At 67.3% G+C, this 55,435-nt stretch carries 60 protein-coding genes and 2 pseudogenes (2 of these 62 running past the window's edge); 33 read left to right on the top strand and 29 right to left on the bottom strand.

Going from position 1 to position 55,435, the window contains the following annotated elements:
- Both ACIA75_RS33050 and ACIA75_RS33045 read right to left on the bottom strand, forming a co-directional pair.
- On the bottom strand, positions 1-1,107 hold the 5' portion of the coding sequence (locus tag ACIA75_RS33050) for an AI-2E family transporter (protein ID WP_397110976.1). Its footprint begins 24 nt before the window's first position; the window shows 1,107 of its 1,131 coding nt (coding positions 1-1,107); the start codon lies at positions 1,105-1,107; its stop codon lies off the left edge, out of view.
- A complete protein-coding gene (locus ACIA75_RS33045) occupies positions 1,104-1,478 on the bottom strand; it encodes an SHOCT domain-containing protein (RefSeq protein WP_397110975.1) in 375 nt (124 codons plus the stop codon). The genes ACIA75_RS33050 and ACIA75_RS33045 overlap by 4 nt, the downstream gene beginning before the upstream one ends.
- A 221-nt stretch (positions 1,479-1,699) precedes the next feature.
- On the opposite strand from ACIA75_RS33045, the gene ACIA75_RS33040 reads away from it, so the two are divergent.
- Both ACIA75_RS33040 and ACIA75_RS33035 read left to right on the top strand, forming a co-directional pair.
- Complete coding sequence (locus ACIA75_RS33040) at positions 1,700-4,333, top strand: LuxR C-terminal-related transcriptional regulator (protein ID WP_397110974.1); 2,634 nt, start codon at positions 1,700-1,702, stop codon at positions 4,331-4,333.
- A 136-nt stretch (positions 4,334-4,469) separates the two neighbouring features.
- A complete protein-coding gene (locus tag ACIA75_RS33035; protein WP_397110973.1) occupies positions 4,470-4,667 on the top strand; it encodes a hypothetical protein in 198 nt (65 codons plus the stop codon).
- A 135-nt stretch (positions 4,668-4,802) separates the two neighbouring features.
- On the opposite strand, the gene ACIA75_RS33030 is transcribed toward ACIA75_RS33035, so the two are convergent.
- Positions 4,803-5,642, bottom strand: a complete 840-nt coding sequence (locus ACIA75_RS33030) for a helix-turn-helix transcriptional regulator (protein ID WP_397111109.1) — start codon at positions 5,640-5,642, stop codon at positions 4,803-4,805.
- A gap of 207 nt (positions 5,643-5,849) precedes the next feature.
- Between ACIA75_RS33030 and ACIA75_RS33025 the strand changes: the two genes are divergently transcribed.
- The 3 genes from ACIA75_RS33025 (at position 5,850) to ACIA75_RS33015 (ending at position 9,466) form a co-directional block, all read left to right on the top strand.
- Positions 5,850-6,794 (top strand): SDR family oxidoreductase, encoded by a 945-nt coding sequence (locus ACIA75_RS33025; protein ID WP_397110972.1) that lies wholly within the window; start codon positions 5,850-5,852, stop codon positions 6,792-6,794.
- A 39-nt stretch (positions 6,795-6,833) separates the two neighbouring features.
- Positions 6,834-8,195 carry an MFS transporter gene (locus ACIA75_RS33020; RefSeq protein ID WP_397110971.1) on the top strand — a complete coding sequence of 454 codons (1,362 nt, stop codon included), beginning with the start codon at positions 6,834-6,836 and terminating at the stop codon, positions 8,193-8,195.
- Positions 8,196-8,326: 131 nt separating this feature from the next.
- A complete protein-coding gene (locus tag ACIA75_RS33015; protein ID WP_397110970.1) occupies positions 8,327-9,466 on the top strand; it encodes an oxygenase MpaB family protein in 1,140 nt (379 codons plus the stop codon).
- Between the two features lie 21 nt (positions 9,467-9,487).
- On the opposite strand, the gene ACIA75_RS33010 is transcribed toward ACIA75_RS33015, so the two are convergent.
- The gene (locus ACIA75_RS33010; protein WP_397110969.1) at positions 9,488-10,504 is read right to left on the bottom strand and encodes a polysaccharide deacetylase family protein; all 1,017 of its coding nucleotides are present in this window, start codon (positions 10,502-10,504) and stop codon (positions 9,488-9,490) included.
- A 150-nt stretch (positions 10,505-10,654) separates the two neighbouring features.
- Here ACIA75_RS33010 and ACIA75_RS33005 point away from each other — a divergent pair, with 150 nt between their 5' ends.
- From ACIA75_RS33005 to ACIA75_RS32960, 10 genes are all read left to right on the top strand, one after another.
- The gene (locus tag ACIA75_RS33005; RefSeq protein WP_397110968.1) at positions 10,655-12,217 is read left to right on the top strand and encodes a putative glycoside hydrolase; all 1,563 of its coding nucleotides are present in this window, start codon (positions 10,655-10,657) and stop codon (positions 12,215-12,217) included.
- 102 nt (positions 12,218-12,319) lie between these two features.
- Positions 12,320-14,053, top strand: coding sequence for a cutinase family protein (locus ACIA75_RS33000; protein ID WP_397110967.1), 1,734 nt, complete (start codon positions 12,320-12,322; stop codon positions 14,051-14,053).
- 284 nt (positions 14,054-14,337) lie between these two features.
- Positions 14,338-14,835, top strand: a complete 498-nt coding sequence (locus ACIA75_RS32995) for a nucleoside deaminase (RefSeq protein WP_397110966.1) — start codon at positions 14,338-14,340, stop codon at positions 14,833-14,835.
- A gap of 102 nt (positions 14,836-14,937) precedes the next feature.
- Positions 14,938-15,507 carry a GNAT family N-acetyltransferase gene (locus tag ACIA75_RS32990; protein ID WP_397110965.1) on the top strand — a complete coding sequence of 190 codons (570 nt, stop codon included), beginning with the start codon at positions 14,938-14,940 and terminating at the stop codon, positions 15,505-15,507.
- 78 nt (positions 15,508-15,585) lie between these two features.
- Positions 15,586-15,831 (top strand): hypothetical protein, encoded by a 246-nt coding sequence (locus ACIA75_RS32985; RefSeq protein ID WP_397110964.1) that lies wholly within the window; start codon positions 15,586-15,588, stop codon positions 15,829-15,831.
- Positions 15,812-16,330 (top strand): DUF6879 family protein, encoded by a 519-nt coding sequence (locus tag ACIA75_RS32980; RefSeq protein WP_397110963.1) that lies wholly within the window; start codon positions 15,812-15,814, stop codon positions 16,328-16,330. The genes ACIA75_RS32985 and ACIA75_RS32980 overlap by 20 nt, the downstream gene beginning before the upstream one ends.
- A complete protein-coding gene (locus tag ACIA75_RS32975) occupies positions 16,327-17,181 on the top strand; it encodes a helix-turn-helix domain-containing protein (RefSeq protein WP_397110962.1) in 855 nt (284 codons plus the stop codon). Before ACIA75_RS32980 ends, ACIA75_RS32975 begins: the two co-directional genes overlap by 4 nt.
- A 360-nt stretch (positions 17,182-17,541) precedes the next feature.
- Positions 17,542-17,841 carry a hypothetical protein gene (locus ACIA75_RS32970; protein WP_397110961.1) on the top strand — a complete coding sequence of 100 codons (300 nt, stop codon included), beginning with the start codon at positions 17,542-17,544 and terminating at the stop codon, positions 17,839-17,841.
- Positions 17,838-18,464: an RNA polymerase sigma factor gene (locus ACIA75_RS32965; RefSeq protein ID WP_397110960.1), complete on the top strand. Its 627-nt coding sequence runs from the start codon at positions 17,838-17,840 to the stop codon at positions 18,462-18,464. The genes ACIA75_RS32970 and ACIA75_RS32965 overlap by 4 nt, the downstream gene beginning before the upstream one ends.
- A 15-nt stretch (positions 18,465-18,479) precedes the next feature.
- Complete coding sequence (locus ACIA75_RS32960) at positions 18,480-19,052, top strand: hypothetical protein (RefSeq protein ID WP_397110959.1); 573 nt, start codon at positions 18,480-18,482, stop codon at positions 19,050-19,052.
- Positions 19,053-19,156: 104 nt separating this feature from the next.
- Here the strand turns inward: ACIA75_RS32960 and ACIA75_RS32955 are convergent, their stop codons facing one another.
- A complete protein-coding gene (locus tag ACIA75_RS32955; protein ID WP_397110958.1) occupies positions 19,157-19,627 on the bottom strand; it encodes a recombinase family protein in 471 nt (156 codons plus the stop codon).
- A gap of 213 nt (positions 19,628-19,840) precedes the next feature.
- On the opposite strand from ACIA75_RS32955, the gene ACIA75_RS32950 reads away from it, so the two are divergent.
- On the top strand, positions 19,841-20,179 hold the full coding sequence (locus ACIA75_RS32950) for a hypothetical protein (protein ID WP_397110957.1): 339 nt from the start codon (positions 19,841-19,843) through the stop codon (positions 20,177-20,179).
- 41 nt (positions 20,180-20,220) lie between these two features.
- Here the strand turns inward: ACIA75_RS32950 and ACIA75_RS32945 are convergent, their stop codons facing one another.
- Together ACIA75_RS32945 and ACIA75_RS32940 are read right to left on the bottom strand one after the other, a co-directional pair.
- Positions 20,221-20,556, bottom strand: coding sequence for a transcriptional regulator (locus ACIA75_RS32945; protein WP_397110956.1), 336 nt, complete (start codon positions 20,554-20,556; stop codon positions 20,221-20,223).
- Positions 20,553-21,278 (bottom strand): hypothetical protein, encoded by a 726-nt coding sequence (locus tag ACIA75_RS32940; RefSeq protein ID WP_397110955.1) that lies wholly within the window; start codon positions 21,276-21,278, stop codon positions 20,553-20,555. Before ACIA75_RS32940 ends, ACIA75_RS32945 begins: the two co-directional genes overlap by 4 nt.
- A gap of 176 nt (positions 21,279-21,454) precedes the next feature.
- Between ACIA75_RS32940 and ACIA75_RS32935 the strand changes: the two genes are divergently transcribed.
- The gene (locus ACIA75_RS32935; protein ID WP_397110954.1) at positions 21,455-22,621 is read left to right on the top strand and encodes an alpha/beta hydrolase family protein; all 1,167 of its coding nucleotides are present in this window, start codon (positions 21,455-21,457) and stop codon (positions 22,619-22,621) included.
- Between the two features lie 182 nt (positions 22,622-22,803).
- Positions 22,804-24,062 (top strand): annotated as a pseudogene (locus ACIA75_RS32930) (IS256 family transposase).
- Positions 24,063-24,264: 202 nt separating this feature from the next.
- On the opposite strand, the gene ACIA75_RS32925 reads toward ACIA75_RS32930, so the two are convergent.
- From ACIA75_RS32925 to ACIA75_RS32910, 4 genes are all read right to left on the bottom strand, one after another.
- Positions 24,265-24,648: a hypothetical protein gene (locus ACIA75_RS32925; protein ID WP_397110953.1), complete on the bottom strand. Its 384-nt coding sequence runs from the start codon at positions 24,646-24,648 to the stop codon at positions 24,265-24,267.
- Between the two features lie 444 nt (positions 24,649-25,092).
- Positions 25,093-26,313, bottom strand: a complete 1,221-nt coding sequence (locus tag ACIA75_RS32920) for an RNA polymerase sigma factor (RefSeq protein ID WP_397110952.1) — start codon at positions 26,311-26,313, stop codon at positions 25,093-25,095.
- Complete coding sequence (locus ACIA75_RS32915) at positions 26,310-26,681, bottom strand: YciI family protein (RefSeq protein ID WP_397110951.1); 372 nt, start codon at positions 26,679-26,681, stop codon at positions 26,310-26,312. Before ACIA75_RS32915 ends, ACIA75_RS32920 begins: the two co-directional genes overlap by 4 nt.
- A gap of 52 nt (positions 26,682-26,733) precedes the next feature.
- Positions 26,734-27,384 carry a DUF998 domain-containing protein gene (locus ACIA75_RS32910; protein WP_397110950.1) on the bottom strand — a complete coding sequence of 217 codons (651 nt, stop codon included), beginning with the start codon at positions 27,382-27,384 and terminating at the stop codon, positions 26,734-26,736.
- A 134-nt stretch (positions 27,385-27,518) separates the two neighbouring features.
- Between ACIA75_RS32910 and ACIA75_RS32905 the strand changes: the two genes are divergently transcribed.
- Entirely contained in the window at positions 27,519-27,968 is a 450-nt protein-coding gene (locus ACIA75_RS32905; protein ID WP_397110949.1) for a hypothetical protein, read from the top strand.
- Positions 27,969-28,383: 415 nt separating this feature from the next.
- Here the strand turns inward: ACIA75_RS32905 and ACIA75_RS32900 are convergent.
- A pseudogene (locus ACIA75_RS32900) lies at positions 28,384-28,842 on the bottom strand (IS30 family transposase); the annotation flags it as partial.
- A gap of 148 nt (positions 28,843-28,990) precedes the next feature.
- On the opposite strand from ACIA75_RS32900, the gene ACIA75_RS32895 reads away from it, so the two are divergent.
- Positions 28,991-29,776, top strand: a complete 786-nt coding sequence (locus tag ACIA75_RS32895) for a transposase (RefSeq protein ID WP_397111108.1) — start codon at positions 28,991-28,993, stop codon at positions 29,774-29,776.
- Here ACIA75_RS32895 and ACIA75_RS32890 read toward each other — a convergent pair.
- Positions 29,715-30,248 (bottom strand): IS30 family transposase, encoded by a 534-nt coding sequence (locus ACIA75_RS32890; protein WP_397110948.1) that lies wholly within the window; start codon positions 30,246-30,248, stop codon positions 29,715-29,717. The two genes, ACIA75_RS32895 and ACIA75_RS32890, sit on opposite strands and share 62 nt — an antisense overlap.
- A 390-nt stretch (positions 30,249-30,638) precedes the next feature.
- On the opposite strand from ACIA75_RS32890, the gene ACIA75_RS32885 reads away from it, so the two are divergent.
- The 3 genes from ACIA75_RS32885 (at position 30,639) to ACIA75_RS32875 (ending at position 33,048) form a co-directional block, all read left to right on the top strand.
- A complete protein-coding gene (locus ACIA75_RS32885) occupies positions 30,639-31,148 on the top strand; it encodes a MarR family winged helix-turn-helix transcriptional regulator (RefSeq protein ID WP_397110947.1) in 510 nt (169 codons plus the stop codon).
- Positions 31,145-32,380, top strand: a complete 1,236-nt coding sequence (locus ACIA75_RS32880) for a multidrug effflux MFS transporter (RefSeq protein WP_397110946.1) — start codon at positions 31,145-31,147, stop codon at positions 32,378-32,380. The genes ACIA75_RS32885 and ACIA75_RS32880 overlap by 4 nt, the downstream gene beginning before the upstream one ends.
- Before the next feature lie 284 nt (positions 32,381-32,664).
- Positions 32,665-33,048 carry a hypothetical protein gene (locus ACIA75_RS32875; protein ID WP_397110945.1) on the top strand — a complete coding sequence of 128 codons (384 nt, stop codon included), beginning with the start codon at positions 32,665-32,667 and terminating at the stop codon, positions 33,046-33,048.
- A 15-nt stretch (positions 33,049-33,063) separates the two neighbouring features.
- Here ACIA75_RS32875 and ACIA75_RS32870 read toward each other — a convergent pair whose 3' ends face one another.
- The 6 genes from ACIA75_RS32870 to ACIA75_RS32845 form a co-directional block, all read right to left on the bottom strand.
- Entirely contained in the window at positions 33,064-33,696 is a 633-nt protein-coding gene (locus tag ACIA75_RS32870; RefSeq protein WP_397110944.1) for a HEAT repeat domain-containing protein, read from the bottom strand.
- Positions 33,693-34,988: a putative toxin gene (locus ACIA75_RS32865; RefSeq protein ID WP_397110943.1), complete on the bottom strand. Its 1,296-nt coding sequence runs from the start codon at positions 34,986-34,988 to the stop codon at positions 33,693-33,695. The genes ACIA75_RS32870 and ACIA75_RS32865 overlap by 4 nt, the downstream gene beginning before the upstream one ends.
- A gap of 7 nt (positions 34,989-34,995) precedes the next feature.
- Positions 34,996-35,283: a WXG100 family type VII secretion target gene (locus ACIA75_RS32860; RefSeq protein ID WP_397110942.1), complete on the bottom strand. Its 288-nt coding sequence runs from the start codon at positions 35,281-35,283 to the stop codon at positions 34,996-34,998.
- Positions 35,273-35,605 (bottom strand): WXG100 family type VII secretion target, encoded by a 333-nt coding sequence (locus ACIA75_RS32855; protein WP_397110941.1) that lies wholly within the window; start codon positions 35,603-35,605, stop codon positions 35,273-35,275. Before ACIA75_RS32855 ends, ACIA75_RS32860 begins: the two co-directional genes overlap by 11 nt.
- A gap of 396 nt (positions 35,606-36,001) precedes the next feature.
- A complete protein-coding gene (locus tag ACIA75_RS32850; protein ID WP_397110940.1) occupies positions 36,002-36,697 on the bottom strand; it encodes a helix-turn-helix domain-containing protein in 696 nt (231 codons plus the stop codon).
- 185 nt (positions 36,698-36,882) lie between these two features.
- Positions 36,883-37,080 (bottom strand): hypothetical protein, encoded by a 198-nt coding sequence (locus tag ACIA75_RS32845; RefSeq protein ID WP_397110939.1) that lies wholly within the window; start codon positions 37,078-37,080, stop codon positions 36,883-36,885.
- A 149-nt stretch (positions 37,081-37,229) separates the two neighbouring features.
- Here ACIA75_RS32845 and ACIA75_RS32840 point away from each other — a divergent pair, with 149 nt between their 5' ends.
- Entirely contained in the window at positions 37,230-38,126 is an 897-nt protein-coding gene (locus ACIA75_RS32840) for a cytochrome P450 (protein WP_397110938.1), read from the top strand.
- Positions 38,127-38,180: 54 nt separating this feature from the next.
- Here the strand turns inward: ACIA75_RS32840 and ACIA75_RS32835 are convergent, their stop codons facing one another.
- A complete protein-coding gene (locus ACIA75_RS32835; protein ID WP_397110937.1) occupies positions 38,181-38,708 on the bottom strand; it encodes a PadR family transcriptional regulator in 528 nt (175 codons plus the stop codon).
- 85 nt (positions 38,709-38,793) lie between these two features.
- Here ACIA75_RS32835 and ACIA75_RS32830 point away from each other — a divergent pair, with 85 nt between their 5' ends.
- Entirely contained in the window at positions 38,794-39,354 is a 561-nt protein-coding gene (locus tag ACIA75_RS32830; RefSeq protein ID WP_397110936.1) for a hypothetical protein, read from the top strand.
- Positions 39,338-40,654, top strand: coding sequence for a carotenoid oxygenase family protein (locus tag ACIA75_RS32825; RefSeq protein WP_397110935.1), 1,317 nt, complete (start codon positions 39,338-39,340; stop codon positions 40,652-40,654). Before ACIA75_RS32830 ends, ACIA75_RS32825 begins: the two co-directional genes overlap by 17 nt.
- A gap of 94 nt (positions 40,655-40,748) precedes the next feature.
- On the opposite strand, the gene ACIA75_RS32820 is transcribed toward ACIA75_RS32825, so the two are convergent.
- Genes ACIA75_RS32820 through ACIA75_RS32810 form a run of 3 tightly spaced genes read right to left on the bottom strand, consistent with a single transcriptional unit; the run spans position 40,749 to position 42,834 of the window.
- Positions 40,749-41,405, bottom strand: coding sequence for a class I SAM-dependent methyltransferase (locus ACIA75_RS32820; RefSeq protein WP_397110934.1), 657 nt, complete (start codon positions 41,403-41,405; stop codon positions 40,749-40,751).
- Entirely contained in the window at positions 41,402-42,124 is a 723-nt protein-coding gene (locus tag ACIA75_RS32815; protein ID WP_397110933.1) for a DUF2064 domain-containing protein, read from the bottom strand. The genes ACIA75_RS32820 and ACIA75_RS32815 overlap by 4 nt, the downstream gene beginning before the upstream one ends.
- A gap of 38 nt (positions 42,125-42,162) precedes the next feature.
- Entirely contained in the window at positions 42,163-42,834 is a 672-nt protein-coding gene (locus ACIA75_RS32810) for a glycosyltransferase family 2 protein (RefSeq protein WP_397110932.1), read from the bottom strand.
- A gap of 54 nt (positions 42,835-42,888) precedes the next feature.
- Between ACIA75_RS32810 and ACIA75_RS32805 the strand changes: the two genes are divergently transcribed.
- The 3 genes from ACIA75_RS32805 to ACIA75_RS32795 are packed head-to-tail and all read left to right on the top strand — an operon-like array spanning position 42,889 to position 46,246.
- Positions 42,889-44,505 carry a hypothetical protein gene (locus ACIA75_RS32805; protein ID WP_397110931.1) on the top strand — a complete coding sequence of 539 codons (1,617 nt, stop codon included), beginning with the start codon at positions 42,889-42,891 and terminating at the stop codon, positions 44,503-44,505.
- Between the two features lie 9 nt (positions 44,506-44,514).
- Positions 44,515-45,228, top strand: a complete 714-nt coding sequence (locus ACIA75_RS32800) for a response regulator transcription factor (RefSeq protein ID WP_397110930.1) — start codon at positions 44,515-44,517, stop codon at positions 45,226-45,228.
- Complete coding sequence (locus tag ACIA75_RS32795) at positions 45,221-46,246, top strand: sensor histidine kinase (protein ID WP_397110929.1); 1,026 nt, start codon at positions 45,221-45,223, stop codon at positions 46,244-46,246. Before ACIA75_RS32800 ends, ACIA75_RS32795 begins: the two co-directional genes overlap by 8 nt.
- 61 nt (positions 46,247-46,307) lie before the next feature.
- Here the strand turns inward: ACIA75_RS32795 and ACIA75_RS32790 are convergent, their stop codons facing one another.
- Positions 46,308-47,357, bottom strand: a complete 1,050-nt coding sequence (locus ACIA75_RS32790; RefSeq protein ID WP_397110928.1) for an NAD-dependent epimerase/dehydratase family protein — start codon at positions 47,355-47,357, stop codon at positions 46,308-46,310.
- Positions 47,358-47,650: 293 nt separating this feature from the next.
- Between ACIA75_RS32790 and ACIA75_RS32785 the strand changes: the two genes are divergently transcribed.
- Complete coding sequence (locus tag ACIA75_RS32785) at positions 47,651-48,646, top strand: zinc-binding dehydrogenase (RefSeq protein ID WP_397110927.1); 996 nt, start codon at positions 47,651-47,653, stop codon at positions 48,644-48,646.
- A 19-nt stretch (positions 48,647-48,665) separates the two neighbouring features.
- Here the strand turns inward: ACIA75_RS32785 and ACIA75_RS32780 are convergent, their stop codons facing one another.
- From ACIA75_RS32780 to ACIA75_RS32770, 3 genes are all read right to left on the bottom strand, one after another.
- A complete protein-coding gene (locus ACIA75_RS32780) occupies positions 48,666-49,223 on the bottom strand; it encodes an SRPBCC domain-containing protein (RefSeq protein ID WP_397110926.1) in 558 nt (185 codons plus the stop codon).
- A gap of 140 nt (positions 49,224-49,363) precedes the next feature.
- Positions 49,364-49,693 carry an ArsR/SmtB family transcription factor gene (locus ACIA75_RS32775; protein ID WP_397110925.1) on the bottom strand — a complete coding sequence of 110 codons (330 nt, stop codon included), beginning with the start codon at positions 49,691-49,693 and terminating at the stop codon, positions 49,364-49,366.
- 33 nt (positions 49,694-49,726) lie between these two features.
- The gene (locus tag ACIA75_RS32770) at positions 49,727-50,494 is read right to left on the bottom strand and encodes an aminoglycoside adenylyltransferase domain-containing protein (protein WP_397110924.1); all 768 of its coding nucleotides are present in this window, start codon (positions 50,492-50,494) and stop codon (positions 49,727-49,729) included.
- Between the two features lie 266 nt (positions 50,495-50,760).
- Here ACIA75_RS32770 and ACIA75_RS32765 point away from each other — a divergent pair, with 266 nt between their 5' ends.
- On the top strand, positions 50,761-51,519 hold the full coding sequence (locus ACIA75_RS32765) for an ankyrin repeat domain-containing protein (RefSeq protein ID WP_397110923.1): 759 nt from the start codon (positions 50,761-50,763) through the stop codon (positions 51,517-51,519).
- Between the two features lie 182 nt (positions 51,520-51,701).
- Here ACIA75_RS32765 and ACIA75_RS32760 read toward each other — a convergent pair whose 3' ends face one another.
- Positions 51,702-52,190, bottom strand: coding sequence for an FBP domain-containing protein (locus ACIA75_RS32760; protein WP_397110922.1), 489 nt, complete (start codon positions 52,188-52,190; stop codon positions 51,702-51,704).
- Positions 52,191-52,446: 256 nt separating this feature from the next.
- On the opposite strand from ACIA75_RS32760, the gene ACIA75_RS32755 reads away from it, so the two are divergent.
- Together ACIA75_RS32755 and zapE are read left to right on the top strand one after the other, a co-directional pair.
- On the top strand, positions 52,447-53,913 hold the full coding sequence (locus ACIA75_RS32755; RefSeq protein WP_397110921.1) for a flavin-containing monooxygenase: 1,467 nt from the start codon (positions 52,447-52,449) through the stop codon (positions 53,911-53,913).
- A 235-nt stretch (positions 53,914-54,148) separates the two neighbouring features.
- On the top strand, positions 54,149-55,216 hold the full coding sequence (gene zapE, locus ACIA75_RS32750; RefSeq protein WP_397110920.1) for a cell division protein ZapE: 1,068 nt from the start codon (positions 54,149-54,151) through the stop codon (positions 55,214-55,216).
- Here the strand turns inward: zapE and ACIA75_RS32745 are convergent.
- Positions 55,210-55,435 carry the 3' end of a hypothetical protein gene (locus tag ACIA75_RS32745; protein WP_397110919.1) on the bottom strand. It continues 236 nt past the right edge of the window, so the window shows 226 of its 462 coding nt (coding positions 237-462); its start codon lies off the right edge, out of view; the stop codon is at positions 55,210-55,212. The genes zapE and ACIA75_RS32745 overlap by 7 nt on opposite strands.

The following is a 55,435-nucleotide window of genomic DNA, read 5'->3' as shown; positions in this document are numbered from 1 at the left end:
GGCGGGAGCACGACGGCCACGATCGGGAGCCCGTTCGCCGATGAGAACGTCCATCCACCGGGTCGACGGGTCGATATCGAGCAGCAGCGCCTTCGCCAGCAGCGTCAGCGGTATGGCCAGTAGGGCGCCGAGCGCGCCGAGGACCCAGGACCAGAACACCAGCGACAGGAATGTGATGGTGACGCTGAGCCCGACCGCGTCGCCCACGTATTTGGGCTGGATCACCGACTGCACCACGACGTTGAACACGCAGTAGACCACGATCACCCAGATCATCTTCGGCACGCCACTGTCCAGCAGCGCCAGCAGCGCGGGCGGCACCAGCCCGATGACGAAACCGATATTCGGGATGTAGTTGGTGATGAAGGACAGCAGCGCCCACAACAGCGGAAAGGGCACCGCCAGTATCCACAGCGCCACGCCGTCGAGGACGGCCACGATGAGACCGAACACCGTCGAGACGATCAGGTACTTGCGGGTCCCGGCGGTGAACGAGCCCAGCGCCTCCGCGATATCGGGCCGCATCGTCCGCAACACGCCGATCCGGCGCCCGATGGTCATCCCGTCGAACACCATGAACAGCAGCAGCGTAACCACGAAGAGCAAGTTGGAGAAGGCGCCGGCCAGACCGCGCAGCAGATCCTCGAGCAGTTCGACCAGCTTGCCGAAATCGAAACCGCTCAGCGCGTGGTCGATCCGTTCCTGATCGATACCGAATCGCGCCAAGAGGTTCTGGACCTGATCGAGCAGGTCGCCGAACTGGTCGGAGTAGTCCGGGAGCGAGGTCGCCAGCTGGGCCGCCGACACCGCCATCGCCGCGACCAATCCGAGCAGGATCAGATAGACCGTCACCAGCGCCGCGAGCATCCCCAGCCAGGCGGGGCGGCCGCGGCGCTGCATCCACTGTTGGATCGGCTGCACCGCGATCGCGAGCATCAACGCCAGGAACACCGGGCCCAGCACACCGGCGAAAGCCTTCGCCCCGGTGATGGCCACCACCGTGGCCGCCGCGATGAGCAGGACGATCAAACCGCGTGGGATCGCCCATTGCCCGGGCCCACCGCCCCGCGCCGCGGAGTCCGGCGTTTCCGGGGGCGGCGCGGTCACGACATGGCCTTGGCCTTGAGCCGCTCGAACTCCCCTTCGGTGATCGTCCCGTCGGCGAGCAGCCGTTTGGCCTCGGCGATCTGCGCCGCCGGGTTGGTTCCCGCCGTTCGCTGGATGTATTCCTTCTCCGCCGCCTGCACCTGCTGGGCCTCGGTCATCGATCGCTGCGTCATTCCCTTACCCCGGACGATCAGGTAGACCAGCGAGGCCAGCAGTGGCAACACGATCAGCAGCACCACCCACACCGCCTTGAGCCATCCCGACGTCTCCCGGTCCCGGAAGAGGTCGCCGATGATGTAGAAGAGCAGCAGCAGGTACGCGATGAACGCGAAGCTCACGACAATCAGCCAGAGCGCTTCCCAGAACGACACGGTCCACCTCGCTTACGTCGGAAACAGCGGTCCCCGCAGCGGGGATCGGATCCACGCTAGGGCGGGCAGCAGGGCGGGCGACTCACCCGATACGGATGAATATTCCCGGATACGCCCTGGTAACAGGTTGGTTCACCTGCGGCTGAGGGGGCCTTTTACTCGGGTAGGCTGCGGCCCAGTGCGTGCTAGTGCTGTTTCGGAAATCTTCTTCGGGAGGCACCGTGACCACTTCGCCAACACTGGATCCGACGGGCCGCCCGATATCGCGAGCTCGGCCACAGTCACATATCCCGGTGTTCCCGTTCGACCCGGTCTCCCGGCCGCGGTTGCACACCGGGCTGGACGCTGTGGTCGATCGCCGCAACGGCGGTGTCCTGCTGATCTGCGGGCAGGTCGGGGTCGGCAAAACCGTCTCCGTAGCGGATTGGGCGGCAACATATCTGCCGCGCACGCATCCGGATACCCGGATCGCCTGGCTCACCGTCCGGGACCAGACCGTGCTGTGGCCGGAATTGCGGTCCCGGCTGCGCGTGCACGCCGCCGGGTCCGGTCAGCCGGCGGCGGGTGTGGGCGAGGCGGACGCGATCGTCACGGCGCTGGCCGCGGCCGCCGAACCGACCGTGCTGGTGATCGACGACGCCCACCTCATCACCGACCCGCTCGCTCTCGCCGGGCTCGAATATTTCCTGCAGCACGCACCGCCGAACGTGACGACCGTGCTGTGCGCACGCTTCGACCCCCCGATCCGCTGGCATCTGCTCCAGCTGCACTCCCGGCTGACCCGCTGGGGTGCCCACGATCTCGCCCTGTCCCCCGACGAGGCGACCCGGCTCTGCGCGGGGCACGAATGCGCACTCGACGAACAGGGTCTGCGCACGTTGATGTCGCTCACCGAGGGGTGGGCGGCGCTGGTCCGGATCGCGGCGATCTACCTGACCGCGAGCCCGAGCGAGAACACCGACGCGCTCACCGCGCTGGCCCGGCCACCGCATGCGTTCGCCGACCTGCTGGTGGGTGAGCTCATCGATACCCTCTCGCCGGCGTTGCGGCAGTTCCTCACCTGCACCAGCGTCCCGGAGGAATTCACCGAACAACTCGCCGACGATCTGGTCGGTGGCGGGGCGGCACATCTGCTCTACGAACTGGACCGGATCAATTTCCCGATGACGTCGCTGTCCCGGAGTGGCAAGGTCTGGTACTCCTACCATCCGATGCTGCGGGCGTACTTCCTGGCGGAGGCGAACCGGCTGGGCCCGGACCTGTGTGCCGATCTGCGGCTGCGGGCGGCCCGGCAGCTCACCGCCGCGGGTGAACTGCAGGCGGCGCTGGCCCATCTGCTCGCGGTGCCCGACCATCGGCCGCTGTCCGCGTTCCTGTCCGAGCACGCGCTGGCACTGGTTTTCGCCGATCACGGCGAGAGCCTGTTCGATTCGCTCGCCGCGGCGGCCCCCGATGTGCTGACCGATCCGTTCCTGCGGCTGCTGCAGGCCACCGACGCGTTGCTACACGGCGGGAGCGGTACGGCGCAGGCCTACCGCGACAGCGCCCGGATACTCGCCGACGACGATCCGCATTCACTCGCGGGCCCGTACCGGCTGGAAGCCCTGACCACCGCTGTCGACGCCGAACTGGCGGTCGCCACCGGCGCCGAGTCCGAGCCGATCGCGTTCCCGGACCGGATGCCGCCCGCCGACCGCCCCGATCTGGACGGCTACCTCGCGGTCACCACCGGAACGGCCCTGGCGCTGCGGGGTGAACTGGCTCGCGGCGAGGAGCGGTTGCGGATCGCGCTGAGCCGCACCAGGTCCCGCTGCCATCCCCGGCTGCGGTTGATCGCGGTGACCAGGCTCGCCGTCACCGCCGGGCTCGCCGGGTCGATCACGACGATGCGCCAGCGCGCCGAACGCGCCTGCGCCATCGCCCGCGACCACGAACTGCTGGACCTACCGGAAACCGTGCACGCCACCGCGCTCGAGGCCTACGGCGCCTACCTGCAGGGCTCGGAGCCGCTGCCCGACCAGATCCGGATCCTGTGCGCCGAGCACATCCGCCGCGACGGCACACCGGGCCCGGTGGCCGGCTGGCTACCCCATGTGGTGGGCAGTCTGCTCGACTGCCAATGCGCCGAGAACCCGGGCGCCGCCACCGACCGGCTGCGCCGCAGTATCGGCCGGCTCCTGGACGCCGACCCCGCGCCCGTGCTCGGCGGCAGCCTGCTCAGCGCCGCGGTCTGGGCGCTGCTGGGCGCCAACGAGACCACCGCCGCCCGCCAGCTCGTCGAACGGGCCCGCACCGTCCTCGGCGTCACCCCCGACACGGTGCTGTCCACCGCCGCGCTCACCGCCGGCACCGGTAATCACCACGCGGTCGTCAGCCAGGTGGAGCCGGTGCTGACCGCGACCTCCGGCGCGCATCCGGTCGCCCGCCTCACCGGCTGGTTGCTCTTCGCCCGCGCCCACCACCAGCTCGGCAACGATTCCAAGACCCGGGAAGCCGTGGACAACGGACTGCGGATCGGCGCCACCCATCGGGTCACCCGCCCGTTCCTCGATGTCCCCGGCACCATCGACCTGCTCGACTACTACGCGGGTTGCTTCGGGCACAGCAGCGCGTTCGCCGACGCGGTCCGGGCGGGTCACCGCTCCCGGCGGCGGGTCCAGCACCCGCCGCTCACGGCCACCGAGCTACGCATCCTGCAGCAGCTGCCCTCGGGCCGGACCACCCAGCACATCGCCGACGATCTCAGTGTCTCCATCAACACCGTGAAAACCCATCTGCGTGGGATCTACGCCAAACTCGGGACCCGCTCGCGGATGGAAACCCTGCAGGAAGCGCGGCGCAGCGGTCTGCTCTGACCCCGGCGGCTCACCCGGCGCCGGAACGCTTTCACCCGGTGCGGACGATGTCCGGCGGCACCACCGCGGGACACACTTCTTTCCGACGCGGCGACGCCTGCCGTCGCGACCGGTCCGGACGAGGCAGGAGACGGCGATGCGATACCAGTTCACCATCGACGGCGAACTCTCCGAACGCGCGCTCGCCGCATTTCCCGAACTCAGCGGCGATCACGCGCAAGGTACGACGGTCCTGTCGGGGCCGGTCACCGACCCCACGGGTATCCGCGGCATCCTGGCCCGGATCGACAACCTGGGTCTCACGGTGATCGAAATGCGCCGGCTACCCGACTGAGCGCAGACCGCACGCATCGCGACGGACTCGCGCCGGGTGCTCCCGGCGGTCGGCCGCACCGTCCCTGGTGCGGTGAGTCCGTATCGCTGGACGAACCTCGTGCCGGTTGTAGTAGCTCTGCAGGTTGCTGTGGGCTCAGTGCAGCGATTGTGCTCCGATGACGGATAGCACCTGCAACTTCTCGTAACTCTCGCTGCCCGGGACAGCCGTGTAGACGAGCAGCATATGGGCCCGGCCCGGGTCGATGAGCCGCTGGCAGTTCAGTTCCAGCGCACCGACTTCGGGGTGGATGTAGTGCTTGACATCGTGCGGAAGGATTCCGATCTCGTGCTCGTCCCAGACGCGACGGAACTCCTCGCTGCGGTCCGAGAGCAGATCCGCCAGGTAGGCAGCTCGGGAGCCTGGACCGCGGAGGGTAACGAGCTCGCGCAGTCCCGAGGCATACCTCCGGCTCAGGAACGCGTGTTCTTCCGGGGCATAGAAATCCCGGACGGCCGGGTCGGTGAACCACCGGTATCCGACGCTGCGGGCGGGCCCGGTGTACTGGGTCGTATCGCCGGTGAGCTCGATCCCCATCGGGGTCTGCCGCAGGGTCTCGCCGAGTTCTGTGACGATCTCCGCGGGAGTGTCCGCCAGGCGATCGAGGATGCGCAGCAGACCGGGGCTGATGTGCTCGCCGGCCGTTCCCCTGGCCGGTGGGTTGTGCCCGGCGAGACGGAACAGATGGTCGCGTTCGTCGATCGACAGGTGCAACCCCCGCGCGATCGAGGCGAGCATCTGCTGCGAGGGCTGTGGCCCGCGCTCCCGCTCCAGCCGGGAGTAGTAGTCGGCCGACATAGTGCACAGCGACGCGACCTCCTCGCGCCGTAGCCCGCTGGTCCTGCGCCGCGGCCCGCGCAGCAGGCCGACGTCCTCCGGTTGCAGTGCCGCACGCCGATTACGGAGGAACTCCGCCAACCCGGTGCGGTCGATCACCATGGTGCCCCTTCCGGAAATACTGCCCTCCTTTCTACCGGCTGCGGGCGGTGGTAACCACGGACAGCTGATCCCCCCATCCGAAGCGCAGCGGTGACCTGGCGAGCCTGTGATCGGGAAGTCCTGGATGCGCGCGGAAGGTCCGCTGAGGATCAATGCCATAGCGGTCGCGACGACGAACGCACAAAGGCAATCAGGAGCAGAGCAATGCCGAGCACCCAGATCGACATCACCATCCCCAGCCTGTCCGGAAAGCGCGCCGTCGTTACCGGCGCGAGCGACGGCATGGGCCTGGGGATAGCCACCCGACTGGCCGCCGCTGGAGCGGAAGTCATTATGCCCGTACGTAACCCGCGCAAGGGCGAGGCGGCGATCACCGAGATCTACCGGGTCGTCCCCGGCGCGAACGCGTCGTTGCGCAGCCTCGACCTGTCTTCGCTGGAGTCGGTCGCGGCCCTCGGTGCCACGCTCCGAGCGGAGGATCACCCGATTCACCTCCTGATCAACAACGCCGGCGTGATGCAACCGCCGAGCCGCCAGACCACAACCGACGGGTTCGAGATGCAGTTCGGCACCAACCACCTGGGCCACTTCGCGCTGGTCGCCCAGCTGCTGCCACTACTGCGCGCCGGGCGGGCCCGGGTGACCTCGCAGATCAGTATCGCGGCCCGGCGGGGCGCTATCCACTGGGACGACTTGAACTGGGAGCACAGCTATCACGGGATGCGCGCGTACAGCCAGTCCAAGATCGCGTTCGGACTGTTCGGCCTGGAGCTGGAGCGGCGCAGTAGGGCCCACGGCTGGGGCATCACCAGCAACCTCGCCCATCCCGGGGTGGCCCCGACCAGCCTGCTGGCCGCCCGGCCCGAGCTCGGCCGCGGCCGGGCCGTGCCCCAATACCGGCTGATCCAAGCGCTTTCCGCCCGCGGAATCCTGGCGGGCACCCGCGAGACCGCCGCCCTGCCCGCACTCATGGCGGCGACCGACCCCGGTGCCGAACCCCACGCCCTCTACGGCCCCAGCGGGCTGGGCAACCTCGGCGGTCCGCCGGCCGAGCATCGGCTCTACCCGCCGTTGCGCAGCCCGGAAGAGGCCGAACGCGTCTGGCGGGTCTCCGAGGAACTCACGAAAACCTCCTTCCCGGCCGCCTGACCTCCCACACCCAGAACCGCGAACGACCGGAGCAGTCCTATGAGTTCTCTGACCCGCCCCGCCGCCGAGCGACGAAGCCCCTGGTGGGTGGTCGCCGGGGCCGGTACGGCCAATGCCGTGGGCCCCCAGATGTACCTGGCCACCATCGGCCTGTTCGTGCTACCGATCGCCGAGGAGACCGGATTCAGCCGCACGACCGTCACCAGCTCCTTCTCGGTCGCCGCGGTCGGCATGGTGATCGGCCTGATCATTGTCGCGCAGCTGGTCGACCGATACGCCGCGCGCTACATCCTCGTGCCGGGGTTCGTGCTGTTCGCGGCCTCGATGGCCGCGATCGCCCTGGTACCGCCGGTCGAAGCCATCTATTTCATCCCGTGCTTCTTCGTCGGGTTCTTCGGGGCCGGAACGGCGGTCCCCGCCACCAGGGCGGTAGTGAGCTGGTTCGACAACAACCGCGCCCTCGCCGTCGGCATCGTGACGGGCATCATCGGCCTGGGCGCCGCCCTGGCACCCCTGCTGGCGGGTGCGCTCATCGACAGCATCGGATGGCGGCTGACCTACGGCGTCATGGGATTGATCGCCGCCCTGGTGTCGGTCACGATGGTCACCTTGTTCGTCCGGGCCCGGGCGGAACAACACGTGCGCGGACGACTCGTCCGGAAAACCCACGTCGGAGACCGGGACGTCAGCCTCGAACTGCCGGGCCTGACGGTCCGTGCGGCGCTGGTCACCCGGCAGTTCTGGGGCATCGCACTGGGACTGGGGCTGGTGGGGGTCGTCGTTTACGGCCTCCAGGTGCACCTCGTCCCGATGATGACCGACCGCGGGCTCAGCAACGACCAGGCGGGCTCGCTGCTGGTCGTCTTCGGCCTGGCATCGCTGGTCGGCCGGGTTGCCGGCGGCTTCCTCATCGACCGCGTCCACGCCTCCATCATCGGTACGATCGCAATCCTCGCCCCCATCGTCGGCATGAACTTCCTGCAGCCGCCCTTCTCCACCGCCGCCGTCGCGGTCGCCTTCATCGGCATCGCCTTCGGTATCGAGGGCGACCTGCTCGCTCTGCTCATCACCCGCTACCTCGGCACCCGCAACTTCGGCCGGATCCTCGGACCGGTCCAGGCTGTGTTCCTCCTCGGCAGCGCCCTCGGGCCGTTGCTCCTCGGGCTGGGTTACGACGAACTGGGCTCCTACGACCCGGTCATCCCCGTATTGATGGGCGTCCTCGTCGTCGGCGCGCTCCTCATCGCGACACTCGGCCGTTACATCTACCCCGCCGTCAGCGGTTTCGACCAGCTCGCCGCGCGCGACGAACTCGCCGCCGCCGAGGTCCTGAGCGATATCGCCAAGGGCGGCACCACTCATACCCCTTCCGACAGGCCACTCGTCCAGGTCCGCGGCTGATCGATTCGGCCTGGTGGTCCGCCGCCGGGCCCTCGGCTTGTCCGGTACCGCAGTCCCGTTGCGGCTGCCCGGAACAGGCGGTGTGGGAACACCCCACCCCGGCAACAAGCACCAATCATCGAGGAGACATCGTGATCGAACAGCTCGAGTGGCCGACCGGACGCGCGGGGCGGTCGACCGTCCTGGCTCAGTTCGGCGCGGCCCGAGCCGACTTGATGCAGTGGGCCTTGACCACCGGCGACGTGCTCGCCGACGCCGTCGTCACCGAAATGCACGAGATCGGGATGAAAGAAGCCAGAGTCTTGCTCAGCAAGGGAATCCGCGAGGGCCTGGCCGCACTCGCCGACCCACCACCCGCTCTTGCGGCATTGCTGCGGCAGACCGAGACCAGACCCCGCTATGCCGACGACCATCTGCTCGACCGCGCCTCCATGCCGTTCTACACCGCACCGGGCCCGGTCCATCTCATCGCGCTCAGTGCGGGCGCGCTCGTCCGGGTCTATGAGTCACCGTCGATCTCCGAGGTGCTGACCACAACAGGCCGGCTGGTAGACGGTGCGGAGCGACGACTCCAGGAGACCGGCGCCTGGCACGCCCAGGCGATGATCCCGGGAAGCCTGCGCGCCGGGCAGCCGGGCTACGTCGCGACCCTGGAGGTCCGGATGCTGCACGCGCAGATGCGAAAACTCGCCCTGGACCGCGGCTACGACACCTCGGTGCACGGCTATCCGATCAATCAAGTCGACCTGGGGCGCACGTGGATCGACTTCACCCTGACCGGCCGCACAGCCGAGGATCGGCTCGGATTCGGGTTGACCACCCGAGAGACGGCGGACCTCTACCGCTACTGGTGGTACATCGCCCATCTCCTGGGAATCGATGCACGCCTGGTCGAGGGCATCACCAGCAATGTGGCGGCACAGCGCATCGATGACCTCTTCCAGACCGTGACCGGACCGGTCACCGAGGACTCCGCCGCGCTTGCCGACGCGACGCTCGCCGCGGTTACCTCGAGGCTGTATGAGGTGCTGAACGTTCCACGAGCACTTGCGCGGCCGGCGCTGAATGCGATCACGCGCCGGATCCACGGCGACAGCATGTGCCGGGACCTGAAGGTCCCGGCAGCTCGGGCCGCCGACGCCTGGCTGGGCCCGGTGTTGTCCGGGCTCGCCGCGGCACGTGAGCGCCGTCGCCGCGATCCGCGACGGTGGCAAGCCGCGATCGACAAGAACCTGACGGCCGCCCGGACGCTACTGGCCGCGAACGAGTAGGACGGGGCCCTGTCGGGCCGGCTAGTACGCGTGCGCCCGATCGGCCCAGCGGGGGTCGAGCCGGCCGGTCGAAGCACGCGGGAACGAGATGCGCTCGGGATCGCCGTCGGCGGTATAGCGGCGGGCCGGATCGGCCGCCAGCACGTCGAGCCAGTAGGCCGAATCGAACGGCACCACGCCCAGCCCGGACCGGATCCTGGGGATCGCCACCGGATCCACCGCACCGAACGGCGACAGTGCCGGGTTCGCACCGACCAGCATCGCGGCATCGAAACGGTAGGTGGTCCCGCCCCACGTTCCGGCGAGCGCGAGACCGGGATCGGCCGGGGAGCTGCCCAGCGGTAGTGCCATCGTGCGGACCTGCGCACCCGGCACGGCGGCGGTGACGGCCTGGACGTTCTGTGCCAGTTCCTGTTGTACGCCGGTGGCATCCAGCCCGGCGAGATCCGGGTGGGTCGCGGTGTGGGCGCCGATCTCGTAACCGTGCTCGGCCAGCCACGGCAGCGCGCGGGGATCGGCTTCGAAGGGTTCGTTGTTGACGTAGAAGGTCGCGCGGGCCGGGAAGTCCGGGTGGTCGGCGGCGAAACGCTCCAGGACCCCGGCCGCGCAGTCGGCGGCCGGTTCGCCCGCCGCGGTGAACCGCAACTGGCTGCCGGTGGAATCGTCGAAAGTGAGCACCACCGGATGGGTTCCGGCCGGAATATCGATATCCCCGGAAATGTACTGGGCGGCAGTGATCGGGCGGTAGCCCTCGCGGTACAGCCGGTCCAGTTCCGCGCGGAACTCCGCGGGGCTCTGGTCGTATTCACCGGCGGGCGCGGCGGTCACCTGGTGGTACATGAGAATCGGGACCTCGCCGAGTTCGTCGGCACCGATCGCCGCCGGATCCGGCGGCGCCGGAGTCGCCGGTGGTGGCACGGAATTACTCGGCGGTGTCCCGGCCGAGGCGGGCTCGCCCGCCGCTCCGCAGGCGGTGGCCACCGCGCATACCAGCGCCGCCGCGACCACCCGAACACGAGTCCCCGGGTACCGCACCATCGCCCGGATATTACGTGCCGGCAACGATTTACGGTTCATCTCCGCGAAATAGAACCCCGTCTCGGCGGACTCGCCATAGTGGGGCGGGAAGCTGTTCGTGGAAGTTGGTGTGTTGTGCTCGTGCGGTTCCGGGCAGCCGATCGAAAACGGTTGGCTAGCCTTGCTTTCGGTGTCATCGTGGTCGTCCTGCTGGTCTTCGCCGGGCTGGGCGCCGGCAGATCACCGGCGCCCGATCTTCCGCTGACCGGGTTACCGCCGGGCCCCGTCGGGGCGGCGGCGTTGCGCGATCTGACCTTGCGTGTGGATGCCACCGGCCACGACCCGCACGCGGTACAGCTCACCGTGGACGGTTCGCCCGTCTCGGGACAGGTCGACGGCAACACCGTCCTCTACCGGCCGCAGGGCCTGGCCGACGGGGAACACACCGTCACCGCCGAGATCCCGCCCGGCGGGGTGACGGGCTGGCTGCGCGACGGCCCCGGCGCCACGGCGACGTTCACCGTGGACACCGCCGCGCCGGAGCTGGAGGTGACGCGGCCGGAAACCGTCGCGTCCTATCGCGACCCGGTGACCGTGCGCGGCCGGGCCCCGGACGCGGCCCGGGTCTCCATCGGCGGGCATTCGGTGACACCCGGCCCCGACGGCAGTTTCGTGAGCGAACTGCCGCACAGTCCCAGCGGGTCGGAGGTGATCGCGGTCGACGCGGCGGGCAACGCGACCACCCACGCCCTCACCACCGGGATCGACCTGCCCCGGATGCGTGCCGTGCACGTCACCGCGCACGCCTGGTCGTACGGCCCGATGCGCGACGCCGTCCTGGACCTGGCGCGGCAGGGCCGGATCGACACCGTGCAACTCGATATCAAGGACGAGGACGGGGTCGTCGGTTACGCCTCGAAGGTGCCGCTGGCCCGGGCTTCCGGTGCCGCCACCCCGATCTACGAGGCGCGGGCGGCGCTACGGCAACTCCACGATATGGGCGTGCAGGTGGTCGGTCGGATCGTGGCCTTCCGCGATCCCGCCCTCGCCGAATGGGCCTGGCACCACGGCCGCCCGGACTGGGTGGTGCAGAATCCGGCCCGGCAACCGTACTCGAGCCACTACGGCGCGATCGCATTCACCAACTTCGCCCATCCCGAGGTGCGCGGTTACAACATCGCGCTCGCGGTGGAAGCCGCCGAACTGGGCTTCGACGGGATCATGTACGACTATGTCCGCCGACCCGACGGCAGCCTGTCGAGTATGCGTTTCCCCGGCTTGAAGGGTCCCGCCACCGAGGCGGTTGCCGGGTTCCTGGCGCAGAGCCGCGATCCGGTGCACGCGGCCGGCGCCCATCAGAGCGCCGCCGTCTATGGTATTTCCGCGACCCGGCCCGATCAGATCGCGCAGGATATCCGTCTCATCGCCCCGCAGGTGGATTTCGTCGCGCCGATGATCTACCCCTCGCACTGGGGTCCGGGAGAATACGGTGTCGCGAATCCGAACGGGCAGCCGTTCGATATCGTCGCTGCCTCCCTGCGCGATTTCCAGACCGTGACCAAAGGCACGGGCGCGAAGGTGATCCCCTGGCTGCAGGATTTCAGCTTGGGTGTGAACTACGGGGATGCCCAGGTCAGAGCCCAGATCGACGCGACCTACAAGTCCGGGATCGACAGTTTCTTCCTGTGGAGTCCCAGCGTGGAATACCACGGCGGCGCGCTCGATCCGAAGTGAACACGTAACGCCGTATGCCCCGGCCGCGACGTCTCCGGTGACGTAACGGCCCGTCGGGGGGCCTGTCCGTCCATTTATCAGAAGTGGAATGGAGCACGGGACATGGCTTTCCGGAGTAGCTGGATCCTGCGATCTCGCGGATGGTTCGCGCAGCATCGCATCGCCTCGGCGATCGCCGCACCGGCGGCACTGGGAGTGGTGGCCGCGGTGGCCGCCTCCTATTCGATGACCGCGTCGGCGCCGGAGGTGGACACGCAGCTGAAGGCATCGGTCACCGAATGCCACGATATGGTCACCATCTCGGTGGCCGGTCGCGGTGACACGCCGGCCGCGGGCACGACGAAACTGCTGGTCGACGCCCACGGCAACCCGCTGCCGGCGGCGCTGTCCGGCGATCACAGCAGCGAATGGGTCGACCCGGTGGTCAACGCCCCCGCCGACGATGTCGACCCGGGCTCGTACGCGGCGGTCTATATCGCCTACCCGGCGGATATGGCCACCTACGAGGACGCCGTCACCACCGGTGTCGCCAACACCCAGCAGGTGATGACCGAGATCTCGCAGGCCTGCCCGGACACCCGGTTCGCCATCGTCGGATACAGCGAGGGCGCCGATGTCGTCCGCCGGGTCGCCATGGAGATCGGGCACCAGGAACAGCAGGACGGCGGTTACGCGATCGTCGACCCGGCCAAGGTCACCGGTGTGGTCATCCTGGCCGACTCGGGGCGTTCGGCCGGCGACGGACCGTTCCCCGGCGCGCAGAACCCGAACGGCAACCCGGACGGTTTCGACCAGCTCTACCAGAACGGCGGCACACCGGTGCCGGGCCAGGGTGCACTGCCGGACACCGCCGGCGACTTCGGGGCATTGAACGGCAAGATCGCCTCCTTCTGCTCCGACGGCGACCTCACCTGCGCGGCCCCGGAGAACATCGCGCTGCTGCAACTGGTGGTCAATGTCTCGCGGCAACTGAACGTCGACGCGCTCGAACGCGACGGCCTCACCCCGGCCACCGGGCAGGATGTCGCGGTCGCCCTCAGCCGGGTCGCGCTGCTCGCCCTCGCCGATATCCAGTCCCAGCCGAACTGGATGGCCAGCGACGAAACCTTCCTCGAAGTTCTGCTGCGGGTCTCGGAGCCGGGCTACGAACCCGGTGCCACTCCCCCCGCGTCGGACGACCCCGCGGATTCCATCTCGACCGACGAGATGTCCCCGCTGGCCTACCTCCCGCAGAAGGTCCTCAACGAGATCATCGGCCTGATCGTCACCAACCAGAACACCATCCCGGTGATCCTGTCCGACCCCTACAACCTCACCCTCGGCCCCAACGCCACCGGTCACCATTTCGACTACTGGCGCAACGCCGACGCGGCGAACGGCCGGCCGCTGACCTCCGCCGAATACGCCGCGGCCTGGCTCACCCACCTCGCCAAGCAGGCGCAGGCGGGGGAACCGGTCAACACGAAATCCACCCCGACACCCGAGGATCTGGACGACGCCTACCGGGCAGCGGCCGCCACCTCCACCGAACAGGTGCCCCCGCCGACCGGAACCACCACGGCGGCACCGACGTCCACCGGCACCGGCCCGACCACTACCACTTCGGAACGGGCTACCACTACGGCACCGACCACGGAACAACCGACGGTGCCGCCCTCGTCGACCACGGAACCCCCGGTCTCGGCCACTGCCCCCGCGGACACCGCGGCACCCGAGGTCACCGCCCCACCGACCTCCACCGCACCCACAACGACCGTGCCGCGGACCACCGAATCCACCACGACAGAATCACCCGTCCCGTCGGCGGGCGAGTCGGTGGCGCAAACGACGCGCTGACACCCGGACGCGATACTCACCAGCCCACATAAGAGGCCGGGACCGATCCACGGTCCCGGCCTCTTGTCCCTGTCCGGGGCCGACCCGGCGGCCGATCGGGCCCGGACTTTGCCGGTAGGCGGCCGGGTAGTCGAATCCGGCCCGGCACGCGACAGCTATCGGTTACGGCCCGGGTGAACCGGCCCCAGACCTGAGTGCGGTTACGTTCGCCCGCGCGCCGGTCCCGACACACGACGCTGCGCTCTCTGTGCAGTACTCGGTTCACGATCGGCGAGGATGCCTGTATGACCATCACCGCACATGATCTGGCCCATCTTCGCCGCTGCGTGGAGCTGGCTCGCGAGGCACTCGCCGCCGGTGACGAACCGTTCGGCTCGATGCTCGTCGCCGCCGACGGCACCGTGCTCTTCGAGGACCGCAACCGCGTCAAGGACGGAGACGCAACCCAGCACCCGGAATTCGCGATCTCCCGCTGGGCCGCCGGCCACCTGTCCCCGGAAGAACGCGCCGCCGCCACCGTCTACACCTCGGGTGAACACTGCCCGATGTGCGCCGCGAGCCACGGCTGGGTCGGGCTGGGCCGCATCGTCTACGCCACCTCGACCCACCAACTCTCGACCTGGCTGCGGGAATGGGGCGTCCCCGCGGCCCCGGTCGCCGCCCTGCCCATCGGCGATATCATCCCGGGCGCACTCACCGAAGGCCCGGTCGACGACCTGGCCGCCGAGGTCCAGACCCTCTACCGCACCTGCTTCGCCCAGCGTCCCTCGACCTCGCCCTGACCGCCTACTGCGCCGACCTACCACGTGCTCGCTTAATCAACTGTCCTGATCTCAGCGGAAAACGACGCGACACCCTCGCGGGCAGTCTCGTAGGTTTCGTGCATGCCTGAGTTGCCTTTTCCCGATCCTGAGCTCACCGACGGAGTCGTGACCCTGCGTGCCTGGCGACCGAGCGACCACGCACAGAGGTTCGCCGGCTTCTCCGACCCCCTGTGCCAGCGGTTCTCCTGGGGGTCGAGCGAGCCTTTCACCGAACAGCACCAGCTGAGCTGGGCAGGAGAAGAGGAAGAAGCAGCTCGCAAGCGCGGCGAGGCGATCGGGTTGGCGATCGTCGACACCAGCGACCGCGGCCGGGTGTGGGGCGGGGCATCCATCTACGACTTCACGGTCGCCGAAGGGCGAGCCCGGGTCGGGTACTGGCTCGCCGGGCACGCGCGCGGCCGTGGCAATGCCACGCGAACGGTGGGTCTGTTGGTCCGCTGGGCTTTCACCGAACTCGCCGTCGCACGACTGGAGCTGACCTGCGGCCCGGACAACCGGGCCTCCCAACGGGTCGCTGAGCGAAGTGGTTTCACGCGCGAAGGGCTCTTGAGAGCCCATCTTCCGTTCAAGGGAGGCCGCCGTGATTCAGTGCTCTTCAGTCTCTTACCCACTGACCCAGCGAGTCGGTGAAATGGCCTCAGAGCCTGTGTACGAATCGATCATTTCGGTCGCAAGCACCCGGCTGCCGGCATTGCCCTCTACCACGGAATGCGCAGCCTGATCCCCCTTGAGCGCTCCAAAGCAACTCACCTGAACCGAAAACAGTACGTTCGTCGGCGCTACCCTGACAGACACCGGCCGGGGCAACTTTCACTTGCCCGGTTTCAGTTGTCCGGCGCACCGGTAAAGGATCTGGAAGCCCTGGCACAGATGGACATCTACGCGGACGAAACGGCTGTCGAAGTACCGAAGTCGGAGAGGAGTTTCTACGGCAATGCTGCTGTTGCAGGGTGAGGCGTTCGAGGAGTTGTTCCGAGAGGCCGAGCGCGAAGCGTTCCACCTCGAAGTCCAGGACACCTACGAGACTCCGGAGGAGTCGGCGCCGTTCCGGCGGTTCCTCTCCGGAGATCCGGACGATTACGAATGGTTCCAGCCCTGGTTGTCGCACGTCCGGGAGACCACGTCCCGGGGTGTCGCGGTCAACCGTGCCCGGGTGGTTTCGGTACCGCACACCGATTACACCCGGTTCGCCATGGATGTTGCCCGGTTCAACACCGAAGCGGGGGAGGATGTTCGATACCTCTCCCGGCACCTCATCGACCCGGCCGCGCTGACAGCGGATGACTGGTGGATATTCGATGATGAAACCGTGGCATTCACTGTGTTCGAACCGTCGGGCCGCTGGGCCGGCGGAGCGGTAACAACCGATCCCGTGATCGTTGACCACGTGCGGCGGGTCAAAGAGCGAGTGTGGTCCGTCGCTGTCCCGTTGCCTGAATACTCGAATCGGTGACCGGTCCGATTCGAGAGGCGAAAGAAGCTCTCGGGGGCAGGCTCCGAGAGCTTCGTCTCGGCTCAGGCTTGTCCGGTACAGAGCTTGCCCGCTCGGCGGGCTGGCATCAAACCAGAGTGCCGAAGATCGAGTACGGCAAGACCAAGCCCTCCGAAGCGGACATCCGGGTCTGGTGTTCACTCACCGGAGCAGACGACCAGCTGCCGGACCTGATTGCCACACTCCGCAATATCGACGCCGCATACCTCGAATGGCGACGGCTACTGGCCGCAGGCACCAAGCGGCGACAACAGATCTCGGTGAAGCTGGAAGCCGAGACCGGGTTCATGCGCTGGTACGAACCGTTCTTGATACCCGGGTTGTTGCAGACAGCGGAGTACGCCGAGGAGATACTGCGCAATGTCATCGAGTTCTATCAAATAGCGGATGATCTGGACGAAGGCGTATCCAAACGGATGGAACGTCAGCAGATCCTCTACCGCCGAGACCACCGGTTTCACTTCGTCATAGCCGAACAAGCACTACAGACCACAGTCGGAGACGACGACATCATGATCGGACAGCTGGACCGCCTACTCGCTGTAGCGAGCATGCCACGGGTCACCTTCGGCATCGTGCCGGCCGCTACCCGCTACCGCGTACCGATCTCGAACTTCATCATGTTCGACGACCGCCGGGTCATGGTCGAGAACACCACAGCGGAACTCACCATCACCCAGCCGAGAGAGATCGCCTTGTATGCACGAGCATTCGACACTTTGGCCCGCCAGGCGGTGACCGGGGATGATGCCAGGGGACTGATCCGGGCAGCCCAAGAACACCGCAGGCGTACAATCGAAGGCCAAACCTGACGGTCGCCGCAGTGCCGACGTCGGCTCGCGCCGGCGCCGCCGAACGAGCCGCGATCGTGGAAACCGTGCTCGAGCAGCAGCGAGTTCTCCCCGCGCTGATGGAATAGCGGGCGGAGGCGTCGAGCGAGGCGTGCCCGGGCAGGGCCTGGACCTGGGCGACATCGGCACCGCCCTGGCACAGCCGGGTGGCGTAGGTGTGGCGCAGGGCGTGCGGGCCCAGGCCGGCCTTCTCGCCGACCGCAGGACTACCTGGGTATTCCGGAGATGGTCAAAAGGTGCTGATCGCCGCCGGAGTCGCCTGAACCAGAACATGGTTGGTCCGCGCCTCAAGAATCCAGGGTGTGGTGGCGAGTACTGGGTATGACACTGTTGCGGTTCTCCGAGATGTGGTGTGCCATGGCCGGTCTCCCGGTACTATGGGCCGCAGTTGCGCCGTTGGCTATGGCAGTCCTCTACCTGCTGTTCGGGTTTTTGCGCGAATGCCAACGACACTTCAGCACCCGGATGATCGTGCGCGAATCACCCGCCGGCACCGTGGTCCGGAGCACCATCCGTCGTGGCAGATCGGAAACCGTGTTCGTCGTCGAGGTCGGGCATGAGCAGGCTCGACCTTCAGATGTCACCTCCTTGACACCGGTGCCGGAGAACTCAGCACAATGACCGGTCAACCATCCTCCGGCGAAGAGGAATTCGACGAGCTGTTCCGTCGGCATGCGCCCGCGGTCTTCCGGTTCGCGCTCAAGTCTTTCCACGGTGACCGCCATCAAGCCGACGAGGTCGTCCAGCAGGTGTTCCTGGCGGTATGGCGGCAGTTCGACCGAGACTTCGCCGGACGCTCCGCTGACCGGGCTGTCCGGCTGATCATGAGAATTGCGCACCACCGCGTGATCGATGTCTGGCGTCGACAACACACCGGCATGGGGCTGGGTACTTTCCTCGATGACTCGTTCCAATTGGACGAGAGGGCGGCGACGTATGAGCCGGGTCCGGCCGAGCAGGTCCTCAGTGCCGATGCGCTGAAGCGTTTCTGGTATGCGCTGTCGCTGGCATTGACCGCGACCGAATATCAGGTGGCTGTAATGGCGTGGGAGATAGGGTTGCGCAACGCAGACATTGCCGGAATCCTCGGCTGCATGGTGGGGACGGTGTTCTCGCACAAGAGCCGGGCACGCAAGAAGATTCAGCAGGTAGTCGACGATGAAGATCTCCGCATGTACTTCTCGCCCCGGATGTTGCCCCCCGTCGACTGTTCCAGGGCAGGGCGCACCGGACGCGGGCAGTGAAGAGGGGATGACAGCATGAGCACAGAAGAAAATCCCGGAATCCGAGCTGTCACTGCCGGCCGCGCGTTCCAGGAGCTGGACCGCTACCTCGCCGAGACCGACGACGACTACCACTACGACGTCGAGATCGGCCTGGCACAGCTCAAGCGTTCGCCGGATTTCGCCGTGCAGCCGAGCCGAGCCACACACATCGACGCCAGCATTATGGTGACCGACTGGCTGATCACCAGTGATGTCACTCCCGAACATGCGTACCGAGACAACGAATCCGACGCCATGGGGTGGCGGCTGAGCTGGATGCCCGATCGGCCACTGACTCGCGAGCAGGCACTGGCCGGGATGATGCTGGATGTGCTGGTCAGCGACCCGGAATTCATGCGCACCAAGAGCGCGGAGGCGCAGGCTCACGCCGACATCCTGGGCATTCGCTTCGAGCAGGCGGTGATTTTGCTGGCGCAGCGGATTGAGGAGAGACTGCGCATCGGCATCGGCGAGGCTGATCGGACCGTTCACACGGGCGGGGGTACCGAGCATGCTCCGGCGGTTTCGCCTGAGTCCGCGACCGGGTCCGGGAGCGTTGCCGGATAGCCTGGCGCCACCTGTGCGGGGTGCGCGCCTCGCAGAGGTGTGCAGGCCGTGAAGCTTGGCCTCAAAGTCGTCGAGCAGGTCGTCGATCCGAGTGTCCTCGGCTATCACGTCTTCGGCGTCAGCTCCGGCAGGTACTTGTGCAGCGTGGTCCGCGAAACACCGAGCAGTCGCGCGATCGAGGACACCGACTCGTCGGGCCGGGTGAGCAGGGCACGGGCCTGGCGGACCTGTTCTTCGCTCATGGCCGGTGGCCGGCCGAGGCGTTGCCCGCGGGCCCGGGCCGCCGCGAGGCCTTCGTGGGTGCCGTCGACTATCAGCTCGCGGATGAACTCGGCCAGGGCGGCGAAGACATGGAACACGAGTCGCCCGCCGGGGGTGGTGGTGTCGAGTGCTTCGTGCAGCGACCGGAACCCGATGCCCCGGCGGCGTAGGTCGGCCACGATCGAGATCAGGTCCTGCAGGGAGCGGCCGAGCCGGTCCAGTGAGGCGACCACGAGGGTGTCGCCGGCGCGCATGTAGCCCAGGCACTTCGCGAGTTCTTCGCGCGCGGGCTCGCCGGACTGTTCCTCGCTCATGGACGGCGGCCGGCCGAGACGCTGACAGCGCCTCCCGGCTGCCGGGCCCGCGTGGGTGCCGCCGACGATGAGCTCGCGGACGAATTCGATGATCCGACGGTGCGTTCGATCTATCGGCGGGTTCCTGTCGAAATTTAGGGCCTGAAAGTAACAATAACGTGGTGGAAGCGATACGGAGCCAAAGGGTTCCGTATCCAACCTCGAGGAGACTGCGTGAAATCGACCGTCAAGTACCTGCTCACCGGTGCGGCTGCGGCCGCGGCGCTCACCTTCGCCGGCGCGCCACAGGCGATGGCCTATCCGGTCGGTCCGTGGGGAGTGGAAGGTCCCTGCAAGGGGCTGGAGCCGGGCCAGTGCCCCTACAGCCACTCCGACGACGGACTCACCTGGTCCTACCGGGGGCATTCCTCGCACTACGACAAGATGGGCAATTACGTCTGCAACACCAACCCGTGGGAAGTCGTGCCCAGCGCATACTGCAACGCGGTGATGACCCTGGTGCGTTCGCTGCCCCCGATGCCCATCGGTGGCCTGCTCGGCGGCCAGAGCTGACCCACCACAGCCGGTACCGGCCGCGACGGTGAACCGCACTGTCACGCGAGGCCGGTCGCCGGACGCCCCACAGCGGGCAGCTCCACCCGGCTGATGATTCGTTTCAGCCGGGTGATCTCCTCACGTAGTGCCTTCTCGCCTGCCGCGGTCAGATGGACCCAGGTACGGCCGCGTTTGCCTTCGTAGCCTTTCTCGATCTCCACCAGCCCCGCCTCCTCCAGCACGGTCAGGTGCCGAGACAGGTTGCCCGTGGTCAGATCCAGTGTGGTGCGCAGGAAACCGAATTCCACACGCCGGGCCTCGTGGGCGATGGTGAGGATGCCCAGCCGGACACGCTGGTGTACGACATCGTCGAGGCCGCTGGTCGGGTGGGTCATAACCGAGTCCGTTCGGCGAGGGCGAAGCAGGCGCCGCCCAGGAGCAGTACCCCTGCCGCGGTGATGAGGCCGGGCAGGAACCCCCACATCGGGCCGAAACCCGCCGCGGCGTTCACACCTAGACCGCGCGTGCCGATCCCACAGGCCAGAAGAGCGATCACCGTGTAGCCGACGGCGAACACCAGCAACGCCGCGTTGCGTTCCAGACGAGCCAGTACGAACAAGGTCAGCCCGATCGACAACAACGGCACCATCCCGACGGCCACCGGTCCGGCCGGCCACCGGCCTGCGAGGTCGAGTTCATGGGCCCAAGCGGCGGTGATACCGCACACCAGTCCGGCACCGATCCCGGAACCCACATACGGCAGGATCCGGGCCCCGACCCCGCGACTGCGGGCGCGATGCAGATAGACCGCGGCGATCGCGGTGTAGGCCAGGACGAAGGCGAGGATCCAGTAGATCCCGGCGGGCCGCCCGTCGACCTGAACGCAAGCGCCCTGGTGGATGATCTGCACCCCGCCACGAGCGCCCAGGACCGGATCACAGGCCACGACATGGCGGCCCAGGCGATAGAAGGGCACCGCGGCCAGCACCACCATCCCGAGCAGTGCCAGCGGGAACCAGGTCTTGCGCTGCGCGAATCGAACCCGGCGGGTGAGGTCGCGGGTGGTCGAGAGCGCCTGCCGGGCCGCTGCCATCGGGGCACCCGATTGATCTGTCATGCAATTAGGTTTGCATCACAAACCCTTTTTTGGCAATGCCCTGGCGCCCTTCGACTTCCGGTGACCGATGCGGGAAACCACCCGGTCGACGCCGCAGGCCTCCACCCGGATCTCGGGGTCGGTACAGGTGATTGCCCCGATGTGCGCGCGCCGGTGCCAGTTCTATGTTCTCGTGTGTGACCGCTATTTCCCTGTTGCGCCGGGTCGGCGCGCTCGTGATCGCCCTGGTGTTGGCCGGTGTACCCGCCGCCGCGTCCGCGGAGCCGGTTCGTTTCGGCCTGCCCGCACCGACCGGCTCGCATCCGGTCGGTAGCGCCGATCTGCACCTGATCGACCCGAGCCGCAACGATCCGTGGGTACCCGATCGTGTGCGGGAGTTGATGATCACCGTGCGCTATCCGGCGCGACCGAACACCGAGCCGAAAGCCCCGTACATGGCGCCCGGGGTCGCCGCGGCCGTAGCCGCCGGCGATGCCGGCAAACTCGGCGTAGAGCCGAACCTGCTCGACTACCGCTTCCCCACCCACTCCGGCCTGGACGCACCCGTGGCCGACGGCCGCTGGCCGGTCCTGCTCTACTCGCCAGGGGCGACCCTGTCGCGCTCCCACGGCACCACACAAATGGAACAACTGGCCAGCGACGGCTATATCGTCGTGGCGATCGACCACACCCACGAAGCCGAAGCCGTCGAATTCCCCGGCGGCCGCGTCGCGCGCAAAGCCCTGCCGGCACCGACCATCGACGTCTCCAAACGCCTGATCACCACCCGTATCGCGGACACCCGGTTCGTTCTGGACCAGCTGGAACTGCTGGCGGACGGTGCACACCGCGACGCCGACGGACGGGCCCTACCGGCCGGGCTGAACACTGCGTTCGATCTCTCCAAGATCGGCATGTTCGGTCATTCCGGTGGCGGATTCACCACCGCCGAGACCATGCTCGTCGACCAGCGCATCAGCGCGGGCGCCGATCTCGACGGCAGTATGGCCTACTCCCAATCCGCCCGCGACTTCGGCCGAGCCGCCGACGAAGGCCTGGACCGGCCGTTCCTGCTGATGAGCGCCGGCGACCACAGTCTCGACACCGACGCATCCTGGCAACAATTCCTCGGCCACCACCGCGGCCCGCTCTGCCGAGTCCACCTGCCCGACGGCGAACACTTCAGCTACACCGACTACCAAATCCTGCTCCCCCAGCTGGGCGGCGCCGCAACAGCGTTCGTCGGCGCCATCGATCCCACCCACAGCCTCACCGTTCAGCACCACACACTCAGCACCTTCTTCGGCACCCACCTACCCCACACCCGCGACGAGAACCGAACAACAGCACCCGGCTGCCCATGAACCCGCAGCCGGGCCGCATCACCTCGTCTAGGCAAGCCGCTGATAAGTCCTGAACCGGAGCCAGGTCCACACCGGCCGACCGGCGCGACCGGGGTCTGTCAGTGATCTTGTGGGCGGGGCGGTGATCGGAGAGGCTGAGGCGGCTTGTCTCAGCGGAAGGGATCATCGTGTCGGAGAAGTCGGTGCCGGCGGCCGAGGAGCCGTTGGCGACGGACGGTCTGGATGTCCGGATCGCCCAGGAATTGGTGGATAGGGCCCGGAAGGACGGTGTCTCGCTGGCTGGCCCGGGTGGTTTGCTATCGCAGATCACGAAAACCGTTCTGGAGGCGGCGCTGAACGCTGAAATGGACGAACATCTGGGATATTCCAAGGGTGACCCGGCTGTGAGCGGAGACAGGAACCATCGCAACGGCCGGTCGCAGAAAACGGTGCATACCGATGTCGGTTCGGTGCGTATCGAGGTACCGCGAGATCGGAAATCAGAATTCGAACCGGTGATGGTTCCGAAGCATTCCCGGCGTGTGGAAGGTTTCGACGAGTCGATCATCTCGCTGTATGCGAAGGGGTTGACGACCGGAGAGATCCAGAAGCATCTATCGGAAATCTACGATATGGAAGTTTCACGTGAGTTGATTTCGAAGATAACCGACAGGGTTGTCGACGAGATGAATGAATGGCAGTCACGACCGCTGGAACGTGTGTATCCGGTGGTGCTGATCGATGCGATTTTCGTGAAGATCCGGGACGGCAGGGTTGTGAATCGTCCGGTCTACGTCGCGGTGGGTGTCACCCTGGCCGGTGAGCGTGACGTGCTGGGTCTGTGGGTCGGCACCGGCGGTGAAGGGGCGAAACACTGGGCTGGTGTGCTCGGCGAGTTGCGTAATCGCGGTGTCGCGGATGTGAGATGATCGTCTGCTGCGATGGTTTGAAAGGGCTTCCGGAGGCGATCAATGACACGTGGCCTCTGGCCGATGTCCAGCAATGCGTGGTCCACCTCGTACGCGCGAGCTTGAAATACACTTCTCGCAAGTACTGGAGTCGGATCACTACCGAACTCCGGGCCATCTACACCGCACCCACTGTGGAAGCTGCCGAATCATTGTTCGACGAGTTCGCCGCGGAATGGGAACCGAAATATCCGGCGATGATCGCAGTCTGGCGCAACAGCTGGGAGCAATTCACGCCGTTTCTGAAGTTCCCGGCTCCCATCCGGAAACTCGTCTACACCACGAATGCGGTCGAAAGCCTGAACGTCAGGTTCCGGCAAGCCACCCGCCGGCGTGGCCATTTCCCTAATGAGCAAGCCGCACTGAAGGTGCTCTATCTCGTCGTACGGAATCCGTTGAAGAACCGGCCGAACATCACTGGAAAGGTCAGCGGATGGAAGGATATACTCAACACGCTCGCCCTGTTCTACGGTGAGCGGATAACCGAAGGCTAGCAGGACTTTTCACCGTTCCGCCCACAAAAATTCTGACACTCTCCAGGCTGGAAGTGCCGCAAGACGAGCACACCGCCCCGGCGGCGCCGGCCTGGTCGGTCTCTGGTCACTAGGCCTGCCAGCCACATATCCGCCAGCGCGCCAAATTGTTTCGCGCCTTTGTCGCCGCTATGCTGCCGACAGCACGACCAGGAACGATCGGTCACACTCCCGACGCGGCCGCAGATAAGACGTGATCGATATCGACGTCGGAGGCATCGGCGACGGTCTGGTCGTCATAGGGTGAAAACCACGTGCCGGCCGTGGGCCGGCACTCCTCGTCGACCGTCACCCCGGTTCCGTCGCGCTGCAGCACGGTCTCCCGGGCGGTGCATCCATCGGAGACGGTGCTCCAGTGCGGGAAAGCGTCCCGCGAGTAGCCGGCGGCGGACCCTTCCTCGGCAACCGTGAGACCTTCCAGCATGGTGCGGGCCTCAGCGGCGGAAGGGATTCCCGGCGGCTCGGCGTGGCCTGCTGTCGGCTGGATCAGCACGGTGACAGCGGCGGCGCACACCACAGCCCGAGTTACGGCCGGTATCCCTCGCATGATGTCTCCAAGGATCGCTCGAGCACGGCGGTTCGGCTGCGAGCCACCGTAGCCACCGGCAGCAACATCGAGGTGGACCTTCGGTGACCATGCGTGGCTTTGATCACGAATTCTGACACCGCTTGGTCGCGAATCTCGACAGCGGATTGTTCGTGACTGGTCGCGAATCTCGACACCACCGCCCCCGCCGGATTGGTTTCGGTGCGGCGGTGCCCCAACCGACGTCCCGCAGCCGCGGTTGACAGCAGTGACCGTCACAGATCATCGTGCCGCTCATGGAACCTCGACGACGGAATTGAAACGCGTTCTCGCTGCACTGATGAGGAGTCCGCGTTCCCCGTGTGGTCGATAGGCGGCATGAGAGTGCGTACCGCCATAGGCTCGGCGGCGGCATTCGATTGCGCTCGGTGTCCGGTCGGGTGGCTTCACCTGAGCATTCGGAAGTCAGTCGGGGTGATCGGCTTTAGCGCGTAGGTAGCGTTGTTCGACCGTGTTGCTGGTGAGGTCGGCTGCTCGGCGGAAGAGCCGGGTCGCGGTGGCGCGGTCGCCGGTTTGCTGGAGAAGATGAGCGCGAACAGCGTGTTCACGCTGCCGGGTGAGCGGATTGCGATCCAGGTGGTGGCGTCGGTTGAGGTCGTCGAGTAGCGCTAGTGCGCGCGTGGGGCCGTAGGCGCGGGCGACGGCCACGACCCGCGCGAGTTGAACGGGCGGGGTCGGGGTGAGTCGTTCGAGCCACAGGTAGAGCAGCGCGATCTGGGGCCAATCGGTTTCGCCCGGCTCGCGCGCGGCGTGCAGCGCGGCGATGGCGGCCTGGATTTGGTAGGGGCCCGCCGGGCCGTGGTTCCAGACACTGTCGATCAGGGCGGTGCCCTCCTCGATCAGGCTGTGGTTCCAGCGGGCGGGATCCTGCTCGTCGAGGGGCACCAGTTCTCCGGCATGCGTGCGGGCCGCGCGGCGGGATTCGGTGAGCATCATCAGCGCGAGCAAGCCGATCACCTCGGCGTCGCCGGGGACGGTGTCGTGCAGCATCCTGGTCAGCCGGACGGCTTCGGCGGTGAGGTCTACCCGGACCAGTTCGCCGCCGGTGGTGGCGGTGTAGCCCTCGTTGAAGATGAGATAGAGAGCACGCAGGACCGCGGCCAGGCGCTGGTCACGGTCGGCGTCGGTCGGTGGGGTGAAGCGCGCTCCGGCTTTGGCGAGTTGTTGTTTGGCGCGGCTGATCCGAGTGCCCATGGTGGCTTCGGACGTGCCGTAGGCGTGCGCGATCTCGGCTGTGGTGAGTCCACCGACCGCACGTAACGTCAATGCCACCTGTGCGGTGTGGCCCAGTGCGGGGTGACAACACAGCAGCAGCAGGGTCAAGCTGTCGTCGATATCGGAGTGGTGCGCGGTTCGCAGCGGCTCGGCCCTTGCCGCCGCGTCGATTTCGCGGCGGCGGCGCGCCTGATCGGCGCGCAGCATATCAATCATCCGCCGGTAGGCGATTCGGATGAGGCGGCTGCGCGGGTTGTCCGGAATACCGTCCACCGGCCACGACCGGGCCGCGCTCAGCAATGCTTCCTGTGCCGCGTCCTCGGCGATGTCGAAGTGCCCGAATCGGCGCACCAGAGCCCCGAGGACCTGTGGCGCTTCGGCGCGCAGCAGGTTCTCGATCGCGGGGGTCACGCGGTGAAGTCCGCACCCATGATCGGGCGGATCTCGATCGGTTCGCCGAGCGCTTCGACGATTCGTGCGGTGATCTCGACCGCGCGTTCGTGGCCCGCGACATCGATGACGGCGAAGCTGGCCAGGACCTCCTTCAGTTCGGCGAAGGGGCCGTCGGTGGCGATCACACCGTCGGCGGTTTTGCGCAGGGTGGTGCTCACCGCCGGATGGCCCAAGCCCTCGGTGCTGACCAATTCGCCGGAGGCGATCAGTTCTTGCTCGAGTTGTTGATAGGTGGCGAAAGCTGCCAGGGCTTCCGCCGAGGGGCTGTCGGCGCTGTCGGCGTCCCAGTCGGTCGCGGGGGTGTAACCGAGCAGTAGATACTTCATGGTCCGGCCTCTCGGTGGGTGGTTGTTGCGACGGTATCGCGGGGCCGATCGGTCAGGCGACGCGACGCTGGAAGATCGCCAGCGCGGTGGTCCATGTGAATGCGACCAGCCCGTTGACCGCGATTTGGATGCTCATGTGCTCGGGCGATATCGGCACCAGCAGCACGAGCCCGGCCACCGCGCTCGCCACCGCGGGCCACACCGCCCGGCGACGAGCGCACCGCACGCTGAGCACGAGAGCTGAGATTGCCAGCGCTGTGAAAGCTACTGCGGCAGAAGCCGAATGGGCGATGCTGTGCCAGGACATCTGCGCTACCGGCTCATCCGGAGTTCCGGCCGGGAATCCCTTTTCCGGGTCCATGGTGAAGACGCCGGCTGCGATCATCCCCACCCCGAACACCCCCACCAGAACCGGCAATGCCCGGCGACCGGTTCCCGCCGCCAAGGTGCGGCCGAGGCCCACCGCCAGCGCCAACGCACCCGCACCAGCGGTCAGGAAGGTCGCGATCTGGATCCACGCAAGGTCTCCGGTGGCGAGTTGGCTGATTGGATGCCGGGTGATGTCGAAGCCGTCGCGGGTGAGCATCTGAATGATCGCCGAAGCGAAGAACAGCGGTCCGGCGGCAGCACCGGCGAGCAGTAGACGGTCGGACAACCGCCCCGGAGCGTGGCGGATAAGGGAAGCGCCAGCAGTGAGAGTCATCGTTACTTCTTTCCTTGATCGGGGTCTTCGCTGCTACCTCGGAGCCGGCCGCGGCATCTCGACACCATCCGAGAGTGATTCAGATCACGCCGACCCGGTGTCGAGAACCACTCGGCGGCTCCGAGGTAGGGCGAATGAACACCCCTACCGAGGAGAACGAGATGACCGAGACCCAGCCCACTCCCGAACTACGGGCCTTGGACCGCTTGATCGGCACCTGGCGAGTCACCGGTGGCGCCCAGGGAACCGTCCGATACGAGTGGATGGCGGGCAGGTTCTTTCTGCTCCAGCACATCGATCTGGCCCAGGACGGCCAACCTGTCACCGGCATGGAAGTCATCGGCAATTTGCGCCCGTTCGGTGAACCGACCGGGCCAGATGTGGTCTCGCGCTACTACGACTCCGTCGGACGCAGCTTCGACTACGTCTACGACCTGACCGGGGACACCCTCACCATCTGGGCCGGCGCCAAAAACAGTCCCGCCTATTACCGCGGCACCTTCGATTCAACGGGGGTCACCGTCACCGGCGAATGGGTATATCCCGGTGGCGGCGGATACTCCTCCACGATGACCCGAGTCTGATCCCGCGTCTCCGAGCCGGGTCAGAGGAGGCCGCACCACACGCAAATCGGCAGAAGAGTGCGTTCGGCGGGCCGGCATCGCCTCTCTGATCTGGAACATGTTCACTCGCCGGATCGTGGCAGGCGGTCATCCGACGCCTCGCTGCAGGCCCGTCCCATGAAAGGTGGCGAACAACAAGACATCAGGCGCCGCAGTTCGCAGCGGTCGTCCAGCTGGAGGTGCTGTCGAGATTCGCGCACATCAAATCCAGCGATGTTGGGATTCGCGACCAAGGTGGTGCCGAGGTTCGCGACCGGAACCACATGCGGTCACAACATCCCAGGCCGACGGCAGCAGAGATTCCCGGACAGCCCTACCGCCAAGCGAACTAGACGGATCCGCAGGAGGCCGGAGTGTTCAGGAACCAGTGGCGATCTCAAAGAGTCAGTGCATCGCCGCTGTTCAGGTGTTCAGCGTAAACCTCGGCGGGGCTGCGGTATCCGTGGATCCTGCGGGGCCGGTGATTGAGTTCGCGGGCGATGGCGTCGAGGTCGGCCTGATCGAATCGACGCAGGTCGGCGCTCTTGGGTAGATATTGGCGCAGCAGCCTGTTGGTGTTTTCGTTGGTGCCGCGTTGCCATGGGCTGCGGGGTTTGCAGAGGTAGATCGGTGTCTGCGTTGCCGCGGTGATGGCTTGGTGGCCGGCGATCTCGCGGCCCCGATCCCAAGTCAGCGTCCGGCGCATCGGCGCAGGCAATCCGAGCAGGAATCGTGTCAGGTGCGGTGTCACCTGCTCGGCTTTGATCCCGTCGGGCAATGCAACCAGGGCCGTGAACCGGCTGGTCCGCTCCACCAGCGTGGCGATCGCCGACGGCCGCGAGCCCATCACCAGATCACCCTCCGTAAGACTGTGGGTGGCCCAGGAGGGTCGGGTGTGGCTGAGGTCGCCTTGCGCTGTGGTCGCTTATTGGGAATGTCCGCCCGGCTCTCCGGGGCGCCCTGGCTGCTGATTGAGATCTGCGCTCGGTCGCTGGTTTACGGATGTGTCGGCGGGGTGTTCCACGGGGGCCGCTGACAAGGCATCGTCAAGTGGACGGAGACGGGCGTGGCCGAGGTTCATAGCCGAAACCGCACGTTTACGACGCGATTCGACTGTCATCGACCACGAGACGGATCTGGTCCGCAATTTGACCGTACTGACCGGGCACCGCGCCGACCTCATCGCCGATCGGGTGCGGATGATCAATCGGCTGCGGGACCTGATGACCAGCGTGTTCCCCAGCTTGGAACGCGAGTTCGACTACTCGGCCTGCAAGGGTGCGTTGGTGCTGCTGACCGGGTATGCCAGCCCCGATCGGATCCGCCGTGCTGGACAGAGTCGGCTGGCAGGCTGGCTGCGGGCCCGCAAGGTGCGCGACTCCGCCGGAGTGGCGGCCCGCGCCGTCGACGCGGCCAAAGCGCAAGCGATTGCGCTTCCCGGCCAGGACATCACGGTAGGCATCATCACCGAGCTGGCCACCAGCATCCTTGCCCTCGACAAGCGATTGAAGAGCCTCGATGCCCGGATCGAGGAGCTGTTCGGGCAGCACCCACAGGCCGCGGTCATCACGTCCATGCCCGGCTTCGGATCGTTTCTGGGAGCCTGTCTGCTGGCCAGCGCCGGGGATCTGCGAGCCTTCCCCAGTGCCGGTCACCTGGCTGCAGCCGCCGGGAGAACCGAACCTGGACCACAGCACCACCGGCGGTCACTCAAGCAGCTTGACAACATCATTGAGATTCCCAATGGCCGGCGATCTGCCGGGATTCGACCTCGACCGGGCGCTCACTGATCGGCACGCGTTCCCGGACCACGCCTCGCCCGTCAGGTCTGCGGGCCCGTTTCGGGCTTCGCATCGGGCGTCCGGTGCGCAACCGCTGCGTCAAGGTGCGATCGATCGCCTTGCGTCGCGGGTCGAACAGCGCCAGATAGATCGCTTCGTGCGAGACCCGCATCGCCGGGTCGTCGGGGAAATGCCGCCGCAGCCACCCGGCGATCTGCTCGGGCGACCACAAGGATTTGAGCTTGTCCTCCACCATCGCCCGCAAGGGTGGGCAGGCGGCGAGTTTGGCTGGTTTCGGTCGCCGCGCTCGCTGATAGGCCAGCTGGTCAGCGGCCGCGGCCCGGTAAACGCTCCGGCCACCGTTGCGGGCGATCTCGCGTGAGATCGTCGACGGTGACCGCCCCAGCGACACCGCGATCACTCGCGCGGAGCAGCCCATGGCCGGCCCCCGCGAGATCTCCTCACGCTCGGTGAGTGTCAAATGCCGACTCTGCCGAGCTCGAGGTGGCCTTCGGACTCCTCCGGTCTGCGCCAGGAACCGGCGCACATGCTGCATCGGCATCCCGAGCGACCGCGACATCGAACTGAGCGACTCACCTACCCGCCACCGTCTCCACAACTCGTCCTGACCAGCAGGTGACAACCCGTAATCCCGCACCGAACCCTCCACACCGACATAATCACCCACGCGGCGATGCACTGACCGATTGAGCCCAAGATCAACTAATGGACAAGCGGTCAATTGGCCGGACTCTTGATGCCGTTTGACCTGATATCTCGACAAGCGGCCATATATGCAAGCTTTAACGTATCAATTTCGGAGGGTTTTCGGGATTGACTCACACAGTTACCAAGCTTTAACTTGGTAACTGTGCCTATTGAAGACGAATGCGGTGTGGATGATCTCCTGTTGGCCGAATCGGTGCGCTGGGCGGTGTCACGGCTGTCGTCGCGGTTGCGGGCCGAACAGCCCGGTGGTGAGAGGCCGCTGACGCGGATGGGGGCGTCGGTTCTGGCGAACCTCGCACACAGTGGTCCTTTGACGGCCTCGAAGCTCGCCGCGATCGAGGGGCTGCAGGCACAGTCGCTGACCCGGGTGCTCAACGAACTCGAGGAACTCGGGCGGATCCGCCGTTCACGCAGCGCGGTCGATGCCCGGCAACAGGACATCACCATCACCGACGCCGGGCAGGACGCGCTGCGCGAGCATGTACGTGACGGAAACGTGTGGCTGGCGGCCGCACTGCGTTCTTCGCTCACCGACGCCGAACGTGCCGTGCTCGAGATCGCCGCGGGTCTGTTGCGTACGGTCGCCGAATCCACCGCCACCGGCGATACGCCGACGATCTCGCGCGGCGAGGGTGCGGCACCGGCGCTGTGACCAGCGAGCGCACTGACAACTACGGGCCGGCGGCAGTCCCCGGAAGGGTGGTGCGGCACGGTCGGCTCCTGATGGTGCTGGCCGGACTCAGCGGTGCGGCCCCACTTGCCACTGATATGTACGTGCCGGCGCTGCCAGAGTTGGCCCGCTCCCTCGGGAGCGATACCGCCGGCGCGCAACTGTCGTTGACCGGCTTCCTCGCCGGGATCATCGTCGGCCAGTTGATCCTCGGACCGTTCAGTGACACCTCAGGGCGGCGACCGGTGTTGTTGTCGGGGGCGATCGGATTCGCTGGGCTGTCGGTGGTGTGCGCGCTGGCCCCGACCGCCGCGATCCTGGATATCGCTCGTTTCGGGCAGGGCGTGGCCGGAGCTGCCGGGATCGTGGTGGCGCGCGCAGTGGTCACCGATATCTTCGACGATCACGAGATCGCGGGCGTGTATTCGCGGTTGGGCGCGATCACCGCCGCCGCCCCGGTGCTGGCGCCAATGGCGGGGGGCGCGTTACTACTGGTACTGCCCTGGCGTGGAGTGTTTCTCGTCCTCGCCGGTCTCGGCGTGCTATTGGCCTGGGGAGTGTGGCGGTGGATCCCGGAATCACTGCCACCGCACGCTCGGCGTCCGGCGGGTCTGGTGGCCGGGTTGCGGTCGATCGGCAGAGTGGCAGCCCGAGGCGCTGTTCTGGCTCCGGTGCTGGCGTTGTCTTTCGGCGGCGCCGCAGTATTCGCCTATATTGCCAGCACCACCTTCGTGTTCCAGAACGTCTACGGCCTCACGGCAGCCCAGGCGAGCCTGGTATACGGCGTGAACGCGGTCGGGAACATGATGGGCAGCCTCGCCTACGGACGTCTGGCGCGGCACCGGCCGCCGGAAGTGCTGCTGTGCACCAGTGCTGCGGTCGCGTTGACCGGACCTGTGCTGCTGATGGCAGTAGCGTTCACCGTCGGCGCTTCGGTGATCGTGACCTGGTTGTGTCTGCTGGTGTCGCTGACCGCATTCGGTGTTTTCTTCCCCGCCGTGGTCACCATCGCCCAGGCACGCGGACGCGACGCCCCCGGGGCGACATCCGCACTACTCGGAGGCGGGCAGTTTCTGCTCGGCGCCGCGGCCTCGCCGGTCGTCGGCCTATTCGGCGATACCGGCCCCGCCCCGACAGCAGCGGTGATGGCCGGCGCCCTCGGCTCGGCGCTGCTCGCGGCTGTGGCCACCGCACGCCTGCGGCCACAGCCATGACCGGACCACACCCGACACCGAATACCGAGCGTCCATAAAGGGGCTATTTCCGAGCGACTGCGCAGCGTGAACCATCGATGAACTGCGATATTGACGGCGCCATTGTCCAAGAATGCATCAATTTTTGAACAGCTCATACGCGAGGCGGGGCACCGGCGCAACATCAGTGCCCGGATCAGAGGTCCTGCGCCCGCCGTGAGGTGCCGGCGCCATAGCATGTCGCCGAAGGCGATTTCGATGAGCGGAGGAACTGGATCGTGTCCTGGCGAGACAGCGCATCAGAGATGGTGCAAGCGGACCTGGACGACTTACTCGATGCGGCGATCAGCTTGGCGGAGAAGAAGTTGTCTGAGCGTGGGGAGTTCTTTCCATTTGGTATGGCGGTCGGTACCGGTGGTGGAATGCGGATGGTCGAGGCGGGGGTCGGGACTGCGCAGCAGGGCAGGGAGATGAACCTGCGGGCACTGCGCGGGATGCGCGGCGAGATCCGCGCGGCTGCCCTGGTGGTGGATGTACTGCTGCCGGAGACCGGTTCGAGCGGTATCGAGGTGCACCTGGAACATGTGGACGGGCCCGCGATCGGCGTGCTGGAGCCGTACACGCTGGACGGAGCCCAGGTGGCGGCCGCGCCGTTGGAAGGATTCACCGCGCAGCGCACCGTGTGGTGACCACACAGATGGGGGTCAGCCTTGGTCGTAGCGGACGATTCGTTCTGCGGTGCGGCGCCACCATTTGTTCTTCGAGCTCAGGAATGGTTCGACCTGCTTGCTGACGCCTTGTGCTCGCAGGCGGGCCAGCGCTTCCAGTGCATGCCCCCGAACGATTTCCTCGTCGAGCTGGGCGACCGCGATCGCTGCCGCGTCGGGGTGCTGGCTTTTCCCGAGCCAGTTGACGACCAGCTGCCGTTCCATGCCGAAGGAGCGGTCTGCGGCGATGGCCGCGAGCTGGTCGAAGTACTGGATACCGGCCGGAATATCGTAGATCGCGTTGCCGGCGGCCCAGCGGGTGTAGGGGTTGATTTCTTTGTTCGGGTCGAACTGGGAGATCAGAGCCGGCACCGCCTTCGTGGATTTCCGGGCCGCCGCCTTGCTGCCCCCGAGGGCGTTCGACAAGGTCGAACGCGCGAGGCCGCGGCCCTCTGTTTCTGGTCCTGGCCATCGTGTCTCGAGTTCGATCAGCCATTCGGCGAGGACGTCGATGACGGCGATCGAGTCCGGGCCGCGTTCGAAGATTTCGGGGATGGTCGACCCGTATCCACCGGCCTGCCGGTAGTCGGCGAGCAGGCGTGTCGCGGAGGCGTCGTCGGTGGGGGTCAACTCTGGAAATCCATTCTCACGTGTTTGATGTCGCCCTTGTCGACCAGGGCCTGGAGTTCAGGGGTCAGGGTAGTGGCGTTGTCGGTGATGAGCACGAACTCGTAGCCTTTGGCCTGGCAATAAGCCAGGTCGTCTCGGATCTGGCCGGTGAGTGCCTGCCGCTCCACGTTCTTGACTTCGGTCAGCCGCTTATTGGCCGCGTCGAGGTCGTCCGGGATACGTCTGGACGCACCTGTGGAGGAGGGGATCGACGTCTTCGGCTTGGTGGGATCGATGCCGGCGCGTGCTTCGGCTTTGGCGCCTTCCAGCTTGTTGCGGCGTGCCTGGTCGGCGCGGGTTCGTGGGGGCGGGTTTTTGAGCTGCTTGTCGAGCACCGGCTGGAATTTGCTGGTCATGACCGTGGTCACCGTGTTCGACACCGCGGTGAAGGTCATCACCGATATCTGCCGGGCGTCGGCCAGGCCCTTGAGCATGTCCTGGATCTTGCGGCGGCTGTGCTCGATCTCGATCTCCGCGGCTTCCAGGATCGCGCGCTGGATCGGCCTGCCGACCGTCGCCGCGTTGACGGTGTTGATCGCCTGCGCCACCGTCTGCAGCTGCAGCTCCCATTCCGCGCCCTCCTGGGCGGCTTTCAGGACATCAGCGTATCCGCCGGTGGCGCCGGCCTGCTGGCGCATCGCATCACCCAGGATCTCGACCCCGTCGAGTATCGCGTTGTGGGTGTCCTGGATATCGGGCAGTTCCGGGGTCGAAGACCCGCTGAGATTGCTCATCTTGGCGCGCAGCTCGGTGTCCTGGGTGGTGTAGATACCTGCGGCGGTCTGCCAGCTGGTCGCCGCCTTGTGCATCAGCTCGGGATTGCCGTTGATCCACTTCGTGTCCCCCATCACCACAGCCCACCCGGCCGGCTCCTTACGCGTGCCCTCGGCCGGATTCTTCAACGGCCTCGCGGTGAACGTGACAGCACCCGGATCCTGAGGCGGCAGCGCACCTGCGCTGTTGTAGGCCTCCGCGTCCTCGGACTGGTCGTGATTCACCCCGGTCTGACGAACCAGCCCAGCCATCTTCGCCAGCACATCGTTGGCCTTACCCGCGGTGACCACCGCCTCGATACCCGACACGAAATACCCCCGTCCCCAGAGCTTCCCGTCTTCATCTTTGCCGCTCATCTTCACCGCACCGCGCAGTTCCTGGTCCATCACGCGCAGCGCCGACGAGGTGGCGCGGCTGGCTCGGCTGTATTGCCCGGACAGGTCGTAGAACAGTTCCGGATCGACGTCCAGCTGTGTCACCGATGCTTCAGCTCCGCCACATCGCGACGTTCGCCTCGATCGCGGCGGTGTAGTTCGAATGCGCCGCCTCCGCCGCGAGCCGCATATCCTCCACCCCGTCACGGATGTCGCCGGCTGCGGCCATCAACCGGCGGTGTGCATCGGCCTGGGCGATTGCCGCGTCGCCCTCCCAGCCGTGCTGCAGCGTGCTGATCGCGGTGTCGAATGCTTTGATCTGGTCTGCGAAGAACGCCTCGAAATTCTTCATCCGCGCGATCACCGAGTCCAGCAGATCGAGGTCTACGCTATGAGACATCGGGCAAATACAACGACGAAGCAACGGACTCGATCGCGGTAGCGTTGGCGCCCTCCTGGCCGAGGTATGCCTCGGAATTGTCGTCGAGCGCGACCGTCGTGTCCCGCATCGCGTCGAGAAGCTCCGACAAACCCTGACGCACTTCGCCGAACCCCGAGGCGAACCGGCTTCCCTGCACGCCTTTCCACGAGTTGATCAAGCTGGTGACGTCGGCATCCAACGAACCGAATCCACCCGCCAACCCATCCAGCAACGTACGGATCGCCCCGGCAGCCGCTGCAAGCTCTTCAGGAGTTGCTTGAATCGATGCCCCGTCCGGCATATCCCACCTCACCCAGCACCGACCCGCCCTACCGAAACGGCTGCCGCAGAGCCTATTCGCAGACATCTGCCACGGTCAACACCACGACGAACGGCCCACGCCCAGCCGACACCCCCGCTACGTATCGCTGAGGGAACGTCGTATCAGCACCGCGACCCCGTCGCGCGCCCGCATCCTCCGCCACTTGGAGTCTCGGTAGTAACCACCGAAAATTGGGTGGATATGAATACAGTCCCCTGGTCAGAAGGCTGCGGTTCATCACTGAGACGGACCCGAATAACAGCCCGATATCCGGGGTAGTGCATCTGCCGACCTGCGGCTACAGCGCTCCAGCCGTGCGCGAAGCGGCCCCGTTATCTGGGCCAAACCCCATATCCGTTGGTTTTTCGGCGGTTACTACCGGGACCCCGAGCGGTGCCGGCGTTCGACGACCATGACCATTTCCCGGCCGAGGTAGTCGAGATAGTCGGCGATCTCCTGCAGGCGGATACCCGAAGGTGTTGTTACACCGAGTATTTCGGCTCCGCGGCGAGCGACCCGGACCCGTTCTTCGGCGGCGCGGGCGAGTTGCAGGGTGGTGCGGTACCAGGTGTCGCCGTCGATGTAGTAGCGGTCGCGGCGCGAATCGCGTTCCCGGCGGAGGAGGTCGCGTTTCTCCAGGGCGCCGACCGCGGTGGAGATGGAGGCGGGGCTCACGCCGAGCCGGTGCACCAGTTCGGCGGCGGTGAGACTGCCGGAGTCGGTGAGGTGCAGGCAGGTCATCACCCGTGCCTGCATGCGGGGCATACCGTCGTAGACGAACAACTCGGTGAACTGTGTCGCGAAATCGCGTAGCGCTTCGTTGTCTTCGGCGGGTCCCGCTGCGGGGGTTTGTTGCGCAGGTGGCCCTCCGCTGCGCCGGGCCCGGACCGCGGTGGCCCGGTGCGCCCGGTCGGCGCGATAACGACCGGGGCCGCCGTTGCGGGTCACCTCGCGACTGATGGTCGAGGACGGGCGGTCGAGCCGGCGTGCGATATCGGCGTATCCCAGGCCATCGGCCAATCCGGTCTCGATACATTCCCGCTCGTGCAAGGTGAGCCTGCCTCCTGGCATCGGCGCTGTTCTCCTTCGATCCGCGGCTGGGTCCAGTATGCGTTCAGCGACAGCTCATTGCACTTCGGGCGCGAACCGTTGCGTTCGGCGGCAAGCTCATTTCATCGCCGAAATACCGTTTACCAGTGTCAATGCAGTATTTCTGCGCTGAATCTATTGAGCGATTCCTGAATGCAACCTAGCGTTCAGTCCATGCTGAAACCGGCGTCAGAAGGAATCCGATGACCGAGCCGCTGACCACCCCACTCTCGTTGCCCATCACCCGGCCCCCGGGCGGCTGCCCCTTCGATCTCCCCGCCGAACTGGCGGAGTTGCGCGCGCAGAACCCGCTCGTCCCCGTGGTGTTCCCGGACGGCCACCGCGGCGGGCTGGCGACCGGGCATGCCGTTGTGCGCGCGGTTCTCGCCGACCCGCGTTTCAGCGTGCGACCCGAGCTCATGCATTCCGCGCTGGCCGATCTCGGCCCACTTCCCCCGGGCCGCCCGGCAACTTCCTCAATCTCGACGCACCCGAGCACACCCGGTACCGAAAAGTGCTGGCGGGCAAGTTCACCGTTCGCCGGATGCGGCGGCTCAGCGAGCGGGTTGCCCAGATCAGCACCGAATACCTGGACGCCATGGAACGCACCGGCGGTCCGGTGGATCTGATGACATCGTTCGCCTATCCGGTTCCGGCGTTGATGATCTGCGAACTGCTCGGTGTGCCCGAGGCCGATCGGGATCGATTCCGGCAGCTGATCGCGGACCTGGTCGCCACCTTCAACGACCCGGACGTTCCCCTCGAACAGGGCTTGGCCGCCGTCGAGGAGACACAGGAATACATGCGGGATCTCGTCGCCGCCAAACGAACCGAACCGACCGACGATCTGCTGAGCGATCTGACCGGCACCGAGCTGTCGGGGAGCGAGCTCACCGGTGTGGCTGTCCTGCTGTTGATCGGCGGATTCGAGACCACCGCGAACATGCTGGGCCTCGGCACTTTCGCGCTGCTCAGTCATCCGGAACAGCTGGCCGCGCTGCGCGCCGAGCCCGCTCTCGCCGATCGGGCAGTCGAAGAGCTGATGCGCTACCTCAGCGTGGTCCACACCTTCACCCGCTCCGCTCTGGAGGACGTCGAGCTGGCCGGGCAGGTGATCCGAGCCGGCGAGACGGTGGCACTTTCCGTGCACGCCGCCAATCGTGATCCCGCCCGATTCGACGATCCGGACACACTCGACCTACGGCGTAATGCCGCGGGACATCTGGGTTTCGGGCACGGTATCCATCAGTGCCTCGGCCAGCAGCTGGCCCGGGTCGAGATGCGCACCGCGCTGCCCGCGCTGGTGTCCAGGTTCCCCGGTCTGCGCCTCGCCGTTCCGGCAGACGCCATCGTGATGCGCCCGGACCGGTTGGGGGTCCATGGCGTGCAGCGGCTTCCGGTCACCTGGTAGAAGGTTCGCGACGTCCGGCCGAGTAGCCGATACCCCGGGCGCCCGGCCGAGTCTTCATCGGGCAGCGGGCCCCTCGACGGTCAGCCTGTCGGCCGCCCAGCGGGCCCACTCGGCCTCCATCCGGTAGTGGCGCAAGCCGTGTTCCAGTGCGATGCGACCGAATTCGTTCTCGCCGCTGTCCCATGGAATCCGTTCCAGGAGGGTGGTCAGGTGCGCGAGCTCCGCTTCGGCCTTGCGCCGGATATCGGTGAAGAAAGCGATCGCGTCCGGTCTATCCACTTCGGACAGTAGGAAAACTCGGAGCAGGCGCGCGCTGCGAGCCGGAGCGGTATCGGGGGTTGCCAGCCACTCACGCAGGGCACGGCGGCCGGTATCGGTGATCGCATACGTTTTGCGGCGGCGAGGCCCCTCGGCGGCGATCTCGATCAACCCCTCGCGCTCGAGCCGGCCGAGTTCACCGTACAGCTGGCTCTGGGTGGCCGGCCACACGTTGGCCATCGAGATCTCGAAGCGCTTGAGAAGGTCGTAACCGCTGCCGGGCTCTTGCGAGAGGAGACCTAGCGCAGCGAATCGGAGACTCATACACCAAAGATATACCACTATTGACATGTCACTACTGACATGACAAATTGGTAGGTCAAGGTCGACGTACTCCTCAGAGGTGCCCATGTCCGTTGTTTTCGCCGTCTGCCCGTGGATCGTGTACGCGATCGTCTCGTCGTTCACGTCGGTCGCGGTGGCAACGCTGGTCAGCGGGGTGGCAGGACTGATCCTCATCTGGCTGAGGGTGGTTCGCGGAGATCGCCTGGCCGAGACAACCATCGACAGCGCGGCCGCGGCTTTCTTCCTCGCCGCAGCGTTGTGCGCCGCGACCACCGGCTCCGATCTGGTCGGCCGGTTCCTCGGTGCCGGTTCCGAGCTGTGGCTCGCGCTGGTGGTCGCCGCCGGGCTGGCGATCGGCCGCCCGTTCACCGAACCGATTGCACGACGCCAAGCCCCGCCGGAGTTCAGCGGCACGGCCGCCTTCCGCGCATTCACTATCGTGATCACCCGTGCCTGGCTGGTGAGTTTCCTCGCAGCGGGCCTGCTCATCCTGGTGTCGATCGCCGCCCTGGGCCCCGACGGGCGGTTCGCCACCTACGTCCTCATTCCCCTCTCGATCCTGGTTCCCGTGCGCTACACGGCACACCTCGTCCGAAAGGTACGACCCGATGCAACTGCCGCATGACACCGAATCTCCGATGGCCCATCTGGAAGACAACTTCGCCCCGGTCGACCGTGAAGTCACGGTGGGCGCACTCCGGGTGACCGGCCGGATCCCTGCCGAACTCAACGGCCGGTATCTACGCAACGGCCCCAACCCGCGAGAGGGTTCGCCGCATTGGTTTCTCGGCGAGGGCATGCTGCACGGGGTGCGGCTGCGGGACGGCAAGGCCGAGTGGTATCGCAACCGCTGGGTACGCACCGCGAAATTCGACGGTGACCCCACTCCCCTCTACAACCCGGACAACGGCGCCCGAAACCTGCACGTGGCCAGCGCAAATACACATATCATCGGCCATGCTGGCCATATGCTGGCGCTCGTCGAATCGTCGCTGCCCTGGGAAGTGGACCACGAACTCGACACCCTGGGAGTCTACGATTTCGGCGGCGCGCTGACCGATTCGATGACCGCGCACCCCAAGACCTGCCCCCGCACCGGCGAACTCCACTTCTTCGGCTACGGCAGCCTCACCGCCCCGCACGTGCGCTACCACCGCGCCGACGCCACCGGCACCCTCGTCGTGGACCAGCCGATCGAAGTCCCCGGCCTGACCATGATGCACGATTTCGCGATCACCGAACGGTACGTCCTGTTCCTGGACCTGCCGGTCGTGTTCAGTCTCGAGCTGGCACAGCAGGGCACCATGCCGTATCGCTGGGATCCCGGCTACGGGGCACGGATCGGTGTCCTGCGCCGCGACGACCCGGCCGCCGCGGTCCGCTGGTTCGATATCACCCCGTGCTACATCTTCCACGTCGCGAACGCCTTCGATACCGGCGGTGTGATCACGCTGCACGCGGTGCGCTACGAGTCGATGTGGGTCGGTTCCAGTTCGGCGTTCGACGATCACGGCACACTGCACGAGTGGACGATCGACCTCACCCGTGACACGGTCACCGAACGCGCGCTGGACGACCGCAGTATCGAGTTCCCCCGTATCGACGACACCTCGACCGGCCTGCCGCACTCCACCGTGTACGCGGTCGGCACCCATCACCTCACCGGATACGACGTGAACTCGGCGCGGCAACGGACACACGAGTTCGGTGCGGACGAGCCCGGCGAGGCCGTGTTCGTGCCCTCGGCCACCGGTGCTGGATATCTGCTGCTGTTCGTGTTCCGCGCGGAAACCGCCACGAGTGATCTCGTCATTCTCGATGCCGGTGATCTGAAAGCTCCCCCGCTCGCGGAGATCCATCTCGGGGTCCGTATCCCTGCCGGATTCCACGGCAACTGGTTCCCTGACGCTTCCGCCGAGAGCTGACGGCCCCTGAAGGCGGCAGCGTGGTCTCGGCCGGGCCGCCGCCGATCACCGCACCGCGGGCACCGTCGATTCGCACAGCCACGGCACGGCTCGATTACCGCAGCATCCGAGTCCGGGCGGGTCCGCGCAACCAGGCGATATGACGGTCGGAGATCTCGGCGGTCCCGAGTAGATCGAACCCGGTGTCGCCGGCGAGTGCGTCGGCGTGGTCGATGCCGGCCTCTGCCCAGGGGAACCAATCACCTGCGTGGGACCGGGTCTCCAATCGGATCTCCTTCACTGTTATTCCAGTTCCGGGAGAAGCGAATTCGACGATGGCAACCCCGCCGGGCCGGAGCAGCCGCGCCACGCGCCGCAGCATCCGGCGGGGGTCGCCGCCGATGCCGATATTGCCATCGGCGAGCAGTGCGTAGTGCCAGCGGCCGTCGGCCGGTAGCGGACCGAATACGTCACGGGGAACGGCAGGCGCACCACGGTGGCGGGTGACCGCAATGGCGGTCGGGGAAATATCGACGCCCAGTGCCATCACACCGCGCCGGCAGAGGGTGGCGACCAGCCGGCCCGGGCCGCAGCCCAGATCGACTGTGGGACCGTCGCAGCAGCTGACCAGGGCCGAATCCACCCGCTTGTCGGCAGCGGTCAGGCGGGCGCCGCCGAGCCAGCGGCGGGTCGGCAAGCGGGTGCGGTCGCCGTCGGCGGTGCGTATCCAGCAGTCCCCCCCGGTGAGTGCCGGGTCGAAGCGGCCGATCACCGCGCCACTCGCTGGTCGCCGAAGGCGCGGACCTCGGTGGCGAAACGGCCGGTGCACTCTGTGGCGACGTGCAGTGCGTCGGCGTAATGGTCGACGTCGGTGAGGGCCGGGAGGAAGCCGACCCGGAATCCGCTGTCCTGTAACGCGCTTCGCGTGTTTTCGCCGGTTCGGTCGGTGGACATCGGGACCTCGGCCAGCAGCCGGGCGGCACGCGGGTCGGTGAGCCCCAGCGCCCACCAGCCGCCGTCGGTGGCCGGACCGAGTAGCGCCCCGGCACCGTCGGCCAGGGTCCGGGCGGCGTCGGTCAACAGCCGGGAACTCACTTGCGGGGTGTCCATACCGATCTGCAGGACCGGCAGGCCGGCGCGCGCGGCGTCGGCGTGCGCGTTCGCCAGACGCACCCCGAATTCGCTGCCACGCTGCGGCACGACCTCGAAATCGGCCAGCATGTCACCGATTTCACCGCCGCATTCGGCCCCGGCGAGATCACCGGTGAACGCGACGACCCGGGATACCACCGGACAGTCGCGCACCGCGTCGAGTGTGTCCAGGAGCGCCGCGGCCGCCAACCTCGCCGCCTGCGCCGGGGTCAACGGTGGACTCAGCCTGGTCTTGGCGAATCCGGCGACCGGCGCTTTCGCTACGACCAGGATTGTGACTGGTATCGGTGCACAACGTATTTCGCTCAGCACACCGGCCCCGGCACCATATCTGCGCACAGCGGCTTCGTTGCCGGATGCAGCTCGATTATCGGCGGTCACCGCAACACCGCCAGAAAATCACGGGTCGCGCGCAGAGATCCGCGGGCCGAGCCGGAAACTTTCGACACACCTGCGGTACGCGGCCGGTAGGTGATATCGATTTCGCGGACCACCCAGTCCGCCGCGGCGGCGCGCACCAGCAGCTCGAGCGGGTAGCCGAAGCGGTCGTGCAGGCGTCCGAGCGACTCCAGTCGCGCCCGCTCGGCGACCCGCATCGCACCGATATCGTGCACGGGCAGTCCGTAGCGGTGGCGGAGCCGGTGAGCGACGACCCGATTCCCGAGCCGCGTGTGCCAGGGCGAGGACGCCTTGGTGACCGGCCGGCGCCGGCCCACCGCGAGATCGGCTCCCGCACGGACGGCCGCCACCAGCCCGGGCAGCTCACCCGGGTCCATCGACCCGTCGCCGTCGAGCACCGCGACCAGTTCGGTCTCGGCCGCCGCGATACCGGCTTGGACGGCGGCACCGTACCCGGGCCGGGTTTCACTGACCACCCGCGCACCGTGTTCGGTCGCGACCGCCGCAGTGGTATCCGTCGACCCGTTGTCGACCACGATCGACCGGTAGCCGGCGGGGACCGCCGCCAGGACTCCCGGCAATGCTTCGGCTTCGTTGCGGCACGGGATCACGACGGTGACGCCCAGCGGTGCGCAGTGGTCGGTTGCCATGGTTGCCACGCTAGGCCCAAATCGGCCCGAAACCTGTGACAAAACGATGACGTCGTGTCGGAGCACCTGGTCGATGCACTGTTCCCGGCGGCGACCGGGCCTAGGGTGGCCGGTGTGCCGGATCTGATCGAAACCACCCGGACCCGTGACGGGGTGCGCGGGGAATTCCTCGGCGCGGGAGCCGCCGCACTGCTGGTGCTGGCCGCCTTCGCCGTGCCGCAAATGGCGAGCGAATCCTGGCGGGAGAGTCTCTTCGCCGGGGCGGCGCCGCTCTTCGCCTGGTGGTCGCCGCATATCGGCTGGGGCACGGTACCCGCCGTCGTGCTGGCGGCGGCTGTCGTGACCCAGGGACCCGCCCTCGCGCAGCGCCTCTCCTGGCGCCCGCTGCTCGGCGCCGGATATCTGACCGCGCTGGGCTGGGCGCTCGCTCTCGCCCTGGTGGACGGCTGGGAACGCGGTGTCACCGCACGGCTCGCGGACGGGCACGAATATCTCACCGAAGTCCCCGGGGTCACCGATATCCCGCTGATGCTGGACACCTTCGCCGATCGGATCCTGGACGGGCAGCCCGATTCCTGGACCACTCACGTGTCCGGTCATCCACCGGGGGCGCTGCTGTTCTTCGTCCTCCTGGACCGCCTGGGGTTGGGCGGCCCGACCTGGGCGGGCGTCGTCTGCGTGCTCATCGGCTGCAGCGCACCGATCGCGGTGGCGGTGGCGTTACGCGCGCTGGGCAGCGAAGATCGTGCCCGCGCCGCGCTGCCGTTCCTGGTCCTCGCCCCGGCGGCGATCTGGATCGCGGTATCCGCCGACGCGATGTTCGCCGGTGTCACCGCGTGGGCGGTCGCGTCGCTGGCTGTCGCCGCGAGTACTGGAACGCGATACACCGCGACCCGCCGAGAGACGGATGTAACGCTATCGGCGCGACCCGGCACAGATCCTGGTGCGCCCGGGGTACGCGGCGGCACGACGGCGAGCGCGTCGGAACCCGGCGTGGACGAGCACGAGGAAGCGGACGTGACCACAGCGGTATCCAGGCCGGCCGGGCGCCGGGAGGCGGTGGCGACCGCGACCGCCGCTCCCGGACGATGGGCAGGTGCGCCCGCGGCAGGCGCCTCCGGAATCCTGTTCGGATTCGGGATCTATCTCAACTACGGCCTGGTGCTCATGGGATTCATGGCGGTCGCGGTGCTCGTGGCCGCCCGCACGGTGCGCCCCCTGCTACCCGCTGTTCTGGGTGCACTGATCGTGGTGGCAGCGTTCACCGCCGCGGGATTCTGGTGGTTCGACGGCTATCACCTGGTGGTCGAACGCTATTACCAGGGCATCGCCACCGATCGGCCCTACGGGTACTGGTGGTGGGGCAATCTCGCGGCGACCGTCTGCGCGGTGGGCCTCGCGACGGCGGCCGCGCTGTCCCGCGCGCTCGCGCCCGCCCGGCTCCGCGTGTTCGAACCGGGATCCTTGCTGGTCGCCGCGGGCCTGTGCGCTATCGTCGCCGCCGATATCAGTGGGCTCAGCAAGGCGGAGACCGAACGGATCTGGTTGCCGTTCGACCTGTGGTTGCTCGCAGCGACGGCCTACCTCCCGCAGGTCCGGGCCCGCCCCTGGCTGGCGGTGCAGGCCGCGGCTGCGCTGGTACTGGTCCATCTGCTCATGACGAATTGGTGAGGTCGACCGATGTGCATACTCGTGGCCGACGACGACCCGGTGGTCCGGGAAGTGGTGCGCCGGTATCTGGAACGCGACGGCCGCACGGTCGTGGAAACCGGTGACGGCCGCGCCGCCCGCGCCGCGTTGGCGGGGATCGGCGCCCCGGACGAGGTGGAGCTAGCCGTACTGGATGTGATGATGCCGGAGCCCAACGGGATCGAACTGTGCCGTGCGGTGCGCTCCGGCCGGCGTCCGGATACGCCGATAATCCTGCTCACCGCGCTCGGCGACGAGGACGACCGGGTACTCGGCCTGGAGGCCGGCGCCGACGACTACATCACCAAACCGTTCAGCCCGCGGGAACTCGCCCTGCGCGTCGCCTCGGTCCTGCGCCGCAGCGCCCGGCCCGAACCGGCCCCGCACCAGCGGATACTGCGGGACGGTCCGATCACCGTGAACCCGTCCGCCCAGCTCGTGTTCATCGACGATGCCGCGGTCACCCTCACCCCGCGCGAATTCGACCTGCTGGTGTTCCTGCTGCGCAATCCGGGGCAGGTCTACAGCCGGGAGAGTCTGCTGGAACGGGTGTGGGGATGGGACTTCGGGGATCTGTCGACGGTCACTGTGCACATCAAGCGGTTACGCGCCAAACTCGGTGCCCGGCACCGGATCGATACTGTCTGGGGTCGCGGCTACGCCTGGGGCCGCACGGATATCGCCGGAGAGGCGTCGGATGCCTGAGAACCTGCTCGAGATCGTCGGCTTCACCCTGGTGTGTTCGCTGCCGGTGGTCATCGCCGGCGCGCTCGCCCTGCGCGCGCTGCGCGACCGTTCGCTCACCGCGAGTATGGCGGTGCTCGTACTCATTCCCACCCTGGCGACCTTGGCCGGAATCACCGGCGTGAGCGGTCTGATGTTCACCGCCGAATTCCGGCGGACCTCCCTCGTCCTGCTCCTGGTCGCCGCCGTCACCGTTCCCGCGGCGATCCTCCTGGGCCGGGATCAGGCCCGTAAAACGGTGTGGGAGAAAGAGATACGCGAGCAGGAGCGTGCCGCGGAACAATCGCGCCGGGAGCTGGTGGCCTGGGTCAGTCACGATCTGCGGACCCCGCTGGCCGGGATCCGCGCCATGACCGAAGCCCTCATCGACGGCGTGGTCGCCGACCCCTCCGATATCGCCCGATACGCCGGGCAGATCGAACGGGAAACCCGGCGGCTGTCCCGGATGGTCGACGACCTGTTCGAGATGTCGAAGATCTCCGCGGGCGCCCTGCACCTCGACCTCGAACCACTGGACCTGCGCGAACTCATCGACGAGATCTACGCCGCACACCGCGCCACCGCCGACCGCGCCGGGATCGGGTTCACCGCCGAGCAACCGCCGGCACCGCTGCCCGTCGAAGCCGACGACCACGCCCTCGGGCGGGTTCTGGCCAATCTGGTGTCCAATGCCATCGCGCACACCCCACCCGGCGGCAAAGTCGTGATCACCGCCGGCCGCGACAACGGCGACATCTGGACCCGGGTGGACGACTCGGGGCCGGGGATCGCCGAGACCGACCTGCCACGGATTTTCGAGGTCGCCTACCGGGGTACGGCGGCTCGGTCGCCGGTGGCGGACAACGGTGTTCCGATGGGCAGCGGGATGGGGCTGGCCATCGCGGCGGGCCTGGTCCAAGCGCATCGCGGGGCGATCACCGCGGCCAACCAGGAGATCGGCTGCCGCTTCGAGATCCGGCTACCGGCGGACGCCGGGTAGCGAGGCGCCCCGGCTCAGCGCCACGAGCTAGACCGAGAGCACTTCCTACCGACGATTCGCGTCAGCCGATCGGCACCCCGAGGGCGGCGGCGGGGCGGAGCGGAGCCGTCGCGAACTCGGCCAGACCCGTGTCGGGGGCGACCTGTGCGGTGAACCCGAGCACCTGCCGGGCCCTGGCGGGGTCGGCGACGATATGCCGGACATCACCGGGCCGCGTCGCGCCGGTGACCACGGGTTCGGGCCCGCCGTGTGCGGCGGCGAGCGTCCGGGCAACCTGCCCGATGCTGATCGGACGGCCCGAGCAGATGTTCAACGGTTCGAACCCGGGCAGCCCGGCTTCGATCGCGGCCACGTTGGCCGCGGCGATATCGGCGACGTGCACGAAATCCCGGGTCTGACCGCCGTCCTCGAAAACCTGCGGCGCCCGGCCGGCGGCCAGCGCGGAACGGAAAATTGCGGCGACCCCCGAATATGGCGTGTCCCTGGGCATTCCGGGTCCGTATACATTGTGGTATCGCAGCGCGGTGACCGATGATCCGGTCGCGGCAGCCCAAGCGGTCGCATAGTGCTCCTGCGCGACCTTGCTCGCCGCGTACAGGCTGCGTGGCCGCAGTGGGGTGTCCTCGGGTACCGCCGCCCACTCCAGGTCCGCCCCGCCGGAGCGGTGCTCGAATCGACCGGTCGCGAGATCCTCGCTACGGCGCGCACCAACCTCGACGAGCCCCTCCGGCCCCCGATACAGCCCCTCGCCGTACACCACCATCGACGACGCCAGCACCAGCCGGCCGCAGCCCGCCCGGTCCATCGCCGCGAGCAGCACCGCGGTTCCGTAGTCGTTGTGCCCGGCGTAGGCGGGCGCGTCCTGCGCGTCGACGCCGGCGCCCACCACGGCCGCTTGATGACAGACGACCTCGGCCCCGCGCAGCACCCGATCCAGTTCGACGGCCTCGCGGATATCGACCCGCGCCACTCCCTCGGGCGGCCGGGCGTCCGGACCGTGCGCGGCGGGCAGCATGAGGTCGACGGCCACCACGTCGTGGCCCGCCCGTCGCAGCGCGGCATGGATATGGGACCCGATGAACCCGGCCGCGCCGGTCAGCAGTACTCGCACGCCCTCGATCCTGCCCTCTCCCCCGCCCGTATCGGGACAGCCGCGGCGCCGATGTCACGAATTCGTCATACCCGGCCATCGGGACGATCGGTGACTGTCCGGCGCGAAGGCCCGTCGTCGGCCGCAGAATCGGCCCCCGGGGAACGCGCAGCCGGTCTGCCCGGTCAGTGCATTGTTCCGGCAATCACGCCGGCGATATCGACCGCTTTCGGGCGGGACCACTCCCGGATTTGACCTCAACTAAAATTCAGGTTTCAGACTGGTGGGACAACAGCGAACCGAGGAGGTACACCGTGCTGGCGGTGCAGGTCAAAGAATTCGGCGGACCCGAGGTCCTCGAGCTACAGCAGGTTCCGGCGCCGGAACCCGAGCCCGGTCAGGTCCTGGTGCGTGTCGCCGCGGCCGATGTGATGTTCCTCGATACCCGTTTGCGGTCGGGCTGGGGCACCGATTTCTTCCCGGTCCAGCCGCCGTACATACCGGGCGGCGCGATCGGCGGCACAGTCGATGCGGTCGGACCCGGTGTAGATCCGGCCTGGATCGGCCGGCAGGTCGCAGCCCGGACCGCTGCCAGCGGAATCGGCGGCGTGCCCACCGGCGGCTATGCCGAACACGCGGTCGCGGAGGCCGATCTGCTCACCGCGGTTCCGGATGCGGTGAGCGTCGACCAGGCGACCGCACTGGTCCACGACGGCCACACCGCACTCGCCGTCTTCGACCGCGCCGCCGTGCGCCCCGGCGACTCGGTGCTGATCACCGCCGCGGCGGGCGGGCTGGGCATCCTGCTCATCCAGCTGGCCCGGCAGGCCGGTGCACAGGTGATCGCGGCAGCCCGGGGCCGAGCGAAACTGGCACTCACCGAACGCCTGGGCGCGCATATCGCGATCGACTACTCGGAGCCGGGCTGGACCGAACGCGTCCTGGCCGCGACGGACGGCCGGACACCCCGCGTGGTGCTCGACGGTGCGGGCGGACAACTCGGTGACGCCGCGCTCACGATCACCGCGGACGACGGGCGCTTCATCGGCTACGGGGCGGCCGCGGGCGAATTCGCCGGAACGGCCTCGGCGGACGCCCGGCAGCGCGGCATCGACGTGGTGGGTCTGCACGACCTGAACACCGGTGACGACCTCCGCGCCGAGTACGCCGCCCGCATCCTCGACGCGGTCGCGACCGGCGCCGTCGAGGTGGTGATCGGCCAGACCTACCCGCTGGCGGAGGCCGCCCGGGCGCACGCGGCCATGGAAGCGCGCACCGCCCTCGGCCGCACCCTGCTGCACATCGGCTGACCGGCTATCGGGTAGACGCTCACGCCGAGGTCGTGTCGACGGCCTCGGCGTAACGGCCGCGTAGCGCTGTGATGTCGTCCTGATCGGGCAGTTCGATCGGCCGGCCGGCCAGCGAATCCACCAGTTCGTCGAGGCAGACGTGGTACCCGGTGGCAGTGCCCGGCAGCCCGTGCGGACCGGGCGTACCGAACCAGACCGTACAGATCAGCCGGGTCCCGGACTCCTGCGCGAGCAGCTCGAACCGCAGATGTTCGTCGTCCCAGAGGTATTCGAAGACATGCGGCGGTTCCCAGGTGAGGATCCGGCCGGACAGCACCGGCTCGTCGAGGTCGATGTCCAGCTCGGCCAGTTCGGCCGAGGCCTGTTCGACCGCCTCGGGCCAGAACCGGAACTGGATCTCGGCCCCGGCCCGGCGCTCGCCGAGAATATCGGCCGGGAACCAGTGCCGGAGATGATCGGATTCGGTGATCGCCCGCCACACTGTGTCCGGCGGATGCGCCAGGATGCGTTCGTACCGCGTGCCCACGCGGTCGCCGTCGCGCAGCACCTCGCCGAGACGCCGGGTCACTCGGGTCATGTGTGCATCACTCCTCTAATTCGGGTTTCATGCGGTCAGCGGAGGCCGTAGCGAAGGCGGAGGTATCGCATCAGCGGAGGCCGTAGCGAAGGCGGAGGTATCGCATCAGCGGAGGCCGTAGCGAAGGCGGAGGTATCGCATCATGGCAACTTCTCGGGTTCACCGGGCAGGGTGTCGAGATAACTTTCCAGCTGATCGAGCCGATCGGCCCAGATCTCACGGAAAGGGGCCAGCCACGCATCGATCTCCCGCAGCCGCCCGGGGTCGAGCGCATAGTGCCGGCGCGGGCCGTCCACCCGGACCTGCACCAGTGCTGCGGCGTCCAGCATTTTCAGATGCTTGGACACATTGGGTTGCGCGGTGCCCAGCGCACCCACCAGATCACCGACGGTGCGCTCACCGTCGCGCAGGAGGTCGAGGATCCGCCGCCGCGTGGGGTCGGCGAGTACCTCGAATACATCACGTGCCACAACCTCCACCATTCCTCGAGAGGAATATTCCTGTCAAGGAATGACTATCCGCACCCACGACAGGAAGGCATCCACCTCGCCGGCGGGCAGGTCGAGGGCCAGCTCACGGGGACGCTCGAAACTCGCCAGCGCGCTTTCAACCACGGGACGGAATCTCTTCTCGCCGAGGGCAATCGAACGTCCCGCGGCCCGCTTGGAAACCCAGCGACCGGTCCGGCAGTAGTACACCGACCGGCAGCCGTTCAGCACCCTGTTGTCCGCAAGGTGCCCCGTACCCGACGTATGCTCGCGCACCGACGCAGAGACTGCCGCCAGCAGGTCTGCGTGCGCGGGCGCACCCAGCACCTCCCGTATCGGGCGACCGGCCAGTGTCCACCCGCTCTGGTGTCCGATCGCACGATCGATCACATACCAGAACGCCGGCGCGCTGTCGGATTCGATATCGGCGACCGCGGACAACAAGGGGCCGGTGTTCAGATTCAGCAGATAACCCGCACCCGGTGCGCCCGCGGCGGCGAAGTCGGCGTCGTACACGACCAGTTCCAGCCCGGCCGCGGGACAGTGGAACCCGGGATGTACCAGCGCATCCACCAGGTCGCGCAGCAGCCGCGCGGGAACCGCCGGATCGACCACGACCGTGATATCGATATCGCTGCGCCCGTGCCGATAATCACCCAGCGCAAGCGATCCCACAGCACCGATGCTCACCAGCCGGTCCCGGCAGACGGCCTGCACGCGCCGCACCAACTCGGACAGATAGCCGTCCACCTCGGTGGGCAGACGCACCGGTTCGGAATCCATCACCGCCCACCAGTAGCACACCCGCGTCCATCGAACCGCTACCAGGGAACCCGATCACTTCACTGACCGATCCGAGCGCTCCAGCCTTGGGGCTCGTCAACGCGACCACCCTCGGCCTGGACAGAGGTGGCGCTGGTCGCCGGGCCAGTAGGGGGCGGAGCCGGGCGGGCAATGTTGCGCCGAGACGGCGAGAGCAGTAGCCGGCCGCCGGTTTTTCAGCGGAAGTCCGCAACGAATCCGGTTGACGTCGTCGCTGTAATGGAGAGGTGACCGAGCTGATCGATGCAGTATGGGAGCGGGACACGGCGGCCGTCGAGGCACTGCTGGAGGCCGGCGCGCCGCCCGACGAAACGAATGAGCGCGGGTCCACGCCGCTCTATCAGGCCGCGGTGAACGGATCCACAGAACTGGTTCGTCTATTGCTGAGGCACGGAGCCGACCCGAACCGGCCCAGCGACCCGATCGAAGAGGGGCTGCCCCTGTGCGCGGCCGCCTGCTGGAACCATGCGGGCGTCGTTTCCGCGCTGCTGGCCGGTGGTGCCGATCCCGATCTGCCCGAACCACCGCATCCGGAACAGCGAGGTCCAGGAACATCGCCACTGCTGTGGGCGGCGGGCAACGGGCACCTCGAAACGGTGGACCTCTTGCTCGCCGCCGGTGCCGACCCGAACATCCCGGGCACACCACTGACCCGCGCGGCCCGCCGCGGCTGCTACGGAATTGTGCGGTCGCTACTGGCCCACGGCGCGGAGCCGGACCATGCCGACGACGAGGGACGTACCGCCGCCGCGATCGCCGCCGGCCTCGCGAGTGCCGACCTTGTCGCCGTCCTCGCGGGACAGCCGGGGTGGGGCGAGCACGATTACACGGTCCATCGCGGGCCGGCCGGGGACGGAACCGAACGGATCACACTGCGCTATACGGACGGCGACGGCGGCGGCGGGGAAACATCGATCCAGAACGGGCACCGCGCGATTTCCGCGCTGTTCGAGAGCCTCAGCGGCTCCGGCCCGAACCGGCCCTGAGACGATGCCGTCCTCCCCGACCGGCACGGTCCGGCAGTCCGGACCACCCCGGCCGGGGAGGACGGCCGACTCCGGATTCCGTTGTCTCGACAGGGAATCCGGAGTCCTCAGCGGATCGGGTCTCGAGTGTCGGCGCATGGGCCACAACCTCTTTCTCTCGGTTCGATCAGTTCAGCGGACGATCAGGTGCGGACCCGGCCGAGGAACCCGGTCAGGTTCTGCCGGATCTGGCGGATCCGGTCCTCGGGGTCGAAATCGTCGCGATAGGCGCGGCCGAGAGCCGGTGTCTTCTTGCCCCGGGCGTACAGGGAACAGCACAGGTCGTCGCACATGTAGGTGCCCGTGGTGTTGCCGCGCCGGCCGGCTTCACCGGCTTTGCGGGCGGTCATCAGCACGACACCACCGTTGCTGTGGGTGGTCGAGCAGAGCGTGCACATCTGGGATCGGCGCGGCCCGCCGGTCTCGTAGCGCAGCGCGATACCGGCGAGCCCGTCCTCCTCGGGTACCACCAGGTACGCGCGGCCGGGTAGCCCCGGATCGGTCCAGCCCAGAAAGTCCAGATCGTCCCAGGGACGGGTTTCCAGGTCGGCCGGCACCGTGAGGCGTTTGGCGTCTCCTTTCGAGCAGTTGACGAACGACGCTCTGATTTCGCGTTCGGTTACGGGTTCCATCGAGTCTCGAAACTCCTTCTCGTGATCGGAATGGGCAAACCGCGACACCCTATCGAGCGCGCCGGGGCCCCGGCAACGTCATTTCCGCACGTGAACAGGTAGGCGGGGACCCTCGGCGGAGGGGCCGGGTCCCCGGATCAGCGCCGATAGCAGCTCCACCGCTACGCACCCGGCCCTCGACCACTTGGCCGAAAGTCTCGATACGGACCCTTGCGCCATGCCTACAGTGATAGGGACCACATGGACAGGAGTAGCTATGGGTGCGGCAGGCCGGGTATCGGTGCTCGTGATCGGCGCCGGGTTCGGCGGAATCGGAGTGGCGATCGAACTGCGACGCCACGGGTTCGACGATATCTCCATCCTGGAGAAAGCCCAGGATCTCGGCGGCGTCTGGCGGGAGAACACCTACCCCGGGGCGGCCTGCGATGTTCCCTCACCGCTGTACTCCTACTCGTTCGAGCCGAAGCCCGACTGGCCGCAGCGCTACTCCGGGCAGGCCGCCATCCACGAGTACCTGCGCGGGGTCGCCCGCCGGCACGAGCTGCTCGACCGCATCGAGTTCGGCATCGAGGTCACCGAGGCCGCGTTCGACGAGAAAACCGGCCGCTGGACGGTGCTCACCGCCGATGGCGGAACCCGCACCGCCGACGTGTTGATCTCCGCGGTCGGGCAACTCTCCCGCCCGCAACTACCCGACATTCCCGGCGTGGACAGTTTCGCCGGGCAGGCGTTCCATTCCGCGCTGTGGGATCACAGTGTCGATCTCGCCGGGAAACGCGTCGCGTGTATCGGGACCGGCGCCAGCGCCATACAGTACGTGCCGCAGATCCAGCCGGCGGTCGAACACCTCACCCTGTTCCAGCGCACCGCGGCCTGGGTACTGCCGAAATTCGATACCGACTATTCGCCGCTCCAGCACACACTGTTCGCGCGGATTCCCGGGATGCTGCAGGTGGAGCGCCTCGGCTGGTGGCTCACAGCCGAGATCTCCTCGCTGGGTCTGGTGGAACTGCCGATCATCGGCCGGCTCGTGGCGCGGCTGGCGGAACGGAACCTGCGCAAGAACGTCGACGATCCGGAACTGCGCGCCGCCTTGACCCCCGACTATCCGATCGCCTGCAAACGCACGCTGTTCTCCAGCGACTACTATCCGGCGCTCACCCAGCCCAATGTGGACGTGACCACCGCCGCCATCACCGAGATCACCCCGCAGGGTGTGCGCACCGATGACGGCACGGTCCACGAAGCCGATGTGATCATCTACGGCACCGGTTTCAAGGGCACCGAATTCCTGTGGCCGATGCGGATCAGCGGGCGCGGCGGGCGGGAACTCGGTGCGGCATGGTCCGACGGGGCGCACGCCTACTACGGGATGACGGTGCCCGATTTCCCGAACTTCTTCATGGTCTACGGTCCCAATACGAATCTCGGGGTCGGGTCGATTATCTACATGATCGAATCCCAGTCCCGCTACATCCGCCAGGCGGTGCAGTTGCTGGCGGGTAAACCGGGCCATGTCCTCGAGGTCCGTGCCGCGACCGAACGCGCTTACAACGACGCCCTGCAACAGCGCCTGGAACGCACGCCGTGGAACTTCTGCTCCAGCTGGTATCGGAATGCGGCGGGCAAGATCACCAACAACTGGCCGGGCACGGTCACCCGCTACCGGCGCCGGGTCCGCACGCTCGACCCGCAGGACTACACCCTGACGCCCGCCGCATAGCCCGCGGCACGCCGCCGGGCAGTCGCTGCGGGAGCCGCGCACATGCACCGTGAGGTGCGACCATCGGGTGTTCGAAGCGTGGCGGGGCACCCGGTCGATATCGCCGATCGCGGCAGTCCCGGCCGCCCCCGGCCGCCAGAGTGTCACGCGATGCTTTTCACATGTGTGCCTCGCCTCTGGGCACCGCCGCGCCCAGCTGCCAATCTGGGCTCAGGGTCACAGAGAGGTGCCGGCGGTGGGCAAGCGGAACGAATGGGCGGCAGGGGTATTCGAGTCGACAGCGCGGGCGGCGGGGTTCGATCTCGACGAATCGCAGCTGGTCGCCGCCGCGAGGCTCACCCGCCTCGGCACCGAATTATCCGGGCGCCGGCCGCTGTTCGGTGCGCCGGCCCGCGGCGTGTACGTCTGGGGACCGGTGGGTCGCGGTAAGAGCTGGCTCGTCGACACCTTCTACGACGCCGTACCGGTACCGCACAAACGCCGCGTGCACTTCCACGAATTCTTCCGCGAATTCCACTCCCGCTATGCCGCCCACCGGGGCGAACACCGGGCCGGCGATCGTGCGGTGCGCGAACTTCTGGATTCGGCCCGGCTGGTCTGCTTCGACGAATTCCATGTGCACGACCCCGGCGATGCCACCATTATCGCCAGAGTCCTGAATGCACTGTTCGCCCAACGGATCACGCTTGTCGCCACATCGAACTATCCGCCGTCCGGTCTCTTGCCGAACCCGCTTTTTCATCACTTGATCGAACCGGTGGCCGCCGCGCTGGAGAAGTCTCTGGATATCGTCGAAGTGGCAGGTCCCCACGACTACCGGCGCCGGGGACCGGCACCCGCGTCCGGATTCGGCCGCGGCCGCTTTCTGTGGCCGGGAGACGCCGCCCAACTGGCGCAGGCGGGCCTCCGTCACCCCGGGCCGTCCGAACGCCGGCTCGTCACGTTCGGTAGCCGCACCGTCACCGCACTGGCCGCGCGGGACGAGGCGATCTGGTTCGACTTCACCGATCTGTGCGACCGCCCGTATTCCACCATCGACTACCTGCACCTGGCCGACCGGTACCGCCGCTGGACACTCTCCGGACTACCGGTGCTGTCGACCACGAACCGCGACGCCGTCCAGCGCTTCGCCAACCTGATCGACGTCCTGTGCGACCGGCAGATCCCGCTGAACCTCATCGCCCGCGCACCGCTGAGCACCTGTCTGTCCGGCGATCATCTGCCGCCCGATATCCACCGCACCGCCAGCCGCCTGGCACTACTGCCGGGCGCCACGGAGTCCGTCGCGGCAGCCGATCAGTAGTCGGGGAACAGCCACAGATCCTGTGCCGTCACGGCGCGCAGATACTCGGCCAGCGATCGAACCCGGGTGAGGGCGTGCCCGTCATCGCTGTCGTCCCCGAACAGCGGCACCGCCGCCTCCCCCGATTCGGCCCGGGTGAACCATTCGTCCAGGCGCTCGAGCAGACTGCGCACGTCCTCCGGGTCGAACAGCTCGTAGAAACTCAGCCCGAACTCGTCG

Source organism: Nocardia sp. NPDC051750 (assembly GCF_044453135.1).
In the GTDB taxonomy this organism is placed as follows: Bacteria; Actinomycetota; Actinomycetes; order Mycobacteriales; family Mycobacteriaceae; genus Nocardia.
This window is presented reverse-complemented; position numbering and strand designations above follow the sequence as displayed.

Bases quoted from the DNA above. Each gene is read 5' to 3' on its own strand.
- ACIA75_RS32915 (WP_397110951.1), bottom strand. From the start codon at position 26,681: ATGAAGTATCTACTGCTCGGTTACACCCCCGCGACCGACTGGGACGCC.
- ACIA75_RS32755 (WP_397110921.1), top strand. From the start codon at position 52,447: ATGGGTGCGGCAGGCCGGGTATCGGTGCTCGTGATCGGCGCCGGGTTC.
- ACIA75_RS32960 (WP_397110959.1), top strand. From the start codon at position 18,480: ATGAGCACAGAAGAAAATCCCGGAATCCGAGCTGTCACTGCCGGCCGC.
- ACIA75_RS32985 (WP_397110964.1), top strand. From the start codon at position 15,586: ATGCGCAGCCTGATCCCCCTTGAGCGCTCCAAAGCAACTCACCTGAAC.
- ACIA75_RS32875 (WP_397110945.1), top strand. From the start codon at position 32,665: ATGGTGCAAGCGGACCTGGACGACTTACTCGATGCGGCGATCAGCTTG.
- ACIA75_RS32970 (WP_397110961.1), top strand. From the start codon at position 17,542: ATGACACTGTTGCGGTTCTCCGAGATGTGGTGTGCCATGGCCGGTCTC.
- ACIA75_RS32925 (WP_397110953.1), bottom strand. From the start codon at position 24,648: ATGCGAGGGATACCGGCCGTAACTCGGGCTGTGGTGTGCGCCGCCGCT.
- ACIA75_RS32910 (WP_397110950.1), bottom strand. From the start codon at position 27,384: ATGACTCTCACTGCTGGCGCTTCCCTTATCCGCCACGCTCCGGGGCGG.
- ACIA75_RS32770 (WP_397110924.1), bottom strand. From the start codon at position 50,494: ATGGATTCCGAACCGGTGCGTCTGCCCACCGAGGTGGACGGCTATCTG.
- ACIA75_RS32830 (WP_397110936.1), top strand. From the start codon at position 38,794: ATGTCCGTTGTTTTCGCCGTCTGCCCGTGGATCGTGTACGCGATCGTC.
- ACIA75_RS32860 (WP_397110942.1), bottom strand. From the start codon at position 35,283: ATGTCTCATAGCGTAGACCTCGATCTGCTGGACTCGGTGATCGCGCGG.
- ACIA75_RS32990 (WP_397110965.1), top strand. From the start codon at position 14,938: ATGCCTGAGTTGCCTTTTCCCGATCCTGAGCTCACCGACGGAGTCGTG.
- ACIA75_RS32965 (WP_397110960.1), top strand. From the start codon at position 17,838: ATGACCGGTCAACCATCCTCCGGCGAAGAGGAATTCGACGAGCTGTTC.
- ACIA75_RS32980 (WP_397110963.1), top strand. From the start codon at position 15,812: ATGCTGCTGTTGCAGGGTGAGGCGTTCGAGGAGTTGTTCCGAGAGGCC.
- ACIA75_RS32795 (WP_397110929.1), top strand. From the start codon at position 45,221: ATGCCTGAGAACCTGCTCGAGATCGTCGGCTTCACCCTGGTGTGTTCG.
- ACIA75_RS32800 (WP_397110930.1), top strand. From the start codon at position 44,515: ATGTGCATACTCGTGGCCGACGACGACCCGGTGGTCCGGGAAGTGGTG.
- ACIA75_RS32780 (WP_397110926.1), bottom strand. From the start codon at position 49,223: ATGACCCGAGTGACCCGGCGTCTCGGCGAGGTGCTGCGCGACGGCGAC.
- ACIA75_RS32855 (WP_397110941.1), bottom strand. From the start codon at position 35,605: ATGCCGGACGGGGCATCGATTCAAGCAACTCCTGAAGAGCTTGCAGCG.
- ACIA75_RS32995 (WP_397110966.1), top strand. From the start codon at position 14,338: ATGACCATCACCGCACATGATCTGGCCCATCTTCGCCGCTGCGTGGAG.
- ACIA75_RS33020 (WP_397110971.1), top strand. From the start codon at position 6,834: ATGAGTTCTCTGACCCGCCCCGCCGCCGAGCGACGAAGCCCCTGGTGG.
- ACIA75_RS32760 (WP_397110922.1), bottom strand. From the start codon at position 52,190: ATGGAACCCGTAACCGAACGCGAAATCAGAGCGTCGTTCGTCAACTGC.
- ACIA75_RS32850 (WP_397110940.1), bottom strand. From the start codon at position 36,697: ATGCCAGGAGGCAGGCTCACCTTGCACGAGCGGGAATGTATCGAGACC.
- ACIA75_RS32955 (WP_397110958.1), bottom strand. From the start codon at position 19,627: ATGAGCGAGGAACAGTCCGGCGAGCCCGCGCGCGAAGAACTCGCGAAG.
- ACIA75_RS32905 (WP_397110949.1), top strand. From the start codon at position 27,519: ATGAACACCCCTACCGAGGAGAACGAGATGACCGAGACCCAGCCCACT.
- ACIA75_RS32945 (WP_397110956.1), bottom strand. From the start codon at position 20,556: ATGACCCACCCGACCAGCGGCCTCGACGATGTCGTACACCAGCGTGTC.
- ACIA75_RS33025 (WP_397110972.1), top strand. From the start codon at position 5,850: ATGCCGAGCACCCAGATCGACATCACCATCCCCAGCCTGTCCGGAAAG.
- ACIA75_RS33010 (WP_397110969.1), bottom strand. From the start codon at position 10,504: ATGGTGCGGTACCCGGGGACTCGTGTTCGGGTGGTCGCGGCGGCGCTG.
- ACIA75_RS32810 (WP_397110932.1), bottom strand. From the start codon at position 42,834: ATGGCAACCGACCACTGCGCACCGCTGGGCGTCACCGTCGTGATCCCG.
- ACIA75_RS32825 (WP_397110935.1), top strand. From the start codon at position 39,338: ATGCAACTGCCGCATGACACCGAATCTCCGATGGCCCATCTGGAAGAC.
- ACIA75_RS32845 (WP_397110939.1), bottom strand. From the start codon at position 37,080: ATGCCCGGTCGCCAGCCCGCCGCGGTGGCCGTCCGGGAACACCACGGG.
- ACIA75_RS32940 (WP_397110955.1), bottom strand. From the start codon at position 21,278: ATGACAGATCAATCGGGTGCCCCGATGGCAGCGGCCCGGCAGGCGCTC.
- ACIA75_RS32835 (WP_397110937.1), bottom strand. From the start codon at position 38,708: ATGAGTCTCCGATTCGCTGCGCTAGGTCTCCTCTCGCAAGAGCCCGGC.
- ACIA75_RS33035 (WP_397110973.1), top strand. From the start codon at position 4,470: ATGCGATACCAGTTCACCATCGACGGCGAACTCTCCGAACGCGCGCTC.
- ACIA75_RS33000 (WP_397110967.1), top strand. From the start codon at position 12,320: ATGGCTTTCCGGAGTAGCTGGATCCTGCGATCTCGCGGATGGTTCGCG.